The organism is Zafaria cholistanensis, assembly GCF_008580665.1.
GTDB classification, from domain to species: Bacteria; Actinomycetota; Actinomycetes; order Actinomycetales; family Micrococcaceae; genus Zafaria; species Zafaria cholistanensis.
Genome location: NZ_BKDJ01000015.1, coordinates 1 through 57,220 on the forward strand (window position 1 = coordinate 1; position 57,220 = coordinate 57,220).

The 57,220-nt window shown below is 69.1% G+C and carries 50 protein-coding genes, 1 other RNA gene and 2 pseudogenes (1 of these 53 cut by a window edge); 28 read left to right on the top strand and 25 right to left on the bottom strand.

The window, feature by feature from the left end; genetic code table 11:
* Positions 1-13 precede the first annotated feature (13 nt).
* From NCCP_RS12375 to NCCP_RS12385, 3 genes are all read right to left on the bottom strand, one after another.
* Positions 14-1,891 (bottom strand): AMP-dependent synthetase/ligase, encoded by a 1,878-nt coding sequence (locus NCCP_RS12375; protein ID WP_149957602.1) that lies wholly within the window; start codon positions 1,889-1,891, stop codon positions 14-16.
* 325 nt (positions 1,892-2,216) lie between these two features.
* Entirely contained in the window at positions 2,217-2,717 is a 501-nt protein-coding gene (locus NCCP_RS15045; RefSeq protein ID WP_172627394.1) for a hypothetical protein, read from the bottom strand.
* Positions 2,710-3,495 carry an alpha/beta hydrolase gene (locus NCCP_RS12385; RefSeq protein ID WP_149957603.1) on the bottom strand — a complete coding sequence of 262 codons (786 nt, stop codon included), beginning with the start codon at positions 3,493-3,495 and terminating at the stop codon, positions 2,710-2,712. The genes NCCP_RS15045 and NCCP_RS12385 overlap by 8 nt, the downstream gene beginning before the upstream one ends.
* A 132-nt stretch (positions 3,496-3,627) precedes the next feature.
* On the opposite strand from NCCP_RS12385, the gene NCCP_RS12390 reads away from it, so the two are divergent.
* Positions 3,628-4,545 carry a lysophospholipid acyltransferase family protein gene (locus tag NCCP_RS12390; RefSeq protein WP_149957604.1) on the top strand — a complete coding sequence of 306 codons (918 nt, stop codon included), beginning with the start codon at positions 3,628-3,630 and terminating at the stop codon, positions 4,543-4,545.
* Between the two features lie 88 nt (positions 4,546-4,633).
* Positions 4,634-6,028 carry a class II 3-deoxy-7-phosphoheptulonate synthase gene (locus tag NCCP_RS12395; protein ID WP_149957605.1) on the top strand — a complete coding sequence of 465 codons (1,395 nt, stop codon included), beginning with the start codon at positions 4,634-4,636 and terminating at the stop codon, positions 6,026-6,028.
* 122 nt (positions 6,029-6,150) lie between these two features.
* Here the strand turns inward: NCCP_RS12395 and NCCP_RS12400 are convergent, their stop codons facing one another.
* On the bottom strand, positions 6,151-8,226 hold the full coding sequence (locus NCCP_RS12400; RefSeq protein WP_225873823.1) for a Stk1 family PASTA domain-containing Ser/Thr kinase: 2,076 nt from the start codon (positions 8,224-8,226) through the stop codon (positions 6,151-6,153).
* 184 nt (positions 8,227-8,410) lie between these two features.
* Positions 8,411-8,659 (bottom strand): WhiB family transcriptional regulator, encoded by a 249-nt coding sequence (locus NCCP_RS12405; protein WP_086994524.1) that lies wholly within the window; start codon positions 8,657-8,659, stop codon positions 8,411-8,413.
* Positions 8,660-9,046: 387 nt separating this feature from the next.
* Between NCCP_RS12405 and NCCP_RS12410 the strand changes: the two genes are divergently transcribed.
* A complete protein-coding gene (locus NCCP_RS12410) occupies positions 9,047-9,475 on the top strand; it encodes a hypothetical protein (protein WP_149957607.1) in 429 nt (142 codons plus the stop codon).
* Between the two features lie 38 nt (positions 9,476-9,513).
* Here NCCP_RS12410 and NCCP_RS12415 read toward each other — a convergent pair whose 3' ends face one another.
* The gene (locus NCCP_RS12415; RefSeq protein ID WP_172627395.1) at positions 9,514-13,404 is read right to left on the bottom strand and encodes an FtsK/SpoIIIE domain-containing protein; all 3,891 of its coding nucleotides are present in this window, start codon (positions 13,402-13,404) and stop codon (positions 9,514-9,516) included.
* 210 nt (positions 13,405-13,614) lie between these two features.
* Between NCCP_RS12415 and NCCP_RS12420 the strand changes: the two genes are divergently transcribed.
* The 5 genes and pseudogenes from NCCP_RS12420 (at position 13,615) to NCCP_RS12445 (ending at position 18,160) form a co-directional block, all read left to right on the top strand.
* Positions 13,615-14,841: a TadA family conjugal transfer-associated ATPase gene (locus NCCP_RS12420; RefSeq protein ID WP_149957609.1), complete on the top strand. Its 1,227-nt coding sequence runs from the start codon at positions 13,615-13,617 to the stop codon at positions 14,839-14,841.
* Complete coding sequence (locus NCCP_RS12425) at positions 14,838-15,689, top strand: type II secretion system F family protein (RefSeq protein WP_149957610.1); 852 nt, start codon at positions 14,838-14,840, stop codon at positions 15,687-15,689. Before NCCP_RS12420 ends, NCCP_RS12425 begins: the two co-directional genes overlap by 4 nt.
* Positions 15,686-16,444, top strand: coding sequence for a type II secretion system F family protein (locus NCCP_RS12430; RefSeq protein ID WP_149957611.1), 759 nt, complete (start codon positions 15,686-15,688; stop codon positions 16,442-16,444). The genes NCCP_RS12425 and NCCP_RS12430 overlap by 4 nt, the downstream gene beginning before the upstream one ends.
* A gap of 534 nt (positions 16,445-16,978) precedes the next feature.
* Positions 16,979-17,346: pseudogene (locus tag NCCP_RS15610) on the top strand (TIGR02391 family protein).
* Positions 17,347-17,782: 436 nt separating this feature from the next.
* Positions 17,783-18,160, top strand: a complete 378-nt coding sequence (locus NCCP_RS12445; RefSeq protein ID WP_149957614.1) for a hypothetical protein — start codon at positions 17,783-17,785, stop codon at positions 18,158-18,160.
* Positions 18,161-18,815: 655 nt separating this feature from the next.
* Here NCCP_RS12445 and NCCP_RS12450 read toward each other — a convergent pair.
* From NCCP_RS12450 to NCCP_RS12460, 3 genes are all read right to left on the bottom strand, one after another.
* Complete coding sequence (locus NCCP_RS12450) at positions 18,816-19,478, bottom strand: recombinase family protein (RefSeq protein ID WP_149957615.1); 663 nt, start codon at positions 19,476-19,478, stop codon at positions 18,816-18,818.
* Positions 19,479-19,831: 353 nt separating this feature from the next.
* Positions 19,832-20,617 (bottom strand): hypothetical protein, encoded by a 786-nt coding sequence (locus NCCP_RS12455; protein WP_149957616.1) that lies wholly within the window; start codon positions 20,615-20,617, stop codon positions 19,832-19,834.
* 523 nt (positions 20,618-21,140) lie between these two features.
* A complete protein-coding gene (locus tag NCCP_RS12460) occupies positions 21,141-22,754 on the bottom strand; it encodes a recombinase family protein (RefSeq protein ID WP_172627396.1) in 1,614 nt (537 codons plus the stop codon).
* A 178-nt stretch (positions 22,755-22,932) separates the two neighbouring features.
* Between NCCP_RS12460 and NCCP_RS12465 the strand changes: the two genes are divergently transcribed.
* From NCCP_RS12465 to NCCP_RS12535, 15 genes and pseudogenes are all read left to right on the top strand, one after another.
* Positions 22,933-25,578, top strand: a complete 2,646-nt coding sequence (locus tag NCCP_RS12465) for an N-6 DNA methylase (protein ID WP_149957618.1) — start codon at positions 22,933-22,935, stop codon at positions 25,576-25,578.
* Between the two features lie 120 nt (positions 25,579-25,698).
* Positions 25,699-25,899, top strand: a pseudogene (locus NCCP_RS12470) (type II secretion system F family protein); the annotation flags it as partial.
* 96 nt (positions 25,900-25,995) lie between these two features.
* Positions 25,996-26,232 (top strand): hypothetical protein, encoded by a 237-nt coding sequence (locus tag NCCP_RS12475; protein ID WP_149957619.1) that lies wholly within the window; start codon positions 25,996-25,998, stop codon positions 26,230-26,232.
* 87 nt (positions 26,233-26,319) lie between these two features.
* Positions 26,320-26,667 carry a TadE family protein gene (locus tag NCCP_RS12480; protein ID WP_263970143.1) on the top strand — a complete coding sequence of 116 codons (348 nt, stop codon included), beginning with the start codon at positions 26,320-26,322 and terminating at the stop codon, positions 26,665-26,667.
* Positions 26,660-27,145 carry a hypothetical protein gene (locus tag NCCP_RS12485; RefSeq protein WP_149957620.1) on the top strand — a complete coding sequence of 162 codons (486 nt, stop codon included), beginning with the start codon at positions 26,660-26,662 and terminating at the stop codon, positions 27,143-27,145. The genes NCCP_RS12480 and NCCP_RS12485 overlap by 8 nt, the downstream gene beginning before the upstream one ends.
* On the top strand, positions 27,142-27,684 hold the full coding sequence (locus NCCP_RS12490) for a hypothetical protein (RefSeq protein ID WP_149957621.1): 543 nt from the start codon (positions 27,142-27,144) through the stop codon (positions 27,682-27,684). The genes NCCP_RS12485 and NCCP_RS12490 overlap by 4 nt, the downstream gene beginning before the upstream one ends.
* A 100-nt stretch (positions 27,685-27,784) precedes the next feature.
* Positions 27,785-28,906: a peptide chain release factor 2 gene (prfB, locus tag NCCP_RS12495; protein WP_149957622.1), complete on the top strand. Its 1,122-nt coding sequence runs from the start codon at positions 27,785-27,787 to the stop codon at positions 28,904-28,906.
* A gap of 349 nt (positions 28,907-29,255) precedes the next feature.
* The gene (locus NCCP_RS12500; RefSeq protein WP_149957623.1) at positions 29,256-30,038 is read left to right on the top strand and encodes a CoA transferase subunit A; all 783 of its coding nucleotides are present in this window, start codon (positions 29,256-29,258) and stop codon (positions 30,036-30,038) included.
* A gap of 1 nt (position 30,039) precedes the next feature.
* Positions 30,040-30,711, top strand: a complete 672-nt coding sequence (locus NCCP_RS12505; RefSeq protein ID WP_172627397.1) for a 3-oxoacid CoA-transferase subunit B — start codon at positions 30,040-30,042, stop codon at positions 30,709-30,711.
* A gap of 305 nt (positions 30,712-31,016) precedes the next feature.
* Positions 31,017-31,802, top strand: coding sequence for a cell division ATP-binding protein FtsE (ftsE, locus tag NCCP_RS12510; protein WP_149957624.1), 786 nt, complete (start codon positions 31,017-31,019; stop codon positions 31,800-31,802).
* Positions 31,799-32,713 (top strand): permease-like cell division protein FtsX, encoded by a 915-nt coding sequence (gene ftsX / locus NCCP_RS12515; protein ID WP_149957625.1) that lies wholly within the window; start codon positions 31,799-31,801, stop codon positions 32,711-32,713. Before ftsE ends, ftsX begins: the two co-directional genes overlap by 4 nt.
* 94 nt (positions 32,714-32,807) lie before the next feature.
* Positions 32,808-34,178 carry a peptidoglycan DD-metalloendopeptidase family protein gene (locus tag NCCP_RS12520; protein WP_149957626.1) on the top strand — a complete coding sequence of 457 codons (1,371 nt, stop codon included), beginning with the start codon at positions 32,808-32,810 and terminating at the stop codon, positions 34,176-34,178.
* 57 nt (positions 34,179-34,235) lie between these two features.
* Entirely contained in the window at positions 34,236-34,709 is a 474-nt protein-coding gene (gene smpB / locus NCCP_RS12525) for an SsrA-binding protein SmpB (protein WP_149957627.1), read from the top strand.
* 143 nt (positions 34,710-34,852) lie between these two features.
* Positions 34,853-35,221, top strand: a transfer-messenger RNA (tmRNA) gene (ssrA, locus tag NCCP_RS12530).
* 159 nt (positions 35,222-35,380) lie between these two features.
* Entirely contained in the window at positions 35,381-36,730 is a 1,350-nt protein-coding gene (locus tag NCCP_RS12535; RefSeq protein ID WP_308655510.1) for a phosphoribosyltransferase family protein, read from the top strand.
* On the opposite strand, the gene NCCP_RS12540 is transcribed toward NCCP_RS12535, so the two are convergent.
* The 3 genes from NCCP_RS12540 to NCCP_RS12550 form a co-directional block, all read right to left on the bottom strand.
* On the bottom strand, positions 36,727-37,524 hold the full coding sequence (locus NCCP_RS12540; RefSeq protein WP_149957628.1) for a matrixin family metalloprotease: 798 nt from the start codon (positions 37,522-37,524) through the stop codon (positions 36,727-36,729). The two genes, NCCP_RS12535 and NCCP_RS12540, sit on opposite strands and share 4 nt — an antisense overlap.
* A 192-nt stretch (positions 37,525-37,716) precedes the next feature.
* Positions 37,717-39,051, bottom strand: a complete 1,335-nt coding sequence (locus tag NCCP_RS12545; protein WP_216364719.1) for a diaminobutyrate--2-oxoglutarate transaminase family protein — start codon at positions 39,049-39,051, stop codon at positions 37,717-37,719.
* Positions 39,052-39,257: 206 nt separating this feature from the next.
* Positions 39,258-40,652 carry an aspartate kinase gene (locus NCCP_RS12550; RefSeq protein ID WP_149957629.1) on the bottom strand — a complete coding sequence of 465 codons (1,395 nt, stop codon included), beginning with the start codon at positions 40,650-40,652 and terminating at the stop codon, positions 39,258-39,260.
* 255 nt (positions 40,653-40,907) lie between these two features.
* Here NCCP_RS12550 and NCCP_RS12555 point away from each other — a divergent pair, with 255 nt between their 5' ends.
* Together NCCP_RS12555 and NCCP_RS12560 are read left to right on the top strand one after the other, a co-directional pair.
* On the top strand, positions 40,908-41,666 hold the full coding sequence (locus NCCP_RS12555) for an AfsR/SARP family transcriptional regulator (RefSeq protein ID WP_149957630.1): 759 nt from the start codon (positions 40,908-40,910) through the stop codon (positions 41,664-41,666).
* A complete protein-coding gene (locus tag NCCP_RS12560) occupies positions 41,663-42,034 on the top strand; it encodes a DUF2568 domain-containing protein (protein WP_149957631.1) in 372 nt (123 codons plus the stop codon). Before NCCP_RS12555 ends, NCCP_RS12560 begins: the two co-directional genes overlap by 4 nt.
* A 119-nt stretch (positions 42,035-42,153) precedes the next feature.
* Here the strand turns inward: NCCP_RS12560 and NCCP_RS12565 are convergent, their stop codons facing one another.
* The 10 genes from NCCP_RS12565 to NCCP_RS12610 all read right to left on the bottom strand — a co-directional run bounded on the left by NCCP_RS12565 (position 42,154) and on the right by NCCP_RS12610 (position 50,153).
* Complete coding sequence (locus NCCP_RS12565) at positions 42,154-42,597, bottom strand: fluoride efflux transporter FluC (RefSeq protein ID WP_172627398.1); 444 nt, start codon at positions 42,595-42,597, stop codon at positions 42,154-42,156.
* The gene (locus NCCP_RS12570; RefSeq protein WP_149957633.1) at positions 42,594-43,004 is read right to left on the bottom strand and encodes a fluoride efflux transporter FluC; all 411 of its coding nucleotides are present in this window, start codon (positions 43,002-43,004) and stop codon (positions 42,594-42,596) included. Before NCCP_RS12570 ends, NCCP_RS12565 begins: the two co-directional genes overlap by 4 nt.
* A complete protein-coding gene (locus NCCP_RS12575) occupies positions 43,001-43,654 on the bottom strand; it encodes a metal-dependent transcriptional regulator (RefSeq protein ID WP_149957634.1) in 654 nt (217 codons plus the stop codon). Before NCCP_RS12575 ends, NCCP_RS12570 begins: the two co-directional genes overlap by 4 nt.
* Positions 43,651-44,505 carry a metal ABC transporter permease gene (locus NCCP_RS12580; protein WP_149957635.1) on the bottom strand — a complete coding sequence of 285 codons (855 nt, stop codon included), beginning with the start codon at positions 44,503-44,505 and terminating at the stop codon, positions 43,651-43,653. Before NCCP_RS12580 ends, NCCP_RS12575 begins: the two co-directional genes overlap by 4 nt.
* The gene (locus NCCP_RS12585; protein ID WP_149957636.1) at positions 44,502-45,248 is read right to left on the bottom strand and encodes a metal ABC transporter ATP-binding protein; all 747 of its coding nucleotides are present in this window, start codon (positions 45,246-45,248) and stop codon (positions 44,502-44,504) included. Before NCCP_RS12585 ends, NCCP_RS12580 begins: the two co-directional genes overlap by 4 nt.
* Entirely contained in the window at positions 45,245-46,204 is a 960-nt protein-coding gene (locus NCCP_RS12590) for a metal ABC transporter substrate-binding protein (RefSeq protein ID WP_149957637.1), read from the bottom strand. The genes NCCP_RS12585 and NCCP_RS12590 overlap by 4 nt, the downstream gene beginning before the upstream one ends.
* A 79-nt stretch (positions 46,205-46,283) precedes the next feature.
* Positions 46,284-47,153 (bottom strand): histidinol-phosphatase, encoded by an 870-nt coding sequence (gene hisN, locus NCCP_RS12595; RefSeq protein ID WP_149957638.1) that lies wholly within the window; start codon positions 47,151-47,153, stop codon positions 46,284-46,286.
* Between the two features lie 41 nt (positions 47,154-47,194).
* Positions 47,195-48,289, bottom strand: a complete 1,095-nt coding sequence (rsgA, locus tag NCCP_RS12600) for a ribosome small subunit-dependent GTPase A (protein WP_149957639.1) — start codon at positions 48,287-48,289, stop codon at positions 47,195-47,197.
* Positions 48,290-48,291: 2 nt separating this feature from the next.
* Positions 48,292-49,620, bottom strand: coding sequence for a 3-phosphoshikimate 1-carboxyvinyltransferase (gene aroA, locus NCCP_RS12605; protein ID WP_149957640.1), 1,329 nt, complete (start codon positions 49,618-49,620; stop codon positions 48,292-48,294).
* An 8-nt stretch (positions 49,621-49,628) separates the two neighbouring features.
* Positions 49,629-50,153, bottom strand: coding sequence for a DoxX family protein (locus tag NCCP_RS12610; RefSeq protein WP_172627399.1), 525 nt, complete (start codon positions 50,151-50,153; stop codon positions 49,629-49,631).
* A 318-nt stretch (positions 50,154-50,471) separates the two neighbouring features.
* Here NCCP_RS12610 and NCCP_RS12615 point away from each other — a divergent pair, with 318 nt between their 5' ends.
* Positions 50,472-51,125 (top strand): sigma-70 family RNA polymerase sigma factor, encoded by a 654-nt coding sequence (locus NCCP_RS12615; RefSeq protein WP_149957642.1) that lies wholly within the window; start codon positions 50,472-50,474, stop codon positions 51,123-51,125.
* 2 nt (positions 51,126-51,127) lie between these two features.
* Positions 51,128-51,394, top strand: a complete 267-nt coding sequence (gene rsrA / locus NCCP_RS12620; protein WP_149957643.1) for a mycothiol system anti-sigma-R factor — start codon at positions 51,128-51,130, stop codon at positions 51,392-51,394.
* Positions 51,395-51,481: 87 nt separating this feature from the next.
* On the opposite strand, the gene NCCP_RS15615 is transcribed toward rsrA, so the two are convergent.
* The 3 genes from NCCP_RS15615 to NCCP_RS12630 all read right to left on the bottom strand — a co-directional run bounded on the left by NCCP_RS15615 (position 51,482) and on the right by NCCP_RS12630 (position 56,107).
* Positions 51,482-51,556 (bottom strand): 50S ribosomal protein bL37, encoded by a 75-nt coding sequence (locus NCCP_RS15615; RefSeq protein WP_369299106.1) that lies wholly within the window; start codon positions 51,554-51,556, stop codon positions 51,482-51,484.
* Between the two features lie 101 nt (positions 51,557-51,657).
* Positions 51,658-52,260, bottom strand: a complete 603-nt coding sequence (locus NCCP_RS12625) for a GDSL-type esterase/lipase family protein (protein WP_149957644.1) — start codon at positions 52,258-52,260, stop codon at positions 51,658-51,660.
* Positions 52,261-52,375: 115 nt separating this feature from the next.
* Complete coding sequence (locus NCCP_RS12630; RefSeq protein ID WP_149957645.1) at positions 52,376-56,107, bottom strand: multifunctional oxoglutarate decarboxylase/oxoglutarate dehydrogenase thiamine pyrophosphate-binding subunit/dihydrolipoyllysine-residue succinyltransferase subunit; 3,732 nt, start codon at positions 56,105-56,107, stop codon at positions 52,376-52,378.
* 355 nt (positions 56,108-56,462) lie between these two features.
* Between NCCP_RS12630 and NCCP_RS12635 the strand changes: the two genes are divergently transcribed.
* A protein-coding gene (locus NCCP_RS12635; protein WP_149957646.1) for a hemolysin family protein crosses the window boundary here: on the top strand, positions 56,463-57,220 show its 5' portion. It continues 559 nt past the right edge of the window; 758 of the gene's 1,317 nt are visible here — the first part of the coding sequence; its start codon is at positions 56,463-56,465; its stop codon lies beyond the right edge, outside the window.

The window sequence follows — 57,220 nt, forward strand, 5'->3', positions numbered from 1 at the left end:
CCCGCGACGCGGCCTACGAGCTGGCTGCGCTGGTGGTCGATTCGCTCAGGGACTGAGGCGCGCAGCACGAAAGGCACCCGGCATGGCGGCGGACCGTCCCGTAGATTTCCTCCAGGATGTCGCTGTAGTCCTTGAGCACCTGGGCCCGCTTGATCTTCATCGACGGGGTAAGGTGACCCGAGGCCTCCGTGAAATCGGTGGCGACGATGCGGAACTCCTTGATGGCCTCGGCGTTGGAGACGGACTCGTTGGCGCGGGCAATGATGCCGGCGACCGCCGAGCGCACCACGGGGTTCTCCACGGCCTCCTTCAACGGAGTCGAGGCGGGCAGTTGGTGGCGCTCAAGCCAGCCCGGCAGCGCCTCCTCGTCCAGGGTGATGAGGGCGGAGATGAAGGGACGGCCGTCGCCGACCACCACGCACTGCGAAACCAGCACGTCGGCCCGGATCTGGTCCTCCAGCTGGGCAGGGATGACGTTCTTGCCGCCGGCGGTGACGATGATCTCCTTCTTGCGGCCGGTGATGCGCAGGAACCCGTCGTCGTCGAGTTCGCCGATGTCCCCGGTACGCAGCCAGCCCTCGGTGAACGTCTCCTCCTGCAGGTCCGGGCGGTTGTGGTAGCCGCGCATCACGCAGACGCCCTTGGCCAGAATCTCGCCGTCCTCGGCGATGCGCACCGCGTTGCCGGGCAGCGGCGCGCCGACGGTACCGATCTTGATCAGCGCCGGGGTGTTCACCGAGATCGGCGCGGTGGTTTCCGTCAGGCCGTAGCCTTCGAGGATGGTGAGGCCGATCCCGTGGAAGAAGTGCCCCAAGCGCTCGCCCAGCGGAGCGCCGCCGGAGACCGCGTACTCCACGCGCCCGCCCATGGCCCCACGGATCTTCCGGTAGACCAGCTTGTCGAAGACCCTGTGCTTGAGCCCCAGGAGCAGCGGGACCTTGCCGTCCTGCCTGGCTCGGGACCAGGCGACGGCGGTGTCGGCCGCGGCGTGGAAAATCTTGCCCTTGCCGCCGTCCTCGGCCTTGAGCATGGAATTGTTGTAGACCTTTTCGAACACGCGCGGCACGGCCAGGATGAAGCTCGGGCTAAAGCTTTGCAGGTCCGGCAGCAGGCTCTTCACATCCGAGGTGTGGGCGACATTCACCCCGGCCGCCACGGCCAGCACGGAGATGAAGCGGGCGAAGACGTGGGCCAGCGGCAGGAACATGATCGTCGAGGACCCCGGGGCCAACACCTCGGGCAGGGCCAGGCGGGCGTTCTCCGACAGTTCGACGAAGTTGTAGTGCGTCAGCTCGCACCCCTTGGGACGGCCGGTGGTGCCGGAGGTGTAGATGATCGTGGCCAGGCTCTCCAGGGTCCGGGATGCGCGGCGCTCCTCCAGCTCCGCGTCGCCCACGGCCGCGCCGGCCCGGCGCAGGGCCTCCAGTCCGTCACCCTCCATTTGCCAGACGTGGCGCAGCCCGGCCAGGCCCTCCTGCTGGGCGGCCTGGCGCACCGCATCCTCATGCCGCGGTCCCTCCACCACGGCGGCGGAGGCGCCGGAGTCGCCCAGGATCCAGGCGAGCTGGCTGGGGGAGGATGTCTCGTAGACGGGGACGGAGACGCATCCGGCGAACCAAATGGCGAAGTCCACCAGGGCCCACTCGTAGCGGGTGCGGGCCATCAGTCCCACCCGGTCTCCGGGGTTCAGGCCCCCGGCGATGAGGCCCTTGGCCAGCAGGGAGGCGTCGGCGGCGAACTCCGCGGCGCGCACGGGGACCCAGCCGCCCTGGCCGTCCGGGGTGGAGAAAAGCACCGGGTTGGCCGGGGAAGCAGCCTGCCGCAGGACGAAATCGGTGACATTGGCCTCCGGAGGGCTGGTCACCAGGGGGGGAACGCTGATCTCGCGCACTTCGGCTCCTTAGTCGGTCGGTCCTGCTTGGTCGGTCCTGCGTGGTCGGTTCTGCTCGGGTGCCCCGGTGGCGCGGCTCCGGAAGCAGGAAGCACGCCGGGCGTACCCATCGGCTCTGGCCAGCCCGGCGGACGGGCCGCGCACCTCCAGCCTAGTGGCACCCGTCACGAAAGCCACAGGCGCACTTATGGGCCCGGGGGTGAGGCTTCGCGGTCAATGGGGCGCCCCAGCAGGCGGCAGCGGACGGGGAGGGGGCCGCGGCCCGGGAGGCCGGCGGGTCCCGCGGCGGGCCCTCCCGAGGAGGTCCGCCGCTGGGTGCGCTGGCCTAGACGCGTGCGCCGTCGTCGCCCTCGCTGCGCTCGCGCGGCATGCGGAACACCAGGTACCCCGCCGCCACCACGAACACGGCGGCCAGGCCCAGCAGCACCGGCCCCGGAACGCCGCGCCAGAGCAGCGTGAACAGCAGCAGGAGCAGCGGGGCGCCCACGGCTCCGCACCATGCCAGCACCTTCGCGGGTTCCCCCGCACCCAACGCCGGTGGTTCCGGCGGGACGAAGCTGTCGCCGTCGTCATCCAAAAGTTCATAGTCGCGCGGCCCGCCCGCGGCGTCTCCGGCGCCGCTGGTGGCTTCGGGTCCAGTGTGCGTACCCATGCCCTCGCCTCCGGGCACGGGATCCCCGGCCCCCGCGGGATCCCCGGCCCCCGCGTGGCCGCCGGAAAGGCCCTCAGCGGAGGGGTTCCCCTCCAGGCGGCGGACCAGGTCGCGCCATGCGGCGTCGTCGGCGGCCCGGCCGGGGTGGCGGTCGCCGGCCTCGTTATCAGCCACGGTGGGCCTCCTCACCTGATGTGGACCCGTGGGACCTGATGAAATCGATCGTTCCCGAGAACAGGGTCCCGGCGTCGTGGTCCAGGGTGGCCACGTGGTAGCTGTTCGGCAGCGGCCGCACGTCCAGCGGCGCGCCGGACAGCCCCGCGCGCAGCGCGGCGATGCTCGACTCCGGAACCACATGGTCCACGGCGGAGCGGTAGGCGAGCACCGGCACGTCGATGCGCGGCAGCAGCGCCCGGGTCTGGGCCATGAGCAGCCCCAGCTGGTGCACGCCTGCCACGGGGGTCAGCGGGTAGGCGCCCTCGTCCTGGCCCGGCAGGGCGATGTCGTTGGCGATGGCCGCCACAGTGGGGCGCACCCGGTGCAGCAGTCCGGCGAAGCGCGCCGCCGGATGGGCGAACGTCAGCGCCGGGTTGGCCACCACGACGCCGGCCACGCCGCGGGCGGCGGCGAGCCGCAGCGCCAGCGTGCCGCCCATCGACAGGCCGCAGGCGAACACCCGGCGGTGGGTGGCCTGCAGGGCGTCGAACTCCCGCTCCACCGCAGCGATCCATGCGGCCCGCGGGGTCCGGGACAGGTCCTCCCAATGGGTCCCGTGGCCGGGCAGCAGCGGGACGGCCACGGGGAAGCCGGCGTCGGAAAGTGCCTCGGCCCACGGCAGGACGCTGCGCGGACCGGAGGTGAAGCCGTGGATGAGCAGCACCGCATCGGGGGAGGACCCCGCGCGCCGGAAGGCGGCGTCGCGCTCCCGCGGCGGCTGCGGCAAGATGTCCATGGTTCTCCCCGTGCGGGCCCTGGGGATGCGAGCCCGGGGCTGATGTGTGCCTAAAGTAGAGCGTAACCGACCGCGGTGCCCGGCGTCGCCGCGCCGCTACAGGCGGCTCCCGGACAGGTGGAAGGCACAGTGGTGTTCTACTGGATCATGAAGCGGATCTTCATCGCTCCGCTGGTGAATTTGCTGTTCAGGCCCTGGGTCAAGGGGCTGGACAACATTCCGGCACAGGGTGGGGCGATCCTTGCCAGCAACCACCTCTCCGTCTCCGATTCGATTTTCCTTCCGGTCGCCGTGGACCGTCCGGTGGTCTTCCTGGCCAAGAGCGACTACTTCACGGGCAAGGGCCTCAAAGGCAAGCTGACCGCCGCATTCTTCCGCCTGAGCAACCAGCTGCCGATGGACCGCTCCGGCGGCGCGGCCTCCGCCAGCTCGCTGGGGGCCGGCGAGCAGGCGCTGCGTGAAGGCAAGCTGCTGGGCATCTACCCGGAGGGCACCCGCAGCCCCGACGGCCGGCTCTACCGGGGCAAGGTGGGGGTGGCCAAGCTGGCCCTGGCCACCGGGGTCCCGGTCATTCCGGTGGCCATGATCGGCACGGACAAGGTCCAGCCGATCGGCAAGACCGTTCCCAACATCCGCCGGGTGGGCATGGTGATCGGCGAGCCGCTGGACTTCTCACGCTATGCGGGCATGGCCGAGGACCGCTTCGTCCAACGTTCGGTCACCGACGAGATCATGTACGCGCTGATGCGCCTGTCCGGCCAGGAGTACGTGGACGTCTACGCCCAAACCGTCAAGACCCAGATGGCGGCCGCCAAGCGCCAGGCCAGGGCCGAGCACTCGAAGGCCTCGCACGCCAAGGCCGTACAGTCCGGGACCGGGCAGGACCACCCCGAAGCCGTTCTCCCTGGAATCCCGGCCCCTGAAGCCGCTGCTCCCAAGGTCCCGGCCCCTGAAGAAGCTGCCGCCTCCGAGGTCCCCGCCCCTGAAGAAGCTGCCGCCCCTGAAGCCGCTGCCCCCGAGGACGGCCGGGACGCGGGCACGGCCACCTGACCCGGCGGTTCGCCCTCATGTTAACGTCCCGCGACCGGGCTTTACGCCGGATGCGGAGCGGCCGGGCCGGGGAGACTACCCTTTAAGGGTGACTGAGCTATCCTCCGCCCCCACTGTTCCGGTCGGCAACGCCGGCCCTGCCCTCGATCCCGGTCTGGACGTGTGGCGCACGCTGCCGATCCAGCAGCAGCCGAGCTGGCACGGGACCCCCGAGCACGACGCCGCGGTCCGGGAACTGTCAGTGCTGCCGCCGCTGGTGTTCGCCGGCGAGGTCGACGTGCTGCGCGGGCGCCTGGCTGCCGCGGCCCAGGGCAAGGCCTTCCTGTTGCAGGGCGGCGACTGCGCCGAGACGTTCGCCGATGCCACCGCGGACAAGATCAGCGCCCGCGTGAAGACCATCCTGCAGATGGCGGTGGTGCTGACCTACGGCGCCTCCATGCCCGTCATCAAGATGGGCCGCATGGCCGGGCAGTTCGCCAAGCCGCGCTCCTCGGACACCGAGACCCGCAACGGCGTCACCCTGCCGGCCTTCCGCGGGGACATCGTCAACGGCTACGAGTTCACCCCTGAATCCCGCCGCCACGATCCGGCCCGCCTGGTCAAGGCCTACAACACCTCCGCATCCACGCTGAACCTCATCCGCGCGTTCACCCAGGGCGGCTTTGCCGACCTGCGTTCGGTGCACAACTGGAACAGGGGTTTCACCGAGAACCCGGCGCACGCGGCCTACGAGTCGCTGGCCGGGGAGATCGACCGCGCGATCCGCTTCATGGAAGCCTGCGGGGCCGACTTCGACGAGCTCAAGCGGACCGAGTTCTTCGCCGCGCACGAGGCGCTGCTGCTGGACTACGAGCGCGCGCTGACCCGCACCGACTCCCGCACCGGACTGCCCTACGACACCTCCGCCCACTTCCTGTGGATCGGGGAGCGGACCCGCCAGCTGGACGGCGCCCACGTGGACTTCCTTTCCCGCGTGCGCAACCCGATCGGTGTGAAGCTGGGCCCGAACAGCACCCCGGAGGACGCGCTGGCGCTGATTGACAAGCTGGATCCGAACCGCGAGCCGGGCCGCCTGACCTTCATCAGCCGCATGGGCGCGAAGAACATCCGGGAGAAGCTGCCCCACCTGGTGGAGAAGGTGACCGCCTCCGGAGCGCAGGTGCTCTGGGTCACCGACCCGATGCACGGGAACACCGTCACCAGCCAGAACGGCTACAAGACGCGCAACTTCGAGGATGTCATGGACGAGGTCCGGGGCTTCTTCGAGGTCCATGACGCGCTGGGCACCTACCCGGGCGGCCTGCACGTGGAGATGACCGGCGATGACGTCGCCGAGTGCCTGGGCGGGGCCGACCCGATCCGCGAGGAGCAGTTCAACGACCTCTACGAGTCCGTCTGCGACCCGCGCCTGAACCACCGCCAGTCCCTGGAGATGGCATTCCTGGTCTCCGGCGCGCTGGCCAAGCGTGGCGGGCGCGCCTAGCACCTGCGGAACCACACCACGACGGCGGCCCGTTGCCTTGCCTGCGCAAGGCAGCGGGCCGCCGTCGTTATGCCTGCCGTCGTCCTACCTGCCGCGGGGATGCCGGCCGTGCCGGCGGGTTCCTAGACCACCGTGAGGGTGATGGTGGAGCCTTCCGGCGCTGTGCCCGAGCGCGGGTCCTGGTCGCGGACGGTCTCGAAGAAGCCGCCCAGGACCTCGTCGACCTCGACGTCGAAGCCCAGCTCCTCCAGGATCTCCTCGGCGTCGTCCACATCCTGGCCCACGACGTCCGGGACCTCGACCATGCGGGGGCCCTTGGACAGCACATAGCCGACGGTGGACCCGCGGTCGAGCCTGCCCCCGTCGGGGTCCTGGGAGATGACGGTGCCCTTGGGGATCTCCCGGCTGAACTCCTCGCCGGTGACCCTGCCCTTCAGTCCGGCGGCCGCGAGGGTGCGCTCGGCCTCGGCGGCATCCATTTCCTCGATGTCGGGGACCTCCACGGGGGCGGGGCCGCGGGAGACCACGATGTCGACGGCGGTGCCGCGGCGGACCTCCCTGTCCGGGGCGGTGGCCTGGGAGACCACCAGGCCCTGGTCCACGGATTCGTTGTAGGCAAGGCGCGATGAGCCCAGCTCCAGGTTCGCCTCGCGGAGCGCCTTTTCGGCGTCCTCCCGGGTGCGGCCCACCACGTTGGGCACCGCAAACAGTTCGGGCCCCTTGGAGACCAGGAGACGGACGTCTTCGTAACGGCGAATCTGGGTGCCTGCGGATGGTTCACTGCCGACCACCAGGCCCTTGTCGATCTTTTCGTCGAAGATCTCCCGTTGGGTGGAGTCGACGCCCAGGGCGTCGAGTTCCTGCACGGCTGCCGCGGCGGTCCGTCCTCCGAGGGAGGGGATGTTCACCGGGGCGCCGGGCCCCATTCCGAAGAACCAGCCGGCGACGGCGAGCAGGGCCGCGGCGAGCAGGAGTACCCCGGCCAGGATCCAGCCGCGGGTGCGTGAACCGGAAGGTTCAAGCCTTTCCAGCGGGCGCTGGGCCTCGCGGGCCCACTCCCTGCGGGCGGCCTTTTCGTCGCGCCGGGCCGCGCGGGCCGCAGCGCGGGCGGACAGCCCGGAGCCGGCCTCGCCGTCGGTGTCCTCCGCGGCGTCGGGACCGCCGTCGTCCTCCCCGTCGTCCCCGTCCTCCGTAATCCCGGCCGGCAGGACGGGGCGCGGATAGGCGCGCGTGGCGCCCTGGAGGCCGGCGATGACGCTGGTCGCGTCCCCGCCGGCGGGGATGGCCTCGGTAAGGGAGCCCGGCGTGCCGGGCCCGGCGGCCGCGGTTCCGGCCGCGCCGAAATCAAGCTGTTCGTCGGTGAGGGTGGTGCGGATGTGGCGCAGTTCGCCCAGTAGGGCCGCGGCGTCGCGCGGGCGGTCCTCCGGGTCCCTGGCCGTGCACCACTCCACCAGTTCGTCCAGGTCCGAGGCCAGGCCGGGGACGGCGGCCGAGGGAGCCGGGACAGACTCGTTGACGTGCTGGAAGGCGACCTGGATGGGGGATTCGGCGGAAAAGGGCTGCCGGCCGGTCAGCAGCTCGTAGAGCATGATGCCCACGGCGTAGACGTCGCTGCGGGCGTCGGCCGGCTCCCCGGTGATCAGTTCGGGGGAGATGTAGGCGACCGTGCCGACCAGGTTCCCGGTGGCGGTGTGTCCGGTGGCGGCGCGGGCCAGCCCAAAGTCCGCCACCTTGATCCGCCCCTCGTCGGAGAGCAGCACGTTTTCCGGCTTCATGTCCCGGTGGACCAGGCCGGCCGCATGCGCGGCGGCAAGCCCTTCGATCACCGGGTCCATCAGCGCCAGTGCCTGGCGCGGGGCAAGGCTGCCCCGTTCATCCAGCAGGTCGCGCAGGGTCCGGCCCCGGACGTACTCCATGGCGAGGTAGGCCAGGTGGCCGTCCACGCCCTGGTCCAGGACGCTGACCACGTGGGGGTGGGAGAGCCGGGCAGCGGTGATGGCCTCGGCCTCGAAGCGCTTGAGGAAGGCCGGGTCCTCCGCCAGGTGCGGGTAGAGGACCTTGAGTGCGACGTCGCGGTGCAGGCGCAGGTCGGTGGCCAGGTAGACGGTGGACATGCCCCCGCGGGCCAGCCGGCGCTTTACGTGGTACCGGCCATCCACCCTGCTGCCCACGAGTGGGTCGATCGCTTGTTCCGTCACTGTTCGATGGTATCGAGTGAACATGAAGGAGCCGAATCACATAGGGCCGGGTTCGCAGGCAGGTGAATGCGGCGCGCAATGCAGGAGGGGGCCGGGCCGCGGGTGCGGTCCGGCCCCCTCCGGGGAGCTGCGGTGGTGTCCGGGTTCAGCCGGGGAGCGGCTGTTCCCGGACGGGTGTGTACTGCTAGGAGGCGCGGCGGGCGCGGGCGGCGCGGCGCTTGAGGGCGCGACGCTCGTCTTCGCTCATGCCGCCCCAAACACCGGCGTCCTGGCCGCTCTCGATGGCCCACTGCAGGCACGTATCGATCACGGGGCAACGACGGCACACGCTCTTGGCCTCTTCGATCTGGAGCAGGGCCGGACCCGTGTTGCCCACGGGGAAGAACAGTTCGGGATCCTTGTCCAGACAGGCCGCGCGACTACGCCAATCCATGCTTGTTGATGCTCCTTGGGGGTTTGGGGGGTGGGGTCCCGCGGTGAACGGCCGGCGGGCTGGCAGAAGAAAAGGGAGCTACATGTGCTCCCTCCCCGACTGCCCAATCAGACTTTCATGTTACGTTCACGTAAACAAGGGGCACCGACTGCGAATTCACTGTTAAGGTGTGAGGCTTTCATCACAGGTCAACCTCCTCGCCATCCGGGTGTTAGGCCTTGACCGGCCGGGTGGTTTGTCCGGCCGGGTGGTTTGTCCGGCCGTCTGGTTTGTCCGGGCGACGTGGCCCGTCGGGACTGCGTGCTTTCCGAGTGCGTTGTCCGGGTGCTTTGTCGTGCTTTCCGGGTGCTTTGGCCGGGCCGGAGGGGGAAGCGGTAGATTTTGCGGGTGACTCCAGAACTTCCTGCTCCGCCCACACGCCCGGTCTCCGTAACGGCCATTGCCGTGCTGCTTGTCCTTGAGGGACTGGCGGTCCTGGCCGCGGCTGCGTGGTACCTACTGTCCATCGGGCAGGAAGGTCCCGTCAATATGGGCGGACGGCTCTTCATGCTTTTCCTCCTGCTGGCCGCGGGTGCCTGGCAGTTCCTGGTGGGGCATTTCCTGTTCCGCGGTAAGGCTTGGACACGGGCGTCCGCCCTGGCGTGGCAGGTCTTCCAAGTGATCTTCGCGGCGTCGTTCTTCGGTGGCGGGATGCCCCTGGTCGCGCTGGGGTTGCTGGTCCCCGCGGCCGCCATCCTCCTGCTGCTGTTCGACCCCAAGGCCACCGCCTTTTTCGGGGACCGGGGCGCCTCCGCTTCCCGGGGGGCCCAGCAGTAGTTTGCGGCCGCAGTTGCCACCCGAACGGAGCGTGCCGTTCAGGGGTGCGCGCAGTGGACCTGCCGCTGGACCCCGGCCACCAGGACGACACCCCGCCCTGGAAGGTCGCGCGCCAGCGGTTCGACCCGCCAGCCCACGATGTCGGCATCCGCGGGCGCTCGCGGGTTGAGCACGAGGACCGACTCGGCGGCCCGTGCCGTGGCGGCGAGCGGCAGGTCGAGGAACAGCCGCGGTCCGGGAGCCGCGGCCAGCACCACCCTCGACCCCGCCCGGTGCCACTGCTCGACCCGTGCCCGCTGCTCCGCGGAAAGGTCTGCGGCGTCGTCAACCAGCACCACCGGCGGGACCCGGTCCTCCGGGCCGCGTGCCCGATCCGCCGGCGCGTCCTCCGGGCCGATCCAGGCTGCCGGCGCCCCAATACTGGCTTGGAGGAACCTCAGCACCGAGGTCTTTCCGCTGCCCGGACGCCCCAGGACCAGCCCCACCCGGCCCGGCTGCCACGTCCATGGCCTGTTGTCGGGGCCTGTGACCCCGAGCAGGTAGCCCCCGCGCGCCTCCCGCGCAGCGGGGCCGGCTGCGGCCAGGCGGGGATCCCGCAGGAGGTCGCCGCCGGGCAGGTGGCGGGGCAGCGGCCGGCAGGCGGCCAGCGGCAGGCGGGCCGGTGGTGTGGACCCGGGCGCACCTGCCGGAAGCGGGCCAAGGAGTTGCACGGCCACGCCGCCGTCCGGCAGCCCGGGACCGGTCCAGACCGCGCGGCCGGGGATACGGCGCACCTTCCGCAGGCGCGGCCACAGCATGGTGGTTTCCGGCCCCAGCCCGAATGGCAGATAAAGTCGGTGCTCCGCTAGGGCGAAAAAACGCGACGAGGCAACGTCCCGGTCCCCGGCCACAATGATGGAGGGCCCGCCGGCCGCTCGGGCCAAACCTGCGAGCCGGTCCTCGAGGCGGGGCATGCCGGCGGGGCCGAGCGCGGCGAACCAGGCGGCCAGGCCCGTAAGCACCAGCACCCGGTCGGCGCCGGGACCGGTTTCCCCGCAGCCCTCCTCCAGCACATCCAGCATCCCGGAGACCCGCTCCGGCTCGGATGGATCGATGTAGCCTGCCACCCGTGGAAGGCCCGCCGCCTCGGGGCAGCTCAGCGCGCCGTCCAGCACGTAGACGTGGCACTCCGGTTCCATCCCCGCCGCGCCCTCAACGAGCCGGCGGACGAAGGCGGCACCGCCGCCCGATGGTCCGCCGACGAGCGCTATCCTGCGCTGCGAGCGCGGGGACCAGCCGAAGACCCGCACGCACTGTTCATCCACCAGGTCGGCAAGGCCCAGCGGCACGGCGGCTGCGGGCACAACGGGCAGGAACCGCCGGGGGATGCTCTCCAGGACCTCCGGCAGCGGCGGGGCAAACGGCGATGACGGCCGGTCCCTAGAGACAAGGCTGCGTGCGAGTTCCGCCACGGCTTCCCTGACGGGGTCAGGTCTGCCGGAGCCGGTTTCGGCGGAACCGGCTCCGGCAGGGGCGGCTCCGGCCGGCAGGACCGTGATCCGCCGCGGCCAGCCGCACGTGTCCAGGTCGGGGCCCACCTCCACTAATGACCATTCCGGCGCCGCCGCACCCGGGGGAAGGAGCCGAAACCGGGCCGGGGACTCGCCGCCCCTGCGCGCATAGCCCCATCCCGGAGCATCCACCGGGATTTCTGCCGCCGCGGCGGTCCCCAGCAGATCAACCGAATCGGTGGGGGCCAGAACCCGCAGGCAGACAACGGTGTTCAGGTTCGCGCGCAGGTCCGGGGGTACGCAGCCCTGCGGGCGTTGGGTGGCCAGTACCAGGTGCACCCCAAGGGAACGTCCGACGGCGGCCAGTCGGGCAAGGTCGGCCAGTGCTTCCGGCATATCATCGGCCAACACGCGGAATTCGTCGACCACCGCCACAAGGCGGGGGAGCACCGGCGGGTGAGGTCCGCCCGGGACGCGGGGTCCAGGGATGCCCCGATAGGCGGCGTAATCCGCCGCTCCCCACTCGCGCAGCAGGCGTTCCCTCCGGACGAGTTCGGCACGAAGGGACTCCAGGGTGCGCCGGGCTGTCTCCGCATCCAAGTCGGTGATGAGCGCCTGCGTGTGGGGGAGTGCCCGGAAGGCCGAAAAGGCGGACCCTCCCTTGAAATCGGCCAGCAGGAACCCCACCTCGGTGGGCGGGTAGCTCCTTGCCAGCTCCAGGAGCAGCGCTTTGAGCAGCTCCGACTTCCCGGAGCCGGTGGTGCCGGCCACCAACAGGTGCGGTCCGTCGGTTACCAGATCGAGCTGCAGCCCCGGCTCCCCTTCCCTCCAGCCCAAGTGCGCCACCAGCGAGGACACCGCCGATGCTGTTCCGGGAACGCCGGTGGCAGCGTCCTGCCAAGCCACCTTCCGGGGCCCCGGAAGGTGCCGGGAAGCCGGGTCCACCCGCGGAAGGACCTCTTCCTGCCCGCCGGCCGCCGTTGCTCGGCATGCCTCGTCCATAGTGCGGAACGACATGCCGTCCACCTCTACGCGTCGGCGTTCTGGCATCTGCGGTTCCCGGCGCTCCTCCAGCCAGCCGCCGTCCGGGGAGATCCGCCACTGCGCCGGCAGGGTGCCGGCCGGATCGAGGCAGAGCAGTGCAATGCGCTGCTCGCCGGCCGCGGCCTGGCAAGGGCCCAACCACTGCGGCGAAGAGCCCGCAAGGACCACAATGGCTGGGGTGTCTCCGTGTGGCAGCCGGGCCAGGTCACCCGGGGACCGGACCCGGGCGACCTGCGGATGTCGGCGGAGCGATGCGGGGAAGGCGCTCGCCGGGCCGGCAAGCAGCAGGAGCCAACCGGCGTCGTGCACGGCCACCGCCGCCCGGAAGACCAGGGCCCTTAGGGCGGCGGCCGCGGCGGCGGGGGCACCCGTCACGGCCACCACGGATCCTGCCCGCAGTGCGACGAGCACGGGACAGGCCATCAGGCGTACCGGTGGCGGAGCGGGGCCGGCCGCGACCGAAACGTTGGCTGTTGCCTCCCCGCGGCCCACCCGCAGGGGTAGTGAGCCGGCCCCCGATGCCGGGTTCCGTTCTGGGTTCCGGGCTGGGGGGCCAGCGGCCTCCGACAGGCCCAGCACCAGCGTGCCGAGGGCGGGGGCAAGGCTTTCCAGGCGGGCACGGTCCTGCTCCGCTGCAGCGCGAATCCGTTTCCTGAACCGGTGGCGCGCCCGCAGCTCAGCCGCCGCGGGGAGGCCCCCTGTCGCCAGCCCTACCGCGCCGAAGGCCAGGAACAGCCAGGACCCTGTCGCCGCCACCAACGCCGCACCGATCAGCAGTGGCAGCACGGCGCCGAGCAGCGCGAGGGCGGGCCGTCCCGACCCGGAGACGCCATCCACGGTCAGCGGGGGCAGGGGCCATTCGATGGAGGGAGGACACTGATCCTGCGCGGCGACCCGGAAGGTCGTCGAGCCGAGCCTGAAATGGTCGCCGACGGCCAACTGCAGGAACGGGCCGGAGGCACGCCGCAAGTGCACGCCGGGCCAGTTCAAGGTTATCGAGCGTCCGTCGACCACCAAATCGGCGTGGTGGCGGGAGATGGTTGGGTCCGCCACCGTGACGTCGCAGTTGTGCCGGCCAATCCGGTGCGCGCCCCGCGGTAACGGGTAGGCCGAGCCGCTGTCGGGGCCTTCCTCCACCAACAGCCAGAGGGGTGCCGGTGAGGCAGGGGCCGGGCGGCCTGCCGCGGCCGGGGTCAGCAGCAGGTGTCCGTGGGAGGGCAAGGCAGGGACCTCGGACAGGGGGATGTTTCCAGCATGCCACCGGATGCCGGGGGCGTCGGTGGCCAGGAGGTCGGCGAGCGCCTTCCCGGGCAATCCGGGCGGGCCCATGACGTCGAATTGGCGCAGCGCGGGGTCCGCCGGGCGCGTACCCGGCAGGCTCAGGTGTAGGGGCATGGTGGTCCTTCCACAAGGCGGGCGTGGATCCGACGGTAGCCCTGCGGCCGCGGGACGGGAGCGCCCCGGGCCCACGGTGTGGATGGCCCCTCCGTTGTCCACAGGGCTGGGGTGGTGATTGTGTAATCGCATGTCATCTGGGTAGTGTCTGGGGCTACGGATGCGACGGGCTGGGGGCGGCCGGGTTCCGCACCGTGGGGGAGACGACCTATGGACGGCGTTGGCATCGTCGAGGGCGAGGTTCGGGAACTGGTCCGCAGGCGTGGGCTTGATCCTGTCCGCCAGACCGCGGAAATGCGGCGCATTGTCGAGGCGGCAGTGAGGGACTACGACGAGCGTTCAATGCTTGGATCATTACCGCCGCTCGGACCGCTGGATGAAGCGATGAGCCGGGTCTTTGACGCGGTCGCGGGCCTGGGCCCCCTGCAGCCCCTGCTTGATGACCCGACGGTGGAGGAAATCTGGATTAATTCCCCCTCCGAGGTCTACTGCTCCCGGGGCGGAACGTCGGAACTGACGCCGATTCGACTGGAGGCGGAGCAGGTCCGGACGCTCGTGGAACGAATGCTTGCCTCGTCGGGCCGGCGGTTGGACCTCTCCTCCCCATTCGTCGATGCGGCCCTGCCTGACGGGTCGCGGCTGCATGTTGTGATTCCCGATATCACCCGCAGCGAGTGGGCGGTAAACATCCGCAAGTTCATTGCCCGGGCATCGCGGCTGGACCACTTGGTGGAGTTGGGCTCGTTGAGCCGCCACGCGGCCAGCTACCTGGAACTGGCAGTCGCGGCAGGGCTGAACGTCCTGGTTTCCGGCGCCACCCAAGCCGGCAAGACCACCCTCCTCAATTGCCTGTCCTCGGCGATCGGCAGCCGCGAGCGCGTGGTCACGGTGGAAGAGGTTTTTGAACTGAAGATCCCCTTGCGCGATGTTGTGGGGTTGCAGTGCCGCCAGCCGAACCTTGAGGGCGAAGGCGAAATCGGCATGCGCCGGCTGGTCAAGGAAGCGCTGCGGATGCGCCCGGACCGGTTGGTGATCGGCGAGGTGCGCGAGGCGGAAAGCCTGGACATGCTCATTGCGTTGAACAGCGGCCTGCCTGGCCTGTGCACCATCCACGCGAACAGTGCGCACGACGCGGTGACCAAGATATGCACCCTGCCGCTGCTGGCCGGGGAAAATATCTCAAGCCAGTTTGTGCTGCCGACCGTGGCCGCGTGCATTGACCTTGTGGTCCATTGCGAGCGCACGCCATCGGGGCGGAGGCGCGTCGCGGAGATACTTGCCTTGGGGCGGAGAGTGGAGAACGGGGTGATCGAGACGTCCAGCGTCTTCGGTCGCCGGGGTGGGGACTTGGCGCTCATGCCCTCCGCTGACCTGTCCCACCACAAGCTTGAGCGGGCAGGCATCGACGTCGCGGACCTGATGGAGTTCACGTCGTGAGCCTGGTGCTGGGGCTTGGGCTGGGGTTGGGAACCTTTCTTATCTGGTGGTCCCTGTGGGCGGAACCGCGGCAATCCCGGGTACGCGGGCCCAGCCGTATAGAGACCCTGCTGCTCCGGGCAGGCATGGACAGGATGGCCCCCGGAGGGTTCCTTTCCGCCACTGTGTCGAGCGCCGTGCTCTTTTTTCTGGTGGTCCTGGTCCTCACCCAAGGTCCGGTGATCGCCTTGGCCTTCGGGTTGTTCGGTGCCGCGGCTCCCTTCGCAATCCTGCGCTGGAGGGCGGCCCGGCGTGAAGCAGCGCTGCGGGGGCAATGGCCGGACGTCGTGGACCATTTGCGCTCCGCAATCCGCGCGGGCCTCACCCTGCCGGAGGCCCTTGGCCAACTCGCTTCCCAAGGGCCCGAACAGTTGCGTCCGGCGTTTGCGGACTTTGCGCGCGACTACCGGGCCACCGTCCGCTTCGACGAATCGGTGGAGGCGTTGCGCATCCGCCTGGCGGATCCGGTTGCGGACAAGATTGTCACCGCGCTGCGGATCACGCGAGAGGTCGGGGGAGCGGACCTTGGCGACATGCTGGGGACCCTGGCAGGATTCCTGCGGGACAGTGCACGAACCCGCGGCGAACTGGCAGCCAGGCAGTCGTGGACCGTCAATGCGGCCCGCCTTGCGGTTGCCGCACCGTGGGCCATCCTGCTGTTGCTGGCCGGACAGCCCCAAGCGGTCAGGGCATACTCGACCCCTGGCGGGGCGCTGGTGCTGGGCATCGGGTTTGGCATATCGGTGATCTGCTACCAGGCAATGCGGCGGATCGGCACCCTTCCCCCGGAAGAACGGATCGCCAAATGACCGGATGGCAGGCATGGGCCACAGGGTCGGGTTTTCTGCTGGGGATGGGCCTCTGGCTGGTTTTTACCGGGCTGCCGGCGATGCGCCGGGTTCCGTTCGCCGAGCGGGTGGCTCCGCAACTGCGGTCGGGCCGGCCAGCCTCCCGCCTTCTGGCGGCCCAAGACCCTTCGGGGACCCCGTTCGGTCCGCTGGGGCGTCTGTTGCGTCCCCTGCTGACCGATTTGGTGGCCTGGGCGAACCGCCTCAATCCTGTAAGCGGGTCCCTGGAGGACCGGCTGGCCAAAGCGGGCCTGTGCCTGGGGGTCGCCGACTTCCGCGCCTCCCAGCTTCTGTGGTCGGGGTCGGCGTTTCTGCTGGCGGGGGCCTTCGTGGCGTTATCAGCCGCGGCGGGCACCTTTAACGGGTTGTTTTCACTGGTCCTGCTGGCCGGTTCGGCGGTGGGCGGATTCGTGCTGCGCGAGTGGTACCTCGGGGAACAAATTGTGCGGCGGCGCCGTCGAATCCTGGGCCAGTTCCCCAGCATTGCCGAACTGATGGCCTTGGCGGTCGGAGCGGGCGACTCTACCGTCGGAGCGATAGAACGCGTCTGCAAGACGTCGCGCGGGGACCTTGCCGACGAATTCATGGCCGCCCTTGCCGAGGTCCGCGCCGGCACGCCGCTGGTCCAAGCCCTGGGGAACCTTGCCCACCGGATGGACTTTCCGGTTATGACCCGTTTCATCGAGGCCATCACGGTGGCCACTGAGCGGGTTTGATGGGAAACGTCGGTGTGTTGGGATAAGACGGAAAGGGAGTAAGCGGTTGGCGACGACCGGACAGCTGAGCCGGGTCGGTCGCGCAGACGGACACGATCCACTCGGCAGGGTTGCTGTGGTCTGGACGGCTTGGCAGGATGGCGATCCCTTGCGCCTAGGCGCATTGGAGGTTCTAGGAGTCGCCTGGGGTTTGACTATGAACGTGGACTGGGCGCTAGAAAAGCTGAATGAGTTGGATATCGGCATCGAGGAGTTACCTCTTGCGCGCGGCCAAGGATGGTGAACGGATCCGACTAGCGGAGCGGCAGATTGACCTGCTAAAGGCCCCTGTTACCGCTATTGCGGAATATCTGTTTGATGATTGGCGATGGGGTTCCGGCACTAGCCGCGACGTTCTTATTTCGCGTGCTCATCTACTTCGCGGCCAGTTGCTGTACGCGGCAGAAATAGCGGAGAACCTACAGCCCGAATCGCCGAGGCTAAGGGCCGACCGACTGCATCCTTGGGTTTGGCGCGGCGCCCCAGTCCCTTTGGATGAGTGGCCATTACGCGGACGCGGTGGAGACGGCGGCCAATATGGTCAACGCAGAGCTTCAAAATAAGGTAGGTCGTCGCGACATAAGCGACTCCAACCTGTGCGCAAGGTCGTTCTCGATGAAGCCATCCACGGAGAAGACGCCACGTCTCAGGTTCCCGGGCGACAGGGCCAGCCAAAGCTGGATCACGCGGCAGGACGGGCAGTTAACTTTTCGCGCGGTGCTTTCATGGCCATACGTAACCCACTGGCTCACCACGGCGGTACAGATTTCGAACAGCATGAGGCGCTGGAATTGCTGTCCGTCTTTTCTGTGAGTGCCCGATGGGTCGAGGAGTGTTCAGTTAAGTCACCCGTAGCGGCGTAGAGCTAACAGGGGACCCCTTGGGCTATGTGGAAAGTTCCAGCGCCGCGTCATAGGAGGACGCAGGAACGCACGGGTCGGACGGGCCACTCGACGTCGATGACTGCGGTCAGGGTCGTACCGGTGTTTTCAGGGGAGGCTATAGACGGTCATCACCGAGCCTGCCGAGGACGCTAACGACAGAAGGGCCTGGCCCGGGCTGCTCCGGGGCCGAGAGCGCACTTATGGGGCCCAGATGCGGGATGCGGCGTAAATCCAAGATCTATGCGTCCCACGCTGATTCGAAGAGGTAGATGTCATTTGGGCCCGGCTCTCGTAGCTCGCCACTTTCGAGTCGGATCCACCGGGTGCCCGTACCGTCATTGAACAGGAGCAAACGGGAGCCAGATGGGATCTTGGGGGGAGCGGCGCGGTCGTAAAGATCACGAAGCCTACCTTCATGGATGCGAGAGCCTCGGGCTTCAATAACTTCAAAACGGCACACCTTATAGGGCTTCGTCGTGCCGTCCTCGGCGGGCCAGAGTTCGGCAACGCTGATCTTGAAAATTGGCTCCTCGGAGCCGTTATGAACCTCGTAAATACGACGGCGACCATAGTCTTCGTGGGACACGCGCGAGACAAGGGTGACTTGGCCTGCCAGCCGACGTTTGCGGCTGGCCTCCTCCTCCTCTTGCTGTCGCTGAAACTCAACGCGTTCGGCCCGAGCCTGCTCCCGGTCCTCTTGAGCGGCGCGGCGGTCCTTCTCCGCCTGCCTGTTGCTATGCCACGCAAGAGCGAGGGATATGACGACAGCGAAAAGGGTGGCAATCCCACCTAACCACTCGCCGGCGGTCCCTAACTCCATTCCAAACGGTGGCGCAGCGGGGGCAGGGGAAGGCGAGGGGGTAAAAGTCATCGTGATTAACCTAGCGAGCGAGATCGGCATCAGGACAGCGGAAGCGCGGACTTACGTGCTTGCGATTCCGTTAGCAAACTGCCTACTTGTAGGGGCAATTTCGCTTGTCGTGTCCGTGATAGCCGCAAACGCTGCACGTTCCCGCGTTCTGGCTAACGGCGCAAGTCCTAATGTCGTGGCCTGGAATCCCACACCATGAACAGGTCCGACTACCGGCCATTGCTTCCCCCTAATACATGCCTCATACTTGAACGCTCATGCTACTGGCAGAAACTTTAGTCGGCCAAAGTCCCGAGCTCTTTAGTTTCCGCGAGGGCACGGGAGAGGCAGGCCTTCCCTGCAACTGGCGTTATTTGTATGCATGGCCGGGTCACATGCCTAACGCTCCGCTCCGAGCCCCCGGGTGCTGCTCTGCAGCCCTATGGAGCGCCTGTGGTATCAAGAAATCAATAGGGACAGTGCGGACGGGAGGCGGGCGTAGGCGGCCCCTCAGCGACCTCGGCTAGCGCTGGGGGCGTACCTGGAAGCGCGTTCGTCGGTAGCGGCACATGAGACGTCGTCGGGATGGGGCCGCGTGTCAGCGAACGTGAGCCCACGCTTCCGAGTCAAGGATCTTTTTTACGGTGGACGCATGCCACCTAGCGCCGCCCTGCGCTGTGGCTACGCCCTCGCCGTTAAGCGTGTCGGCGATTCCCCGCAGGGATGCCCCGTCGCGCTTCATAGCCTTGATCTGCTTGACGACGAGGAGGGGAAGCTGGGGGCGCCTCCCCAGCTTCACGCCCTCGCGCTTGCGCTGGGCCAGCCCCTCACGGGTGCGATCGCCGATGAGGCGCCGCTCATACTGTGCCACGCTGATTTGCACGTTAGCCATGAACTCGCCCTGCGAGGTGGTGGTGTCTAGGTCCATCTCGCTAAGCACCATGGCCCATCCCTCGCGCCGAGCGCGGCCCATGAGCGCCGAAAAGTCCTCCACGGTACGGCTGATGCGGTCAATACGCACGGCCAGTAGGTAGTGTGCGGCGCCAGCGGCGAGCATCTCGAGCGCGTCATTCAGGATGGGACGCGCCTTGCGCGTCATGGCCTTGCCGGATGCCTGTTCCTTCATGACGACGACGTCCCACCCGCGCGCCCTGGCGACGCTGGCGAGCACCTCCGCCTGCGCGTCCAAGCTGGCGCCGTTGGCGGCCTGCTCCTCGGTAGAGACTCGGGCGTAAACGATGGCGGTTCGGGCGGTGCTCATGGCGCAAACGTATACCAATGGACCGTTTGGTGTACGCGAGGGGACGCCGACGGGGCCGAATCGACGCCGACGGTGCCCGGCGGGCCGTCGTCCAGCGACGTGCTGACGCGTTCCCCCAGACCCGCGCGCGGAGAGAGATGCTATGCCGCTTCGGGGTTGGGAGAAGGGGGCGGGGGGAGTCCTCCCCCAGGGGGTGCCCGGCGCTGCCGCCGTCGCAGGGCCGCAGGCGACCGCCTCCCGACCTTGTGGGGGCCAGCACGGCGCAGGCCTCCGGAGGCCCAAGAGGAGCCCTGGTGTGGCGCGTGGGCGGGGCCGGGGCGCAGGTTTGCCGCAAACGACGCAGGCCGTTCAGGTCACGGGACCACGAGGTAACGCTTGCGGGCACCGCCGTTGACGACGTTGCCAGTCTCCTCCAGGAGCGCATAGAACGCGGTACGGCCGACGCGGAGGGCGCCGTGCTTCTGCTCCCTGAGCTTTTGGTACGTACGCGGCGCCTCGATGGCACGCCTCCACGCGGCCCACACGTCGCCGATAACGTGGCGGCCGGACGGGAGACCGGCGGCCCACTTACCGAGGAGGTCGCGGACCTGGGCCTTGTCCTCGTCGCGGCGGTTCGCCTCGCGGGAGGAGCGGGCCACGCGGACGGCGGCCGGATCCTCGACGACGACCGAGCGTGCCGCCTTGCGGGCCTCGCGTGCGGCGTCCTCGGCGGCCTTGTGCTCCTCCTCGGAGAGTTCCGGGAGACGCTCCCGCACGTCGCGGGCCACAGCACGAAGGTAGGTGGTAGCGCCACGCTCGGCGGAGGTCAGCACCGCGCGGGTGCCGGTGGCACGGCGGGCACGGGCGCCAGTCGGCGCGGTGGCGAGGACGGCCTCCAAGAGGGCCATGAGGGCGCCGGAGACGTCGGCCACAAACTCGCGCCATGGGACCTTGACGGTCTCCTCGGCGATCACGCGGTAGACGTGGCCGTTGCCCTCGTAGTCGACGTATTCGCGGTAGCCATTGGCGGCGAGGTGCGCCTGGATGACGTTGGCGACGGCGCCGGGTGCGATGGCGTCCTCGCCTCGGATCGTGCCGCCATTGCGCGGGGAAAGGAGGGCGTCGACGTGGGCAGGGGTCAGTTGGGAAGCATTGAACATGGAAGGTGAACTTTCTAGGTGAAGTGGTGGCAGTTCAGCCCACGGCGCCGAGGTGGTGGCGGTGCCGCCCTTGTGGGCGGTACTCGCGGATGGGCGCCGAGCGGGGCGTCACGTTGGGGAGGGTGAATAGTTGGCGTTTGGTGGTGCGTGCCGTTGTGCTCTGTTTTTTCTTCAAGAGAGAGAGCTTCTTAGAAAAGAAATAGAACTAAATGGCACGCACCACTCGACGCGAACTATTCACCTTGAGGAGGTGGCGACAGCCTCTCCTCGGCGTCTCTAGGCGTGTAACCGGTCTAGAAGTGCGCGGGCGGCGCTAACGCTCTCCGGGGACGGGAGAGGAGAGGGCCAGCGTGGACCAAAGTGTCCAAGGCGGGGAGTGTGCAAACGATCACAGCGGCGCAGGAGAGCGGCCCGCTGTCTCTTCCCGGCGCAGGCCTCCTTGATGCTGTCGCGGGGCAGGCGGCCCGCGCTCGCCGTCTAAGCCTGCCTCTCGGCGTCAGGACGCCGGCAGGTCCCGTGGTGCCTAGCCGTTGCTTCCCGCCCAAACCAGCCGGAGGCGTTCCTCGCCTCTGAATGGGGTGTTGCCTCCCGCGTGTGGGCGGATCGGGGACAATACCTCGATGCGGTCGAGGGCCATCCGGAGGAACTCGCGTCGCTCGCCGACGTCCCACGCGTCCCACGCCGACCCGGGGCCGATGGGTCCGCTATCGCTGTAGGAGAGCGAGTCCAGCCACGGGGCCAGGTTCGCCGAGGAGGCCGGAAGCGCCGTCAGGGCCTTGTGCGCCACCTCTAGGCGGGCCGTTAGGGTCGCAACCTGTCGCCGGTAGCGAGCGGTGCCGGTCTCTCCGTCAAAGATCCCTGCGGCGCGATCGTCGTCGAGGCGTTCAAGCGCCGAGCGTGTCGAGTCGATGGATGCCTGGAGCGTCGCGCGCTCGGCAGCGACCTTGCCGTCCTCGGTACGGGCGGCGAACCGTTCAGTAGCGGTCAGGAGGAAATCGAGGTCGTCCGGGTCCTGCGGGTCCAGCGCCGCGAGCCGCGAAAAGACGGCGCGGGCGACGTAGTCCTCCGCATGAAACATGGAAACACTAGTTCCTGTGCACCCTCCGCCGCGCTTGTGGCGCATACAGCGGTAAGCCCCGCCTGTGGGTATGTTGCGGCGCCGGGCAGCGCCCATGCCGCCTCCGCACAGCGAGCACACCATTAGCGACGTCCCGCCGAGGAGAGATGGCTCTTTCGCGGTGCCGCGCGTGACTGGGCGGGCCTCCAAGATGTCCTGTAGCCGGTGCCAGTCTGCGGGGTCGATCAGTGCCTTCCATGGCCGAAGCGGAGCGCCGTTGTCGTCTCTTTCCAGCATGAGCCGCCCGCGTGAGTCACGGGGAACCTCAACGTTCCGGCCTGCACGGTGGGCAGGCATATATCCGGCCAGTTGGGGCGCCCGGAGGATGCGTGTGAGGGTCGAGGTAGTCCACTCAGCACCGGACCGGGGGCGGAGATTGCGGGCGTTCAGTTCGCGAGCCAAGGAAAGGACGCTTTCGCCGCTCAGGACCCGCTTGACGGCCTCGCGGACGACGGCGGCCTCGGTAGGCTCCGGGACAAGGCGGCGGACGGTTAGCGTGCCGTTGACGACGCGTTCGGCGGAGAAGCCGAACGGCGGGCGTCCTCCAGCGTGCGACCCGACAGCCCGGAGGGTGGCCTTAGCGCTGCGCGAGCGTGCAGATATGTTTTCGCTTTCCTGTTCGGCGAGCGCCGCGAACAGGCCGAAAATACCGGTTCCCATAGCGGTGGACGTGTCTAGGAACGGCTCCTCTGCAGACACTAGGGCCGCGTTATGCTCGCGGAGCACGCCGACGATACGGAGGGCCTCGGCGACGCCCTGCCGGGTTAGGCGGTCGAGGCGATAGACGACGAGAACGTCAGCCTCCCGGCGGGCCACGGCGGCGAGCGCGGCGTCGAGGCCGGGGCGGGCAACCTTGGGGTTGTAGCCGGACGCGCCAAGGTCCTCATAGTGACCTGCGAATGTCCAGTCTCGAGCTTGGATTAGGGCGCGCGTTTGGCGTCGCTGGGCCTCCGGCGACCCTTGGGACTCGTCCTCGCGTTGCTTGGACTGGCGCGCGTAGGTAATGGCTCGGCGTGACATGTGACTATCGTACGTATCCCAATGAGCGCACCACTCCTGCCGTCCTCTGGGCCCGCACTCGCACGCCGACTGGCTGGCCCTGCCCGAGGCCGACCAGCTGCCCCGCATCGAGGCCGCCGTCCGCGCCCAGGTTTTCGCCGAGGACCCACGCCCCGCTGACGACGTCCTCCCCGAGCCCGTGACTGCGGCACCTACCACCATTAAGCTCAAGCCTGCCGAGGCCAATGCCACAGGCGTGAAGACGCGGCCAAATGCTTTCGCCCCTATCCTGTCCGGTCCGCAACATATGCTGTTAGGAGCTCAGCACGCTCACTTCTGGAACTCGGAGACCATGAAACTACGCCCTTACTACCGCATCGAACCCGCTCAGTGGATGTTTCGAGATCACCCTGACGTGATCGAGGCAACTCGACGTGCATTGGCTAACCCGCTCGCGGATGAACGAACCATCGAAGAATACGTCCGTCAGTGGATGCTGCGTGAGCTGGTGGAAACCTACAACTACCCGAAGGAGTGGTTGGGCGAACGTATCATCATCGAAGAAGCCGTCAAGATGGGCGTTGGGTCAAAACAGGCAGACATCTCCATTAAGAACTCGGGACACAAGACGTACCTGTACATCGAGACGGCGAACGCGTCCGTCAAAGGTCGGGAGTTCGATGAGAAGCAAGGTCAGCTGGAGTCCTACCTGGCAGCTACACATACGGCTACTATCGGGTTGGTAACTAATGGTCTTGATACACGAGTCTTAGAAAAAAAGATTGACCCAAATGATTTTAATCTGATCCCGGATATTCCCGGTTTCGGAACTACTGCAAAGCAACGTCACGTTCTCATTCGCGAAATTCGCCCAGAAGATATGAAAGCTGGACGGAAGACTGGCCTAGATCCGATTACAGCAAAGCTTGAACATATTCTATTTGAGTGCCACAGCGTTATCCGTGATGTCGACGGATTGCATGACGATGAAGCGCTCGATGAACTTAGCAAGCTCATCTTCGCAAAAATGTACGATGAGCGGCTGACCTGCCAGAAGCCAGACGGAACGCCCTTCCGGTTCCAAGCATACGGAGCATCAAACACGGAGGAAGCGGCGTCGGTAGTTCGTGACCTCTACGCTGAAGCTCGCGATGCGGATATGAATTCTAATGCCCAAAAGATTATCGGATATGAACGATCTCGCGGTGTCTTCAAGGGTCAAATCCGCTTGTCATCGAATGCACTCTTCAGGGTGATTGAAAAGCTCCAAAACTATTCATTCCTCGACTCAAAGACGGACATTAAAGGACGAGCTTTTCAAAAGGTCCTGGGCGCCGCAATTCGCGCGGGTATGGGCCAATTCTTTACCCCGCATGAGGTCGTCAGCCTCATCATTGAAATGGTTGACCCTAACGCGAATGACCTAATTCTCGATCCATTCTGCGGCTCGGGTCATTTCTTGTCTCAGTGCATCGAGCACGTCGAAACAAAGCACGGCCATGAACTCGATGATTATAGCCGTTACGACTTCAGGTTCAATCGGCTACACGGTGTTGAGAAAAGCGACCGTATGGTACGAATCGCGATGACAGATATGCTTCTTCACGATGACGGACATACTAACATCCGGAATACCGATGCATTCCTGAGCTTTGATAATTACCCAGATCTTGTAGCTCTAGGCGGCAGCGAAAACGATTCTCCTCAAGTATTTTCCAAGGTCCTGACCAATCCACCATTTGGCTCGATCATGCAAGGTGAGATTGGCGATATCCTCGGACGATTCTCACTAGGAGCCAAGAAGAAGTCGTTGCCGCTGGAGTATATTGCCATTGAGCGCTCTCTCAGTTTTCTGAAGCCTGGTGGCACTTTGGCTATCGTTCTGCCTGACGGTATTATCACAAATTCCAACGCCCAATTTGCGCGTAGCTGGATTATGAGCCAGGCACAAATTCAAGCGGTCATAAGCCTTCCTCTCGAAACTTTTGGCCCCTATGGGACCATGACTAAAACAAGTGTCCTGATTCTTCGAAAGTTGAACACTGACGAAGTGGCTAAGGACGATTACACCGTATTCATGGCTGACGTTTCAGACATCGGTTACGATGCGACTGGTCGACCAACGAACGGCCAGGACCGTCAGGAAATTATCCGTGCTTGGAATACATACAAATCAGGCCTACAAGAGCTAGGCGTCGCCAAAGAGCGGGCGTATCTGACCACCGCAGAAAAAATTCAATTCCGCTGGGACTTTAAGGCGGGATTGATTGACACCGACGACGACTATGTAGAGATCGGCAATTATCTGACGGTCGCCCGTGAAACAAGGTCGCTTCAGAAGTTTAAAACCGAGACATTCCCGTACGTCAGTGTTGCCGAATTGGGCAATGATGACTTTCTTATCCGTGCTGAGGAGATAGAGAAGGTTGCGGGACCTCGACTGCAAGGCAGCAAAAATATTGCTAAAGGTGGCGACGTGCTCTTTGCTCGCTTGGGGCCGAGTATGGCTAACCGGAAGTCCGTGCTGCTTGATGAAAACGTAGGCCAGGTTTACTGCTCCAACGAATTTCATGTTCTTCGACCTAAGGAAGGTATTCCTTCCGAGTATTTGTTGTACCTGGTCAAGTCGGAAACTTTCATCACCCAGGCGCGCGCCAAGGCACGAGGAGCGACGCCGAGCCGTTTGCGGCTTCACCGGGATGACTTGCCGAAGCTGCGAGTACCGTTGCATACGGATGAAGAGCGCAAGCAACTTGGCTCGCGGTATTTGGAAGGTCGCAAGGAGGCCGCTTCCCTGAGGAAACAGGCCAACGACCTGCATTCGGATGTTTCTCCGGATTTTTAGCCCCTCCCGTTTCTTCGCACAATAGACTGCGCCCCGGCCTCGGACTCTCCCGCGACGGGGCGCTGTCTTTTTCTGGCTAAGGCTGCTTCTGACCCTTTCAACGGTAACTATGGAACACGTTCCACCGAGCGCGGAACCCCACTCGCGCAGGTTCTGCGGGCTCAGGCCCAGGATGTCCGGGACAGCGCCAAGCGCGAACTCATGGAGACCGCCGGCCGCAAGGAGATCGGAATGATGGTCCCGGTGGTTTTTGGAATCCTTCCGCTCACGATCGTCTTCGCCGTCTATCCAGGTCTGTCGCTGATCGACCTCAACTACTGAAAGAGCCGGTCGCCGCCGCTGAACCAGTGCCGCTGACCGGCCCGCACCACCACGGATCTTGCACACCACAGGTACCAGGCAGAGAAGGGGAGCACCATGAGGGAGCACATCAAGGACTGGAAGAGGCTCGGACTAGGGGCCCGCCTGGCAGCGGCTGCTTTCCTGACCGGCGTCTTGGCACGGCTGCGTCGGGACCAGCGCGGGGACGTACCCGGGTGGGTGATGATCACCCTGATGTCCGCAGTCCTCGTGGCCGCCCTGCTGGCGGTGGCCGGGCCACGCCTCGAGGCGCTGTTCGACCAGGCCATTACCCGGGTCGCGGGCCTGGGGTAGCCCGTGGCGGCGATGCCCCGCCCCGGGGGCGGCCCGGGGCCTGAACGCCGCGGCGGATCCGGCGCCCGGCACCAGGCCGGCTCCGCCGTGGCAGAGTTCATTATGGTCTCGGCCCTGCTCACGGCCGTCTTTCTCTCGGTCTTCCAGTTGGCACTGGTCCTGCACGTCCGGAACACGCTGCTGGATGCGGCAGCCACGGGCGCCCGCCATGGGACCCTTGCCGACCGCAGCCCGGCGGATGGTGCCGAACGGGCCCGGCAGCTGGTCACCTCGGCGCTGGGGCCCTCTTTTCGCTGCGAGGTCGGCCACGAAGCCACCACGATTGGAGGCCGTGAGGGCCTGCGCATCACGGTGCGCACCGGTTTCCCGCTCGTGGGCTACCTGCCGGTGGCCGGGGAACTTGGGGTGCAGGCCGAGGCGGTGCGCTATGGCTGACACTCCGGTTCCGGCGATCATGCCGGCGCGCCGGCGGATCCGGCGCATGCAGTGCGGGGACGGGAAAGGCTGCGGCGCGGAAGCTGGTTCGGCCGTCGTGGAGTTCGTCTTCCTGGGAGTGCTGCTGCTGGTCCCGGTGGTGTACGCGATCCTCGCCGTCTCGCAACTGCAGGCGGCAGCGTTCGCCGCGGTGGGTGCGGCGGACCATGCGGCCAAGGTCTTCGTCGCGGCCGACACCGAGCCCCGTGCCCGTGCCGCGGCCGTGGATGCCGCGGCCCGGGCGGTGCGAAACATGGGGTTGCCGGCCGGCAGCGAGGACGTCTCCGTCCGATGCTCCGGCCCCTGCCTGCACCCTGGCTCGCGGGTGACGGTCACCGTGACCGTCTCCGTTGCCCTGCCGCTGCTTCCGGCCGGGGCGGGGGCCGACGTCGGCCGCGCGTCCGCCTCGGCCACCCACCGGGTGGAGCGGTTCGGATGAGACGCGCGGCCGGGCGGATCTCGGGGGAGGATGGCCGGATCCTGGTCCTGGCCGCCGGCTACGTCTCCATTGCCCTGCTTGCCGTCAGCGCGACCCTTGCCGCGACGGCCGTGACCACCGAGGCGCGGCGGCTGCTCAGCGTGGCCGACGGGGCCGCCACCGCGGCCGCGGACCGGTACACCGTGGCTCAGGGTCCAGTTGAAAGGCAGGGTCCAGCCGGCAGCCAGGGCCAAGAGGGGATGCCGGGCCAGGAGGGGACGCAGGGCCGGTCCGGGGCGTCCGGTCCGGTGAACGGGAGCGTCGGGCTGGTGCTGACCGACACCGCCGTCCGGGCGGCCGCGCTGGAGTATGCGCGGGACGTCGGGGCGCCTGAGCGGTTCGACGGGTTTGCCGTCCTGACCGCCGGGGCGGATCCCGCCGGAACCACCGCCCGCATCCGGTTGGGCGCCACCGTGCGCCCGCCCATCGTCGGCTGGTTCGTGCCCGCAGGCATCCCGATCTCCGTCGAGAGCAGCGCCCGCACCATCCTCACGCGCTGAAACCCGCCCTCACCCGCTAAGGCCCGCCCCATGCGCCGGTGCCGCCGCACCGGCCGGTCCCACGCGATCGGCCGGTGGCATGCCGTACGCTGGAAGGACCATGGCTGCAACTGACTTCGCCGCGGAAATCCGCGCCCTCCGCAACACGTACGCCTCCATCGAGGAAGTTTCCGACGTCGCCAAGATCCGTGCGGACATCGCCGAACTCTCCGAACAGGCCGGCGCCCCTGACCTTTGGGATGACCCCGCCTCGGCGCAGGTGGTCACCTCCAAGCTGTCCCACCGCCAGTCCGCCCTCGAGCGCCTCGAAAAGCTCGCGTCCCGCATCGACGACCTCGAGGTCCTCGTCGAGCTCGCCGCCGAGGAGGACGACGCCGACTCCCTCGCCGAGGCCGAAAAGGAGCTCGCCTCCGTACGCAAGTCGCTGGCCGAACTGGAGGTCGTGACCCTGCTTTCCGGCGAGTACGACTCCCGCGACGCGGTGGTCACCATTCGCGCCGGCGCCGGGGGCGTCGACGCCGCCGACTTCGCCGAGATGCTCATGCGCATGTACCTGCGCTGGGCCGAGCGCCACGGCTACCCAACCAAGGTCATGGACACTTCCTACGCCGAAGAGGCGGGGCTGAAGTCCGCAACGTTCGAGGTGAACGCGCCCTACGCCTACGGCACCCTGTCCGTCGAGGCCGGCACGCACCGCCTGGTGCGCATCAGCCCCTTCGACAACCAGGGCCGCCGGCAGACCTCCTTCGCCGCCGTCGAGGTCATCCCGCTGATCGAACAGACGGACTCGATCGAGATCCCGGACAACGAGATCCGCGTGGACGTCTTCCGCTCCTCGGGCCCGGGCGGGCAGTCCGTGAACACCACGGACTCGGCCGTGCGCCTGACGCACATCCCCACCGGGATCGTCGTGTCCATGCAGAACGAGAAGTCGCAGCTGCAGAACCGCGCTGCGGCGCTGCGCGTGCTCCAGTCCCGGCTGCTGCTGCTGAAGAAGGAGCAGGAGGACGCTCAGAAGAAGGCCCTGGCCGGTGACGTGAAGGCGTCCTGGGGCGACCAGATGCGTTCCTACGTGCTCAACCCGTACCAGATGGTCAAGGACCTGCGTACCGAGCACGAGGTCGGCAACACCTCCGCGGTGCTGGATGGGGAAATCGACGACTTCATCGACGCGGGCATCCGCTGGCGCGCCAACGCGCGCGTCGCCGCCGCCGCCGAATAGCCGCGCGGCGCGAAGCCCCGGGCAGCGCCCCTCCAGGCAGCCCCCCTCCAGGGACCGGACCGCGGCAACATCCGACGGCAGCATCCCCGGCCCGTCCTTTGCGGCACCGCCTTTCCCGGCCCGTCCTTTGCGGCACCGCCTTTCCCGGCCCGCCTCCGGCGCACCCCGCGCCGGAGGCGGGCCGTTCCCGTTTCCGGGCCGGGAGCAACCGGAGGGCCGGCAACGGTTGCCTCCGCCGTCCGGGGGCGGTTGGATGGCGGCAAGGGTCCGCTGCGGGGCCCGCGGCCCCGCGGGGCCTGCACCGCGGAACCGGACGGGCGCGAGCCCCGGAGGAGGAAGGCCGCTTCAGATGGCGATCGACAAAACCTATGCCACCGCCGCCCTGGCCGTGGCGGATATCCCGGACGGCGCCTCGCTGGCCGTGGGCGGCTTCGGGCTCTCCGGCAATCCGGTGCAGCTGATCGAGGCGCTGCTGGCCCAGGGCGCGGGCAACCTCTCCGTGGTCTCCAACAACTGCGGCGTCGACGGCTGGGGACTGGGGATCCTGCTCGAGGCCGGGCGCATCCGGAAGATGACCTCCTCCTATGTGGGGGAGAACAGGGAGTTCGCCCGCCGCTACCTCTGCGGCGAACTGGAGCTCGAGCTCACCCCGCAGGGAACCCTCGCCGAGAAGCTGCGCGCCGGCGGTGCCGGCATCGCCGCCTTCTACACCCGCACCGGCGTGGGGACGCAGGTGGCCGAGGGCGGTCTGCCGCAGCGGTACGACGGCGCCGGGAACGTCGTGCAGGCTTCCTCGCCCAAGGACGTGCGCACCTTCGCGCCCGGCGGGACGGCCGCCGAGTACGTGCTGGAGGAGTCGATCGTGACCGACTTCGCCCTGGTCCACGCCGCCCGGGGGGACCGCCACGGAAACCTGGTCTTCAACAAGGCCGCCCGCCAGTTCTCCCCGCCGGCCGCGATGGCCGGACGGATCTGCATCGCCCAGGTCGAGGAGCTCCTTGAGCCGGGGCAGATCGACCCGGACGCGGTCCACCTGCCCGGCATCTATGTCCACCGCATCGTCGAGGTGGGCCGGAACATCGAAAAACGCATCGAAAAGCGCACCGTGCGCCCCCGCCCGGCGGAGGCCTGAGATGGCCCTGACCCGCGAACAGATGGCCGCCCGCGCCGCCGCCGAACTGGCCGACGGCTCCTACGTGAACCTCGGCATCGGACTGCCGACCCTGGTGCCCAACTACGTGCCCGCCGGGCGCACGGTGGTGCTGCAGTCGGAGAACGGGATCCTCGGCGTCGGGCCCTATCCCGACGAGGACCACGTCGACCCGGACCTGATCAACGCCGGCAAGGAGACCGTGACCGTCCTTCCCGGGGCCTCCTTCTTCGACTCCGCCACCAGCTTCGGGATGATCCGCGGCGGGAAGATCGACGCGGCGGTCCTGGGTGCCATGCAGGTGTCCGCCCGCGGGGACCTGGCCAACTGGATGATCCCGGGCAAGATGGTCAAGGGCCCTGGCGGCGCCATGGACCTGGTCCACGGCGCCCGGAAGGTGATTGTGCTGATGGAGCACGTGGCCAGGGACGGCTCCCCGAAGATCGTCACCGAATGCTCGCTGCCGCTCACCGGCAGGGCCGTGGTGCACCGCATCATCACCGATTTGGCCGTCATCGACGTGACCGCCGCGGGCCTGGTGCTGGCCGAGACCGCCCCCGGCACCACAGTGGAGGAGGTCCGCGCCGCCACCGAGGCCCCGCTGGCCCTGGCCCCGGGACTGGAAGAGGGTTCCCCGCCGCCGCGGGAGGCGTGAGGGTCCGGCGCAGCAGGCGCGGGACCGCAGGGGCAGGGAACCGCAGGTGCGCGGAACCGCGCCGGGGCGGGGGAGCGGGCACCGGACACTCCACGTGCAGTGCGGAGTTTCCGCAGGGCGGGATCCCGGGCAGGTCCCGGATCCATGGCCGGATTCACAGGAACCGCGGCGCGCCATGCCGGGCGTGCGTCCCCGGACCAGGTGGGGGCTGCCGCTAGAGTGCCTAGTGCCGGTGCCGCAACCGTTCCCTGCCAAAGCCCCGCATCCATGGCCGCGCACCGGTGGTCCCTGTGGGCGGAACCACCATGATCAGATTCGAGCACGTCACTAAGATCTACGACCAGAAGTCCCGGCCTGCCCTGGACGGAATCGACATCGAGATCAACCGGGGCGACTTCGCCTTCCTGGTCGGGGCCTCCGGCTCCGGCAAATCGACCTTCCTGCGCCTGGTGCTGCGCGAGGACCGTGCCACCCGCGGTTCAGTGTATGTGGCGGGCCAGAACGTGGCCCGCATCCCCAGCTGGCGCGTGCCGCGGCTGCGCCGCGGCATCGGCGTCGTCTTTCAGGACTTCCGCCTGCTTCCCAACAAGGACGTCTTCGGCAACGTCGCCTTCGCCATGCAGGTGATTGGCAAGAGCCGCGCCGTCATCCGCGAAACCGTGCCCGAGGTCCTGCGCACCGTGGGCCTGGAGGGCAAGGGGCACCGGCTGCCGGGCGAACTTTCCGGCGGCGAGCAGCAGCGGGTGGCGATCGCCCGGGCCATCGTGAACCGCCCCGGCATCCTGCTGGCCGACGAACCCACCGGCAACCTGGACCCCGCCACCAGCGTGGGCATCATGAACGTGCTGGACCGGATCAACCAGAACGGCACCACCGTGCTGATGGCCACGCACGACGACGACATCGTCAACAGCATGCGCCGGCGCGTGATCGAACTCTCCGCCGGAAAGGTTATCCGCGACGAGGCCGCGGGCGAGTACACCACCATGATCCCGGTCATCAACGCCGACGGCACCCGCGAGCTGCAGCCCGCGGCCCGACCCGCCGCCCAGGCCATCGCCCCCTTCGACACCGAGGAGGACGACCTGTGAGGCTCGCGTTCGTCCTCTCCGAGATCGCCTCCGGCCTGCGCCGGAACCTCTCGATGGTCGTCTCCGTGGTGCTGGTGACGTTCGTGTCCCTGACGTTTGTCGGCTCCGCCGCCCTGCTGCAGATGCAGATCAACCAGATGAAGGGTTTCTGGTATGACCGCGTGCAGGTGGCCGTGTTCCTCTGCGGCGAGGACTACGGGTCCGCCACGTGTGCCGAGGGTGCCGTCACCGGCGGGCAGCGCGAGGAGATCCGCGCGATGCTTGGCTCCGAGGCGGTGAAGCCCTACGTCGAAAGCTTCGAGTACGAGTCCCAGGAGCAGGCCCTGACCCACTTCCGCGAGCAGTTCCGGAACTCGCCCATCGTGGACACCGTCACCGCCGACCAGCTGCCCGAATCCTTCCGGGTCAAGCTGGTGGACCCGGAGAAATACGAAATCATCAACGAACTCTTTTCCTCGATGCAGGGCGTGGACGTGGTCGTGGACCAGCGCGAGCTGCTGGAAAAGATCTTCTCGATCATGAACATTGCCTCCCTGGTGGCGGTGGGCGTGGCCGCCGTGATGATCGTCTGCGCCATCCTGCTCGTGGCCACCACCATCCGGCTCTCCGCCTTCAGCCGGCGCCGCGAAACCGGCATCATGCGCCTGGTGGGGGCGTCCAAGCTGGTGATCCAGTTGCCCTTCGTCCTCGAGGGCGTCATCGCGGCCGTGCTGGGAGCCGTGCTGGCCGCCGCCGCGCTGTGGGGCGTGGCGCAGTTCCTCATCGAGGGCAGGCTGGCCCGGGAGTATCCGGGTACCGCGTTCATCTCCACCGGCGATGTCCTGCTGCTCTCCCCGGCACTGGTGGCCCTGGGGGCGCTGCTGGCTGGTGTATCGTCGGCCCTGACCTTGAGGCGCTACTTGAAGGTTTAGGCCCCTGTGCCCCGCCCCGGGACCGCGGCGGGGCCCTCTGAAATCGGACCTCTGGAAAGGACAGGCTGGCTTGGCTGGATACGGACGCTGGAGTATGCCCAGAACGATGGCCGGAGTGGCGCTGGCGGCGCTGCTGGCGCTGGGCGTGGCCACCTCCGGCGCGGTCGCTGACGACCTCGATGACCAGAAGGCGCACATCGAGGAGAATATCCAGAGCCTGGAGGGGGACCTCGAATACCTCGACGCGGACATCCGGAAGACCGCAGCCCAGCTCAAGGACTACCAGTCCAAGCTGCCCGCCGCTGAGGCGGCCCTCGCCGAGGCCCAGGGCCGGGTGCAGGCGGCGGCCGACGAGGTGGGCGCTCTGGCCGCGCGCGTGGAGCTGGCGCAGGAGAGCAGGGGCCAAATCGCCCGGCAGGTGGCCGAGGACGAGGCCAAGTACAGGGACGTCCGCAAGGCCATCGGACAGATTGCCACCCAGGCGTACAAGCGCGGGGGCGTTTCCGGCGACCTCACCCTGATCCTCGAGGCGGCCTCCGACGGCGACCTGGCCAACGGAATCGACCTGGCCGACCAGGCCATGCGCAGCCAGAACGCGGCACTGGACCGGCTGGGGCAGCAGGGCGCCACGGACCGCAACGCCCAAGCCCGCCTGGCCGCGGTGGAGGAGGAGATCGTGGGGCTCAAGGCCAGGGCGGAGGCCGCGCTGGAGCGCGAGCAGGCCGCCCGCGACGAAGCCGAGGAATCCAAGCGCGAGGTCGACGCACTGGTGACCCGCACCGAGGAACTCACCGAGGAACTTGCCGCCAAGCGGCCGAAGATCCAGGCCCGCCTGGCCGCCCAGGAGGCCGAGCACGCGGCGGTCCTGGCCGACATCAAGGCGCGCCAGGAGAAGCTGCTGCGCGAGGCCGAAGCCCGGCGCAAGGCCGAGGAGGCTGCGGCCAGGAAACGCAACGCGGGCTCCTCATCGGGCTCCTCGGGAAGTTCCTCCTCGGGGAGTTCCTCCTCGGGAAGCTCCTCGAAACCGCAGACCTCCGTCAGCGGGTGGGGCCTGATCCGCCCCACCGCCGGCGGCTATATCACCTCGCGCTTCGGCTGGCGGCCCACCCCCGCCGGCACCATCGACTACGGCGGGCGCGGCGGCTACGTGCATGCCGGCGTCGACTGGGGATTCGGTGGCGCCTGCGGGGCTCCGATCCGCGCCGCGGCGTCGGGGGAGGTGTGGTTCGCGGCCATGTCCGCGTCCTCCGGCAACAAGGTCACGGTCAGCCACGGCGTGGTCAACGGCCACGCGCTGGCCACCAACTACCACCACATGTCCTCCTACGTGGTCTCCCCGGGCCAGCGCGTGGGCCGGGGGCAGGTCATCGGGTACGTCGGCACCACCGGCAACTCCACCGGCTGCCATCTGCATTTCGAGACGATCCTCGACGGCAGCGCCGTGGATCCGCTGGGCCTGCTGTAGCGTAGGGGGGATGTTCCGCGCCGACGGCGGACCCCCAACGACTCCAGGAGGTGGCGCATGCCCAAGGAAACCGGAGAAAAGGTCGTTGCGACCAACCGCAAGGCCCTCCACGACTACCATGTCCTGGATACCTACGAGGCAGGCATGGTGCTCAGCGGCACCGAGGTGAAGTCGCTGCGCGAGGGCAAGGCTTCCCTGGTGGACGGCTTCGGCCAGTTCTACCGCGATGAGTTGTTCATCGAGAACGTGTACATCCCCGAGTACCTCAACGGATCCTGGACCAACCACGCCGCCCGCCGCCGCCGCAAGCTGCTGCTGCACCGGGCGGAGCTGGCCAAGATCGAACGCCGCATCCAGGAGTCGGGCTTTACGATCGTCCCGCTGAAGCTGTATTTCAAGGACGGGCGCGCGAAGCTGGAAATTGGGGTGGCCAAGGGCAAGAAGGAGTACGACAAGCGCCAGACGCTGCGCGAGAAACAGGACAACCGCGAGGCCCTGCGCGCCATGCGCGAACGCAACCGGCGCGGCTGAGCCCGAACCTCCGTTTCCTTCGGGACGGTTTCCTTCGGCACGGGGCCGGGAATGATTTGCGGGGTCCGTGGGTTAGAATGGATGTACCGCGGTGAAAGCTGCGGGAGGTGGGCGGCGACAGCAGCCCATTGGCAACAAAATACGGGGATGATCGGTTTCGACGATGTGAGTCGCGACAGGTGAAGCGGGCCGAGGATGCAGAGTTATCTCGTAAACGCTCTCTGTAAACCAATAAGTGCCGAATCTAAGCGCACTGACTTCGCTCTCGCTGCCTAAGTAGCCAGACGGTCCGTCAGCCAGGGGATGCTATCGCCCCTGTTCCTGGCGTCAGCTAGATAGCCACTGCTGGCCACCTGGGTTACCGGGGTGGCCGGGACTTTTAGGTAACTGGGCCCGGATCAGACACTCGTTTGCATGATGTCTGGGGCCGAGAAAATCCGACGCAAACTGCGCCCGGAGAAGCCCTGGCAACACCACATCGGACGGGGGTTCAATTCCCCCCATCTCCACCACAAACAGGAAGGGCCCCGCCACCGGCGGGGCCCTTCCTGTTTCCGCGGCAGCTATGGCGGGCCGCACCCGGCAGGGTGACAATGCTGGCAAAGGGAAAACGCCAGGGCACCGTCGGGCCGGCGGCGTACCGGCTCCGGACAGGCCGCGTCAGCAGGGAGATGAAGACCATGGTCGTTTTCGCCGACCGGAGGGATGCCGGGCGCCAGCTGGCGCGCCGCCTCGAACACTGGCGGGGGCACGATGTCGTCGTCCTCGGGCTGCCCCGCGGCGGCGTTCCGGTCGCCTACGAGGTCGCCAAGGCGCTGGGGGCCCCGCTGGATGTGATCATCGTGCGCAAGCTGGGGCTGCCCTTCCAGCCCGAAGTCGCCATGGGCGCCATCGGGGAGGACGGCGCCCGGATGCTCAACCGGCACCTGATCACCCGCGCCGGCGTTTCGCCGGAGGAGATTGATGAGGTGGAGGCCCGCGAGCGCGCCGTGATGGAGGAACGGATCCTGCGGTTCCGCAGGGGCCGCGCACGCATCAGCCTGGCCGGCCGGACCGCGCTGGTGGTTGACGACGGCATCGCCACCGGCGCCACAGCGAACGTCGCCTGCCAGGTGGCCCGGCACCTGGGCGCCGCACGGGTGGTGCTGGCGGCCCCGGTCGCTCCGCGCGAAGCCGTCGAGCACGCCGAGGGTGCGGACGAAGTGGTGGTGATGTCGATGCCGCGCGAATTTATGGCCGTCGGAATGCACTACAACGACTTCTCGCCGACCAGCGAGGAGGAGGTCATAGCGCTGCTGGACGCGGCCGCGGCCCCCCGAGAGAAGGACGAGGCCGCGGGCCCCGATGCGGACGAGGATGTTGGGATCCCCGTGGGGGACGTCATCCTTGCCGGCCACCTGCAGGTTCCGCCGGGCGCTACCGGCATCGTGGTGTTCGCCCACGGCAGCGGCAGCAGCCGCCACAGCCCGCGCAACCGCTACGTGGCCTCCGTCCTCCAGGAGGCGGGCCTCGGCACGCTGCTGGTGGACCTGTTGAGCGCGGAGGAGGAACTCGACCGCGCGAACGTCTTCGACATCGGCCTGCTGGCCGGCCGCCTGGAGGCCGTCACCGCCTGGCTGGGCACCCGCGCCGACACCCGCGGCTGCGCCGTGGGCTATTTCGGGGCCAGCACCGGGGCCGGCGCGGCCCTGCAGGCCGCCGCCGATCCCGCCTCCCCGGCCGCCGCCGTCGTCTCCCGGGGCGGCCGCGTCGACCTGGCCGGACCCCGGCTGGGCGAGGTCCGGGCACCCACGCTGATGGTCGTCGGCAGCCGGGACGAATACGTCTTGGAGCTGAACCGGCAGGCGCAGTCCCTGATGACCTGCCCCACCCGGCTGGCGGTGGTGGCCGGGGCGACGCACCTGTTCGAGGAGCCCGGGACGCTGTCCGAGGCCGCGGAGCTGGCCCGGGACTGGTTCGTGGAGCACCTGCACGGCTCGCCCGGGGACCGCCCGCCTGGCGGCCCGGTTTCTGGCGGCTAGTGTCGGGTGCCGTAAATGACCGCGAGGTTCACGAAGTTGGTGGCGTCCGGCTCCGGATCGGTGGTGTCGGAGGTGTAGGCATTCATCACGTCCTCCGAATCCTTCCGGTGGACCAGGCCCAGCGCGTGGCCCATCTCATGCACGATCGTGGCCAGGGCGCCGTTGTCGCTGGAGCGGTCCAGCAGTCCCGTGTGCAGGGTAATCTCTCCTCCGGTCCGGTAGGCGCCGCGGTCCCGGCCGGAAAAGCTGCCGTCGCTCTCCCCGTCGTCGCCGGCGTTGTCCACCGAGACCATGGTGACGCAGTTGGCATCCTCCGGGCAGGAGGCCACGGCCACCGCCTCAACGCAGGGGCTGACGGACCAGTAGTCCACGGCGTCCGTGGACAATCCGACGTAGCGGCCCTCGAGGCCGCCGGTTTCGAAGTAGACCAGCAGCTCTTCCCCGTCCTCCTTGCGCCACGGCGTCTCGGGGGAGTCCTGGAGATCGAGGTCCCGCAGGGTGGACCCGGCCGGTACGCTGCACTCCGTCGGCGCCTGGTCCGGGGTGGGGTCGGCACAGCCGGCCAGCAGCAGGAGCAGGGACGCCCCGACCCCCGCCAGCCCGGCCCCTGTCAGTCTCAGCCCTGCCGGTCTGAGCCCTGCCGGTCTGAGCCCTGCCGGTCTGAGCCCCGCTAGTCTAAGCCCCGCCAGCCCGGCTCCCGTGCGGCGCCGGCCGCTGTACCCGGGCCGCGGGCGGCGGTCGGGGGCGGTATGGAACCCGCCGTCGCCCCCCGCAGCAGGTGCCTGGCTACGCATCGGGACCCCTGCCGGCCCCCGCCGCCGTACGCCCCGCCCCTGCCGACCCCTGCCGTCCCGCGGGGGCGTCCCCCAAGCGGTGATGCCGCTTGGGGGACGCAGCCTTGCGGGAAACGACCGTTCCCGCCGCTCCCGGGGCGGTGGGCCTTCTGCTGCCGCGGTGCCGGGGATGATGGCCTTCGGAGGGTGCCGTCATGCCGCCTGTTTCCCCCGGAGCGCGCCCACGGTCTCCACCAGGATCCGGCAGAACTGCTCCACCACGTCCTCGGTGGTGTTCAGCGGGGGCAGCAGGCGCACCACGCAGCCGCCGCGGCCGCCGGTCTCCAGGATCAGGCCTTTGCGCAGGACCTCGTCCTGGACCTGCTGGGCCAGGTCCCCGCCCGGCTTGCCCGTGTCCGGATCCTGGAATTCGATGCCCCACATCATGCCGCGGCCGCGGACCTCGCGGACCCACGGCAGCGCCTCGAGGGGCTTGAGCAGCGATTCGATCTGGCGTCCCCGCTGCTGGACCTGCTCCAGGATGCCATCGCGGCGGACGATCCGCACGGCCTCCGCGCCCGCTGCGAATGCCAGTTGATTGCCGCGGAACGTGCCCGTGTGCGCGCCGGGGGCCCACTTGTCCAGTGCCCGGTCGTAAATGATGACGGCGACCGGGGTGCCGATGCCGCTGAGCGCCTTCGAAGCGACGATCACGTCGGGCTCGATGCCGTACTGCTCGAACGCGAACCAGGTGCCGGTGCGCCCGCATCCGGTTTGGACTTCGTCAACGATCAGCGGGATGGCGAGTTCACGGGTGATCGCGCGCAGGCGCTGGACGAATTCCAGCGTGGCGGGGATGACGCCGCCCTCGCCCTGGACCATCTCCAGGATCACCGCCGCCGGCCGCGTCATGCCGCTGAGGTCGTCCCTGAGCGTGTTTTCCAGGTAGGCCACGCAGTTGGAGGAACAGGTGTCCCGGGCCAGGCCCAAGGGGCACCGGCTGCAGTAGGTGTAGGGGAAGAAGTGGACCCCGGGCATGCCGTTGGCCACCGGAGCTTTTTGCTGGACGAGGCCGGTGAGGGCCATGCCCATGGCACTGCTGCCGTGGAAGCCGCCCTGGAAGGAGACCACGTCGCTGCGCCCGGTGGCCGTCTTGCACAGCTTGATGGCCGCATCTACGGCATTGGCCCCGGTGGGACCGCAGAAGTGGATCTTCATGCGGTCCTGCAGGGCGGCCGGCAGCATGGACAGTTGGGCCTCGATGAAGGCTTCCTTGGCGGGTGTCGGAAAGTCGAGGCCGTGGGTGAACCTGCCCAGCTGTTCGGCGGCAATGCCGATCAGCTCCGGGTGGTTGTGCCCCAGGGAGAGCACCCCGGCCCCAGCCAGGCAATCGATGAAGACGTTGCCGTCCATGTCGCGGACGAACGAGCCGTGGGCCTCATCGATGGCCATGGGCAGGTGGCGCGGATAGGTGCGGGCATTGGATTCGCGGTCCTGCTGGCGGGCCAGCATGGCTGCCGACCGGGGACCCGGGAGCGGTCCGGCCACGAAGGGCGCAGTGAATTCACTCGAAACTGGTTGAGCGGTCAAGATGGTTTCCCCCTATTAGTCAGGAATCGCGCCGATGGGTCCGGGCCACTTGTGCGAAAGTGCGTGATCCTTGGTCCCCGGACCCATTGGACGACGTCCAGTGTCACCGGCGCGTTACGCGAGCGTTATTGCGGTCCCTCCGGCGGACCGGAGGGACCGCCGGCCTAGGCCAGTTGGCCCGACACCAGGTCGAGGTCGGGCCGCGAGAAGGCCGTTGCGGCCTCGCTGCCAAACGCCCGCTGGACCGCGGCGGCTGCCGCGTCGAGCACCTCGGCACGGACCGCCACGCAGATGCGGAACTCGGAAACGGACACCAGTTCCGGTTCCACTCCCGCATCGGCCAGGGCCTTGCAGAACCGGTAGAAGACCTCCGGGTCGCGGCGGATGCCAAACCCGTTCAGGCAGATCTTGCCGATACCGTCGTCGTAGCCGATCTCCCCGAAGCCGACCCGCGCTCGCTCACGGCGGAGCGCGTCCAGCACGGCCTGGCCGCTGGAGGCGGGTACCGTGAAGGACAGTTCGGTGCCCGCCTGGCGGGGGTCGGCGCCTTCGACGACCATGTCGATCCTGGCCTGGGTGCGTTCGGCGGCCTCGAACAGCAGGGCCGCGGCCCCGGGAAGGTCCGGGATGCCGCTGATGGTGACCTTCGCCTCCGAACGGTCGGTGGTGATGCCGGCGATGATGGGCTCCTCCAGGGTGGCCGGCCGATCCGCGGTGGCGTCCCGCTGCGGATCGGGCACCACGAAGGTCCCGGGCAGCTGCGAGAACGAGGAACGCACGTGCAGCGTGACCCCGAACCGGCGGGCATACTCGACGCACCGCACATGCAGCACCTTGGCCCCGCTGGCGGCAAGCTCCAGCATGCCCTCGCTGGAGATACTTGCGATCTTCCGCGCGGAGGGCACGATGCGCGGGTCGGCCGTGTAGACGCCGTCGACGTCCGTGTAGATTTCGCAGACGCCGGCCTTCAGCGCCGCGGCGAGGGCGATCGCGGTGATGTCGGATCCGCCGCGGCCCAGGGTGGTGATTTCCCGGGTGCGGCGGCTGCGGCCCTGGAAGCCGGCCACGATGGGGATCTCTCCGCGGCCGAGCGCACTCCGAACGCGGCGGGTGTCGACGTCGAGGACATGGGCCTTGCCATGGACCTCGTCGGTGATCAGCCCCGTTTCGGCTCCCGCGAAGGGCCGCGGGACGGCGCCCATGCCGGCCAGGGCCAGGCCCAGCAGGGCCACGGAAATCCGTTCTCCCGCGGTGAGCAGAAGGTCCAATTCGCGCGATGACGGGTTCGGCGCGACCTGCACGGCCAGGTCGAGCAGGTCGTCGGTGGTGTCGCCCATGGCGGAAACCACCACGACCACCTGGTAGCCGGCCTCGCGGGTGTCCATGATGCGCCGGGCGACCCGGAGCACCGCCTCGGGAGTGGCCACTGAAGATCCCCCGAATTTTTGGACGACGATGCCGGAAGCCGCCTCAGGCTTCGGCGTGGAGCGGGACACAGAAGGGCGCGGTACCCGGGGCAGATCCGGGCAGACCCCTCCTCTTGCGGTGCGGTGATGCATTTTGGTGAACTCCTTCGGGTTGTCTCCGCCGAAATCGTGTCCCCCCCAGTTGACGCGTCCGGCCGTTACGGCCCCGTTATTGGCGCGTCACAACCCCCGGGAAGGCGGGCGCCGCCAGTTCTTCGGCCGCAGGGGTTTATTGCATGGCCCACTAGTGGCAAGCTGGAGTAAACGACGGGGTTGCGGTGCGGTGGGGGCACGGGACCGGAATGGGACGTCGTCGATGTGAGCCGTTGCCTTGGGGAGCCGGAGAACATGACCGCAAGCCATAGTTGGGAAGTCCATTTGCTGGGGGGATGGGAAATCTTCCAGGACCGTCGTCCGGTCCGGGTGACGTACCGCCAACAGCGCCTCATCGCGGTGCTGGCGCTCTACGGCAGCCAGCCGAGACCTTTTCTGGCCGGCATGCTCTGGCCCAACAGTTCCGAGAAACAAGCCACCGGCAGCCTGCGGGAAAGCATTTGGCTGGTTTCCCACCAGTTGCCGGGACTGCTTGTGGAAGGCCGCGATCCGCTGGCCCTGTCCCCGGACGTGGCGGTCGACGTGCACATCGTGCGGCGGCAGGCGGAGGCCCTGGAAATGAGCCACGGCCCGCAGGGCGAGCTGGAGCGGGTCAGGATGCTCGAAACCCTGCGCAACGCCGAACTGCTCTCCGGGTGGTACGAGGACTGGATTACCACCGAGCAGGAACGCTGGCAGCAGCTGCGGGTGAAGGCCCTTGAGCGCCTGGCCGCCCAGTTCCTGGAGCACGGCGAGACCGGGCTGGCGGTGGAGGCCGCGGCCTGCGCGATCGCCACGGACCCGCTGCGGGAGAGTGCCGAACGGCTGCTGTTGGAGGCCTACCTGTTCGAGGGCAACATCGCCCAGGCCCTGCGCAGCTACGAGGCCTTCCGGGACCGGCTCAACGATGAGTTCGGCGTCGAGCCCTCACCCCGGCTGGCCGAACTGATGGCCCCCCTGCGGATCTCCCGCAACCCGGAGTTCAGGCCCGCCGTCGGCAGGAACGGCCCGTGACCGGGGCCGGCGGGAACGGACTGCTGGCCCTGAATATGGTGGTGGCGTTCGTGCTGGAGCTCGCGCTGTTTTTTGCGCTCGCCGCCTGGGCCATGCTGTCGTTTCCGCAGGCCCCGGTGGCCGCGGTGCTGGTGACCGTGGCCGTGCTGGCGGTGTTCTGGGGGATGTTCCTGTCGCCCAAGGCCCGGTTCCGCGCGAGGTGGCCGGGCCACCCGATGGTGGCCGGCGTTTTGGCAGGGGCCGGCGCCCTGGCCCTGGCGGTGGTTGGGCTGGCCGGATGGGCGGCCGGATTGGCGGTGCTCGGGGCGCTCAAGATCGTGCTGGCCGCCGCGGCGGGCCGCGCCGGCGACGGCAGCCAGTGGGCCTGACCCGCACGGAGGGGTGCTTCCCCTGCCGCCCGGGATCCTTGCCCTGGCCACACACCGAAGGCTGCGCCCCCAACCCACGCACCGTTCGCGGTTCCGGTCCCGAAAAACCAGGCTCTGCCTCAGCCCCAGAACACCCCGGAGGACCCTCCGGAGAACCCGCCGGCCCGCAGGCCCGCGCCGGCGAGCGCGATCCCGGCCGCCAGGTTCGCGGCCACGTTCGCCGCAGCGGCCAGGCGCCGGCCCTGCTTCCACAGCCCCACCGTGCCGACGGTGAACGAACTGAAGGTGGTCAGGCCACCGCACAGTCCTGCCACCAGCACGGTTCCGGCCGGGTGCGCCACATCGCCGGCCATGAGCCGGGCCACCACGAAACCCATCAGCAGTGATCCGGCGGCGTTGACAGCCAGCGTGCCCCAGGGCCACACGGCCTGCTCCGGCGGGAGACCGCGGTGCCTCCGCACCGCGGTCTGCAGCCGGAGGGCTGCCCGGTCGGAGAGCGCGCGCAGCACGGATCCGGCCGCGCCGGCAAGGCCCACCGCCAGCGCGAGCCCGAGCCCGCTCACCGCTGGGATCCCGCACGTCCCAGGGCGCGTCCCGCCGCCAGTCCGGCCGCGGCTGCGGACAGCCCCAAGACCAGGGACAGGAGCAGGTAGGCGCCCACCGTCCCGGGCACGCCCGCGGAGGCAGAGAACACTGCAACGGCGGAAAAGGTGGTGAAGGACCCCAGCAGCCCGGGCCCCAGGCCCGCGCCCAGCCAGGCCGGGATGCCGGGCCGGCCGGCCCCCCAACCGGTCATCAGGCCCAGCACCAGGCTGCCGGCGATGTTGATGCCAAGGGTTGTCCAGGGGAATCCGGCCTCGGGCACCGCGTGCCCCAGTCCGTAGCGCAGCAGAGTTCCGGCGAACCCGCCGGCCGCGACGGCGCCGAGCACGGCGGCCTCGGCACCGTGGCGGCCGGCGGCACGCCTCACCGCAGGGTCTCCTGGGGCTCCACCCACACCGCCGCGGACTGGGCCGCCGTGAGCGGGTGCGCGCCGGCGTCGAGCGTGGCCCCGGGCAGCAGCCCCGCTGCCGAGCAGGCCCGCAGGGTCTCGGCATTGGCGTCGCTGACCCGAACGACGACGGCAGGACCGGCCGGGGCGCGGTCCAGCCGGACCGCGGCGGGCAGGCGCAGGTGGCCCGCGGCGTCGGGGATCGGGTCCCCGTGCGGGTCCGCGGCGGGGTGGCCGAGCAGGCGGTCCAGGCGCTCCACGAAGAGGTCTGAAACGGTGTGTTCCAGCCGCGCGGCCTCCTCGTGGACCTGGTCCCAGCCGTAGCCGAGTTCGCGCACCAGGAACGTCTCCAGCAGCCGGTGCCGGCGGACCACGCCCAGCGCCCGGGCCCGGCCCGTGGAGGTCAGGGAAACGGCCCCGTAGGGCGGGTGGTCGAGCAGGCCCCGCTCCACCAGCTTGCGCACCATGGCGGTGGCCGAGGCGGGGGAGACCCCCAGCTTGGCGGCCAGCGCTCCGGTGGTGACCGCCTCGGTATCCCACTCGCCCAGGCCGTAGACGGTCTTCAGGTACGTTTGGCCGCTGGCGCTGAGTTCGGCCCCGCCCGTCCCGCCGGCCACACCCGGGCTCATGCCGCGGCCCTCCGGCGCAGGCCCGCCACCAGGACCCCGTTGCGCGGGGCGAAGAGGTACGCGGCCAGGAACAGCAGCGCCTGCGCCAGCACCACGGACGCGCCCGTGGACAGGTCCAGGTAGTAGCTGGCGTAGATCCCGGCGACCGCGGAGACGGTGCCCAAGGCGGCGGCGATCACCAGCATCCGTCCGAAGCGGCGGGTGAGCAGGAACGCCGTGGCTCCGGGGGTGATCAGCAGGGCGACGACCAGGATGATGCCGATGGCCTGCAGGCTGGCGACCACCGTGAGCGCCAGCAGCCCCAGCAGGACGGCGTTCAGCGTACGGGCGTTCAGGCCGATCGCATGCGCATGCACCGGGTCGAAGGCCAGGAGCGTCAGGTCCTTGCGCAGGTACAGGACGGTCGCCAGCGTCAGGCCCCCCAGTCCGAGCACCACGGCCAGTTCCTGCGGTCCGGCTCCGAGCACGTTGCCGAAGAGGATGTGCCCCAGGTCCACCTGGCTGGGGATCTTCGACACGAGCGCCAGGCCCAGGGCGAACAGCGCCGTGAACACCACCCCGGTGGCGGTGTCCCCCTTCAGTTTCGTGGAGGAGCGCAGTCCACCGATCAGGTAGACGGCGCCCAGGCCGAACACCAGCGCACCCAGCGCGAACGGCACCCCGACCAGGTAGGACAGGGCCACGCCCGGCAGCACCGCGTGGGAGATCGCATCCCCCATCAGCGACCAGCCCATGAGCACCAGCCAGCAGGAGAGCACCGAGCAAACCACCGCGGCGGCCAGCGTGATGGCCAGCGCATTGGTCATGAAGCCGTAGCCGAAGGGCTCCGCCAGCCAGGAAACGATGTTCATGCGATCTCCCTGCGTTCGGGGTCCCCGCCAAAAGCCAAGGCGAGGTTGGCGTCGGTGAGGACTTGGGCGGGCGGGCCGGCGGCCAGCACACGCCGGTGCAGCAGCACGGCGCTGGTGCACAGCCGGGGCACCCCGGCGAGGTCGTGGGTGGAGATCAGGACGGTCCGCCCGGCCGCCGCCAGCGCGGTCAGCTGCGCGGAGATCAGTCGCTCGGAGGCGATGTCCACCCCGGCGAACGGCTCGTCCAGCAGCAGCAGGTCCGCGTTCTGGGCGATACCCCGGGCGACGAAGGCCCGCTTGCGCTGTCCGCCGGAGAGTTCCCCGATCGGCCGTCCGGCGAGGCCGGTCAAATCGACCCGCTCCAGGGCTTCGGCGACGGCGGCGCGGTCGGCGGACGAGGGCCGGCGGGAGCGCCCCATGTAGCCGTAGCGGCCCATCATGACCACGTCGTGGACGCTGACCGGGAACGTCCAGTCCACGTCCTCGGACTGCGGGACGTAGGTGATGCGTCCGGACCTGCGGGCCTCGGCCGGGGCCATGCCGAAGATCAGGACCGTGCCGCGGGTGGGCTTCTCCAATCCCATCACGGTCTTGAACAGGGTGGACTTGCCGCTGCCGTTGACGCCGATCAGCCCGCACAGCTCGCCTTGGGCCAGGTCGAAGTCGACTCCGTCCAGGGCCGTGTTCGTGCCGTAGCTGACGCACAGGCCGCCGACGGCCAGCGCCGGTGGGGACGCGCTCATTGGGGGAGTCCTTTCAGGATGAGGTCCAGGTCGTAGGCGACCAGGTCCAGGAATGTGGGAACGGGACCCTCGGGCCCGGAGATCGAATCCACGTACAGGGGTCCGGCCAGCCGGGCGCCCGTTGCCTCGGCGACGCGCCGCTGGGCGCCGTCGTTGACGGTCGATTCGCAGTACACCACGGGGACGGCGTGCTCCCGCACAAAGGCAATCTGGTCGCGGATCTGCCGCGGGGTGCCTTCGGCGTCGGCGTTGACCGGCCACAGGTAGTGCTCGCGCAGGCCCAGGTCGCGGGCCAGGTAGGAGAAGGCGCCCTCGCAGGTCACCAGGGCCGCGCCGGGATGCCTGGCCAGCCGCTCCCGGGCCTGGGCCTCGAGCTTTTCCAGCTTGGCGCTCATGTCCGCCGCGCGTTGGGCGAAGTACTCCGCGTCGGCGGGGCTGAGGGCAGCCAGCGCCTTTTCGGCGTTGGAGACGTAGACGCGGGCCTGGACGGGGGACATCCAGGCATGGGGGTTGGCCTTACCGGTGTAGGCGCCGGCGGCGATCGGCTCCGGCTCCACGCCCTCGGAGAGCACCGCGTGCGGGACATCGAGACCGCGGACGAAGCGTTCGAACCAGCGCTCCAGGCCCAGGCCGTTGTCCAGTACCAGGTCCGCCTCGTGGATCTTGGCCAGGTCGGAAGGGGTGGGCTCGTATCCGTGGATTTCGGCACCGGGCTTGGTGATGGACACGACTTCCACGCGGTCGCCGCCGACCTCGCGGACCAGGTCCGCGATGACGCTGAAAGTGGCCAGCACCACCGGCTTCCCGGCGTCCTCCGCGGCCGGGGAGAGGGCGGGGGACGCAGCCGGAGGCGGGCCGGCGCAGCCGGCCAGGCCCGGGCAGGCCAACGCCAGCGCGGCGCCGGCAGCCAGCGCGCGGGCGGCGAGGCGCCAAGAGTGGCCAGGAGTTTTAGGCATGGCTAAATATGGCACCCACCGGGGTTGACGCGCAACTTCCCGCACCTTGACCCGGCGCACCGGCCGCAGTCGGCGGGGGCTATCCTCCGGCGGGCGTGCCGTTCAGGATTGCCAGCACGGATCCGTGCAGCAGGGAGTTGGTCGCCAGGGCGTTGCCGCCGTCGCAGCCGTCCACGCCGTCCAGGGAGGTGAAGCGCCCGCCGGCCTCGGTGACGATCGGGACCAGCGCGGCCATGTCGTACAGGTTCAGTTCGGGTTCGCAGGCAATGTCCACCGCCCCCTCCGCCAGCAGGCAGTAGGACCAGAAGTCGCCATACGCCCGGGTGCGCCAGACGGCGTCGTGCAGCTCCAGCATGCCGCCCAGCTGCCCGCGCTCCTTCCACCCGGAGAGGCTGGAGTAGGACAGTGACGCATCGGCCAAGTTGGCCACGGCCGACACCCTCAACCGGGTCGCGGACTCCAGCGACGCGCCCGTGAATGCCCCCTCGCCCACGGCGGCCCACCAGCGCCGGCCCAGTGCCGGGGCGGAGACCACGCCAACCACCGGCCGGCCCTCTTCCATCAGGGCGATCAGCGTGGCCCAGACCGGGACCCCGCGCACGAAGTTCTTGGTGCCGTCGATCGGGTCCACGACCCAGCGCCGGGTCCCGGTGCCGCTGCTGCCGAACTCCTCGCCGTAGACCGCGTCGTCCGGCCGCTCGGCGGCCAGCAGGTCCCGGATGGCCTGCTCGGCGGCCCGGTCCGCGTCGGTGACGGGCGTCAGGTCCGGCTTGGTCTCCACCTGAAGGTCCAGGGCCTGGAAACGCGCCATGGCCAGCGCGTCCACCGCGTCGGCGATCCGCAGGGCCAGGAGCAGGTCCTCATGGCGGGTCGTCGCGGTGCTGACCGCGGTGCTGCTCGGATCGTTGCCCGGGTCGTTGCCCGGGTTGTTGCTCGGGTTGTTGCTCATGGTCCCCAACCTACCGCAGGGGATCGGCCCGGCGGGGCTGGCTAGACGCTGCCCAGCTCCTTGGTGTCCCCATGGTCCTCGGCGCCGAGCAGCCGGCGCAGCGACGCGAGCCGGGCCGGCCCGGCCGGTCCCGCCGAGCCGGCGGCGACCCACCCGTCCAGCGCGCATCCCGGCGCGCCGGCGCCGTGGGTGCAGCCACGGGGACAATTGGCGGAGGCGGGAGCGAGGTCGGGGAAGGCCTCGAGGATGTTGTCCGGCTCCACCAGCGCCAGCCCGAAGGAACGGATTCCGGGGGTGTCGATGATCCAGGTCCCGCCCGGGGCGTTGTCCACGCGCAGCGCGAGCGTCGAGGAGGAAGTGTGCCGCCCGCGTCCGGTGACGGCATTGACCCCGCCGGTGGCACGCTGGGCGCCGGTGAGCGCATTGACCAGCGTGGACTTGCCGACGCCGGAGTGCCCGATCACCACGGACACCTTGCCGGCGAGCAGCCGGTGCAGCTCGGCAATGGGGCTGCCCTCCAGGCGGGCGGACAGCCCGTCGGCGGAGCGGGCGTCGATGCCGGAGGCATCCTGCGAGGCGGTGCGGCTGACCACGATCTCCAGGTCCAGGTGCCGGTAGTTCTCGAGGAAGGGCTCCGGGTCCCGCACGTCCGCCTTGGTGACGCAGAGCACGGGGTGGATGCCGGCGTCGTACGCCGCGACCAGCGCCCGGTCGACGAAGCCGGTGCGCGGCTCCGGGTTCGCCGCGGCCACGACGATCACCAGCTGGTCCGCGTTGGCCACCACCACGCGCTCGACCGGGTCGGTGTCGTCGGCGCTGCGGCGCAGCAGCGTGCGGCGCTCCTCGATGCGCACCAGCCGGGCCAGCGTGTCCGGCCTGCCGGAGGTGTCCCCCACCAGGGCAACGAAGTCCCCGGGCACCACGGGGGAGCGGCGCAGTTCGCGGGCCCGGGCGGCAACGACCACGCGCTCGTTGTCGGTGCCTTCCCCGACGACGGCGGTGTACCGTCCGCGGTCCACGGTCACGACGCGTCCGATCACCGCGTCCTCGTGCGCGGGCCGGTCCTTGGTGCGCGGGCGCGAGCCCTTCTTGTTGGGCCGGATGCGGACATCGGACTCGTCCCACTCGCGGGCCACGGCTACGCCTCCCCGGCCGTGGCGGCCAGGGCCGTCCACAGCGCCGGAAAGTCCGGCATCGTCTTGGCGGTGGTGGCGATGTCCTCCACCTGGACCCCGTCCACGGCCAGCCCGATGATCGCCCCGGCCGTGGCCATGCGGTGGTCCGCGTAGGAGCGGAACACCCCGCCGTGCAGCGGACGGGGACGGATGAGCAGGCCGTCCGGGGTTTCCTCGGCGTCGCCGCCAAGCCGGGCAATCTCCGCCACGAGCGCGGCCAGCCGGTCGGTCTCATGCCCGCGCAGGTGGGCGATCCCGCTCAGCCGCGAGGGGCTGTCGGCCAGGGCGCAGAGCGCCGCGACGGTGGGCGCCAGCTCGGAGGAGTCGGCCAGGTCGATGCCGTGGATGGCCGGGCCCCCGGTGACGGTCAGGACCCCGTCGGCGCTGCGGTCAACGGTGGCCCCCATGCGCGGCAGGATACTCCGCCACAGGTCGCCGACCTGCGTTGTTTCGGCCGGCCAGTGGGGGATGCGCACGGTGCCGCCGGTGGCCAGCGCGGCGGCCAGGAACGGCCCGGCGTTGGACAGGTCCGGCTCCATGGTCTTGTCGAAGGCGGCGATTGGTCCCGGCTCCACGCGCCAGCGGTTCGGTTTGGAGTCATCCACCGCGACGCCGAGCCCGCGCAGCGCCTCGACGGTCATCCGGATGTGGTCCAGGCTGGGCACGCCGGACCCGGCATGCACCAGCTCCAGCCCGGTACGGGTGCGGGGGCCGATCAGCAGCAGCGCGCTGACGAACTGGGAGGAGGCGCCGGCGTCGATCTCCACCCGGCCGCCCTCCAGCGCCCCCGTGGCCTCCAGCGTGAACGGCAGCGCGCCGGGCTCGCCGTGCTCGGTAATTTTTACCCCCAGCTGGCGCAGGGCGTCGACCAGGGGGGCCATGGGACGCCGGCGCGCGTGGGGATCGCCGTCGAAGGCGAAGGTCCCGCGGCACAGGGCCGCCAGCGGCGGCACGAAGCGCATGACCGTCCCGGCCAGGCCGCAGTCGATGGCCACCGGGTCCGTCCCGCCCCCGGCCCCGGCGGAAGGGGTCCCGAGCGGGGACACGAGCAGGTCGGTGCCGCCGTCGGCCGCGACCTGCTCGATCCCCGCACCCAGCGCCCGCAGCGCGGCCACCATGAGGTCGCTGTCGCGCGAGGCGAGGGCGTTGCGCACCCGCGAGGGGCCGTCGGCCAGCGCGGCCAGCAGCAGGTAGCGGTTGGTCAGGGATTTCGACGCCGGCACGGTGACCGTGGCGTCGACGGGGGCGCCGGGGTGGGGTGCGGGCCAGAGGGGAAGGGTCGTGCTGTCCATGGTCGCCGTTAGTGGCCGATCACTTCCTTGGCGCTCCTGCGGACTTCCGCGACGGCCGTGCGGACGGGGCGCCCCAGCTGGCCGGCCTTGCCCAGCTCCCGGCGGGCGCCGGTGCCGAGGCGGCGGGCGCGCCAGGCCAGCGAGGGTCGACCGGCGGTGTCCACGCTGGCCAGCAGCACGCCGCCCGCCAGCGAAAAGTTCTTCAGCAGGGCGGGGGTGCGCCCGCCCGCGGAGGTGGCGGTGTCGCCGACCGCGGTCAGTGCGGCCGTAGCCGCCAGCAGGGACGCGGAAAGGCGCGGGAACCTGCCCAGCGCCAGCAGGGCGGCGGCACCGATCTGGACGCCGCCCACGATCCGGCCCACCGTGCGCGGACGCTGCGCCAGCGGGGCCAGCGGCGGGACGGCGGTGCCGAGCCGGCGCAGGCCCGGCTCCAGCTGGCGTCCGGTCTCCTCGGGGCGGCGCAGGCGCTCGACTCCGGACCAGACGAAGCTCGAAGCCAGCAGCGGGCGGGCGATCAGGCGGGCCAGGGACATGGGTGCCTCCGTAGGTCTCATGGATGGGTGTCGGTCGTGCTGCCCCTAGTCTGTCAGATCCTGTGGGACTCTCCCCGCTCCGGCGGCCCATTTCCTTCCCGCACACCGGGCGGCCGGTGCGCGGGAAGGGGACGCCGGAGGGGCGGGAATAGCCCCCGAGGCCGCGGCGTTGTGCCTGCCAGGGTCCTTCCCGGACCCGGTGCGGCCCCGCACAGGGGCCGAACCTGCGCGGCGGAGGAGTGAGGAGAACCGGTGCCGACATTGACGGCGGACCCGCGCCCGGCTTCCGCTGCGGACCGCGGCGTACACTGGGCCGTGATGACCGAGATCACCCCCAACACCGAGACAGTGCCCGTCGGCGAGGAATCCGAGGCGGAACGGCGCGAACGCTTCGAGCGGGACGCGCTGCAATACGTCGACCAGCTGTATTCGGCGGCGATGCGGATGGCCCGGAACCCCAGCGACGCCGAGGACCTGGTGCAGGAGGCCTACACGAAGGCATACTCCGCGTTCCACCAGTACAACCCCGGGACCAACCTGAAGGCCTGGCTGTACCGCATCCTCACGAACACGTACATCAACCTCTACCGCAAGCGCCAGCGCGAGCCGCAACGCTCGAGCACCGACTCGGTGGAGGACTGGCAGATGGCCCAGGCGGCGGAGCACAGCTCCTCGGGCCTGCGCTCGGCCGAGGCCGAGGCGCTGGACCACCTGCCGGACTCCGACGTGAAGGACGCCCTGCAGGCCATCCCGGAGGAGTTCCGGCTGGCCGTCTACTTCGTGGATGTCGAGGGCTTCGCCTACAAGGAGGTGGCGGACATCCTCGGAATCCCCATGGGAACGGTGATGTCCCGCCTCCACCGCGGCCGCAAGCAGCTGCGCGAGCTGCTGGCCGACTACGCAGCCGAGCGCGGACTCGGCGCCGACAAAACGACGAATGGGCGCCAGACGGCGGCCGGGCGGGAGGAATAGCCATGGGTGACTGCCAGTCGCTGGGGGACTGCGACGACCGTCGCATCGTCCGCCTCTACGAATACCTGGACGGGGCGCTGACGCTGGAGGACCTGAACGAGGTGAAGAAGCACCTCGAGCACTGCGGCGAATGCGCCCACGAATACGACCTCGAGTGCATCATCCGCTCCGTGGTCCGGCGCAGCTGCCGGGAAATGGCCCCGCAGGACCTCAAGACGCGCATCATGGCCCGGATCAACGAGATCCGGGTGGAGGTCGGGCACGGCTAGCGCCCGCCGCGCCAGCCGCCCGTTAAGGCTGAAGGCCCCGTTTCCCCGGGTGGGGAAACGGGGCCTTCACCGTTTGCGGCGATCCGCTTAGGTGTTGGGGCGCTTACCGTGGTTCGCGCCGCCACGCTTGCGGTCGCGGCGCTTACGTGCACGCTTGCTCATGGCTGCCTCCTTACTTGTTCGACGCCGAATAATTGGCCGTCGCCCAGTCTTTCACATTCGCCCCGCGCTTGCCTAACGACGGGGGAACCGGCGGGCGCCGCCTAGGCCGTGGGCTCGGGCAGCTGCAGCCACGGGTACCAGCCCCGGTGCAGCACCAGCCAGGCGATCAGCCCGTAGCCGGCCTGGCCGGGCAGGCCCCGGTTGGAGGCCAGGTCGCTGCGCCACTGGTCGTGGTGCTCCAGCGGGGTGAAGGTGTCCACATAGGAGTGGTTGCGCCGGGACGCGACGTCTCCGTAGGCGGCGGCGAGCTCCCCGAGGCGGCGGTTGCGGTCCGGGTCCAGGCCCGGGACCGGACCGACCACGAGGGCCTTGATGCTCATCTGGGAGGCGGCGTCGAGGATGTTGGCCAGGTTCAGGCGGCTGCGCGCGGTGGAGAGGCCAAGGTCGAGGTCCCGGTCGGAGAGAGCCACCACGAGCCGGTTCTCGCAGCGGTCCCCAAAGCGGCGGGAGGCCTCCTCCAGCCACCGCTGGGCCAGGGCCTCGGTGCCTTCGCCGGGTGCGGCCAGCACATAGCTTTCCAGCCGTGCCTCCTCGGTGGAGGTGCGCGCCAGCACCCGCCCGTACCAGCCCAGGGCACGGGGATCGCCGTGCCCGGCCAGCAGTTCGTCGCCGACGGCGGCAATGCGGATGGTGCGAGGTTCCACGAAAGACCTTTCTGGGCGGGATATGCCCAACCTTAGCAGGGGTGGACGCGCCGGAGGGCGGGACACCGAGGTGGTGTCCCGCCCTCCGGTTTGGGGCTGACTAGGGCGCTTTCGCCTAGCGGGTGAAGGCCTGCTGCAGCAGCGTGGCCAACTCGGCGTCGTGGCGCTTGTGCGAACCGGTCGAGGTCGCCGCCGAGGCCGGACGCGAAACCAGGCGCACCGGGCGGCCGAGGTCCGGCACCAGGTTCAGGCCGATGAACGGCCACGGACCCTGGTTGGCGGGCTCGTCCTGGGCCCAGACCAGGTCGGCGTTCGGGTACTTGGCCAGCTCGGCCTGGATCTGTTCGGTCGGCAGCGGGTAGAGCTGCTCGATGCGGATGATCGCGGTCCGGGTGTCGTTGGCCTTCTGGCGGGCGGCAGCCAGGTCGTAGTACAGGCGGCCGGAGACCAGCAGCACCCGGTCGACCTGCGCGGCGTCCAGCTGCGCCGTGTCCGGGATGATCTCCTGGAAGCGGCCCTGCGTGAAGTCCTCCACCGAGGAGGCGGCGGCCTTCAGGCGCAGCAGCTGCTTCGGGGTGAAGATGATCAGCGGCTTGCGCGGACGGTGGTACGCCTGGCGGCGCAGCAGGTGGAAGTGGTTCGCGCCGGTGCTCGGGTTGACCACGAACATGTTGTCCTCGGCGCACATCTGCAGGAAGCGTTCGATGCGGGCGGAGGAGTGGTCCGGGCCCTGGCCCTCGTAGCCGTGCGGCAGCATCAGCACCAGCGAGGAACGCTGGCCCCACTTCTGCTCGGCCGAGGAGATGAACTCGTCGATGACGGTCTGCGCGCCGTTGACGAAGTCGCCGAACTGCGCCTCCCACAGCACCAGGGCGTCCGGCCGCTCGACGGAGTAGCCGTACTCGAAGCCCATGGCCGCGTACTCAGACAGCAGCGAGTCGTAGATCCACAGCTTGGCCTGGTCCTCGGACAGGCCCAGCAGCGGGGTCCACTCGTTGCCGTTGACGCGGTCGTGGAAGACGGCGTGGCGCTGGACGAAGGTGCCGCGTCGGGAGTCCTGGCCGGCCAGGCGGACCGGGACGCCCTCAAGGGTGAGCGAACCGAAGGCCGCGATCTCGGCAAAGCCCCAGTCGATGCCGCCTTCGCGGGACATCTGCTCGCGGCGCTCCAGGAGGGCCTTGAGCTTGGGGTGGACCGTGAAGCCCTCGGGGATGCCGAGGTGGGCGCCGCCGATGAGGGCCAGCGTCTCGGCGGAGATCGCCGTGCCGGTGCGCACCGGAACGGAGGCCTCGTCGTCCACCTGGGCGGCGGGCAGCTCGAGGTCGTGGACCGCGCCGTCGGCGTTGATCACCGGGATCGGGGAGGTCTGCGCGGCGTGGGTTTCCGCGAAGACCCGCTCCAGGCGCTCCTGGTAGTCGCGCAGCGCCTGGTCGGCCTCGTCCTGGGTGATGTCGCCGCGGCCGACCAGGGCCTCGGTGTACAGCCGGCGGGTCGAGCGCTTGGCCTCGATGAGGTTGTACATCATCGGCTGGGTCATCGAGGGGTCGTCGCCCTCGTTGTGGCCGCGGCGGCGGTAGCACACCATGTCGATGACGACGTCCTTGTTGAACCGCTGGCGGTACTTGAAGGCGAACTGCGCCACGCGGACCACGGACTCGGGGTCGTCGCCGTTGACGTGGAACACCGGGGCCTGGACCATCTTCGCAACGTCCGTGGAGTACACGGAGGAGCGCGAGGAGGTCGGTGCGGTGGTGAAGCCGACCTGGTTGTTCACGATCACGTGGATCGTGCCGCCGGTGCGGTAGCCGCGCAGCTGGGACAGGTTCAGCGTTTCCGCGACGACGCCCTGGCCGGCGAAGGCGGCGTCGCCGTGGACCAGGATCGGCAGCACGCCGAAGCCTTCGTCGCCCTGGTCCAGGCGGTCCTGCTTGGCGCGCACGATGCCCTCGAGGACGGGGTCGACGGCCTCCAGGTGGGACGGGTTGGCCGCCAGGTACACCTTGGTCTCGTTGCCGCGGTCGGAAACGAACTTGCCCTCGGTGCCGAGGTGGTACTTCACGTCTCCGGAGCCCTGCACCGAGCGCGGGTCCTGGGTTCCCTCGAACTCGCGGAAGACCTGGGCGTAGGTCTTGCCGGCAATGTTGGTGAGGACGTTCAGGCGGCCGCGGTGGGCCATGCCGATGGCGACCTCGTCGAGGCGTTCGTCGGCCGCGTCGGAGATGATCGCGTCCAGCAGCGGGATCAGGGATTCTCCGCCCTCGAGGGAGAAGCGCTTCTGCCCGACGAACTTGGTCTGCAGGAAGGTCTCGAAGGCCTCCGCCGCGTTCAGCCGGCCCAGGATGCGCAGCTGCTCCTCGCGGGTCGGCTTGGTGTACTCGTGCTCCAGTTCGTCCTGGAACCACTGGCGCTCCACCGGGTCCTGGATGTGCATGTACTCGATGCCGGTGGTGCGGCAGTAGGCGTCGCGCAGGACGCCGAGGATCTTGCGCAGCGGCAGGCGGGAGGCCCCGCCGAAGCCGCCGGTGACCCACTCGCGGTCCAGGTCCCAGAGGGTCAGCCCGTAGGTCTGGATGTCCAGGTCCGGGTGGCGGCGCTGGACGTACTCCAGCGGGTTGGTGTCGGCCATCAGGTGGCCGCGCACGCGGTAGGCGTGGATCAGCTGCTGGATCCGGGCCACCTTGCTGATCTGCAGTTCGACGTCGACCTGGTTGTCGACGCTCCAGCGCACCGGCTCGTAGGGGATGCGCAGGGATTCGAAGATCTCGTCGTAGAAGCCCTGCTCGCCCAGCAGCAGGGACTCGACCAGGCGCAGGAACTCGCCGGAGCCGGCGCCCTGAATGACGCGGTGGTCGTAGGTGGAGGTCAGCGTGATGATCTTGCCGACGCCCTGGGTAGCCAGCGTCTTGGCGCTGGCACCGCGGAACTCGGCCGGATACTCGAGGGCGCCGACGCCAACAATGGTGGCCTGGCCCTTGGACAGGCGCGGCACGGAGTGCACGGTGCCGATGCCGCCCGGGTTGGTCAGGGAGACCGTGGTCCCGGCGTGGTCGTCCGCGGTCAGCTTGCCGCTGCGGGCGCGCTTGATCAGGTCCTCATAGGTGTTCCAGAACTCCGAGAAGTTCAGCGTCTCGGCCTTCTTGATGTTCGGCACCATCAGCAGGCGGGAGCCGTCCGGCTTGGGCATGTCGATGGCGATGCCGAAGTTTACGTGGGCCGGCTGGACGGCGACGGGCTTGCCGTCGATCTCGTCGTAGGTGACGTTCTGGGACGGGAACAGCTTCAGGGCCCGCACGACGGCGTAGCCGATCAGGTGCGTGAAGGACACCTTGCCGCCGCGTGCGCGGGCCAGGTGGTTGTTGATGACCACGCGGTTGTCCATGAGCAGCTTGGCGGGGACGGCGCGGACGGTCGTCGCGGTCGGCACCTCGAGGCTGGCCTGCATGTTGGTGGCGATGGCCTTGGCCGGGCCCTTCAGGACGGTGACGACGTCCTCTTCGGTGGGCGCCGTGCCGGCGGCCGACTTCGGCAGCTCGGCCGGGATCGGGATGGACTTCGTGGCCGGGCGTGCAGGCTCGGCGGGGACCGGGGCCGGCGGCGTGGCGACCGATTCCGCGGAAGCGGCCGGAAGGCTGGGGGTGGTGTCCACTACGCGCGCCTGGGTTGCGGCGGGGGCTGCGGCCGGAGCGGTCGGCAGCGCGGGCCCCGCGCCGTTGAAGGACTCAAAAATGTCCCACCACTTCTTGTCGACCGAGTTCTTGTCCTTGAGGAACTGCTCGTACAGCTCGTCAACGAGCCATTCGTTCCCGCCGAACTCTTCGGTCAGACGGTGGTGTGGTTGATCTGGCACGGTTTAAACGCCTCTTCCCTGGTAGCCGGCCGCCGCCGGTGCCCGGTCGGTATCCGGGGAGCGGTGGCGACATAGTCCTAGACCTGCCAGACAGTGTAATGACTTACGGCCGAAGCAAGCGAACTTTTGAGGCGTGGATCACTCCGGTTCCGTAATTCCGCCACGCGGAGGGCGCTCCGGCGGCCGGGCCCCGGTGTCGTAGACTGGAATCCTTATGGACAGCCACACACCGTGCCGGCCCACCGCCTCCGGGCGTCGAGCCGGCATTTCCCGTTATGACTCGCCCGCCGCTCCCGCATCGGAGCCTTCCAGACCGGTTGCCCCACCGCGTTTGCCCGCCAGGGGGGACGCATAGATGGAATGGCTCCTGCTGGCCGCAGGCCTGCTGCTGATCCTGGGTACCGGCTTCTTCGTCGCCGTTGAGTTCTCCCTCGTCGCCCTGGACCAGGCCACCGTGCAACGTTCCATCGACGCCGGGGAAAAAGGCGCCGCGCCGCTGATGCACTGCGTGAAGTCCCTTTCCACCCAGCTGTCCTCGTGCCAGCTCGGCATCACCCTGACCACGCTGCTGACCGGCTACGTGATGGAGCCGTCCGTCGGGCGGCTGCTGGCGCCCCCGCTGGAGGCCGCCGGGCTCGGAACCGCGGCCGGGCCCACGGCGCTGGTGGTCGCCATGGTCCTGGCCACGCTGCTGTCGATGGTGATCGGTGAACTGGTCCCAAAAAACCTGGCGATCGCCCGGGCCCTGCCCATCGGCCGCGCCCTGGCCGCCCCGCAGTTGGTGTTCACCGCCGTGTTCAAGCCCGCCATCGTGCTGCTGAACGGGTTCTCCAACCGTGTCCTCCACCTTTTCGGCCTCGAGGCCAAGGAGGAGATTTCCGGCGCGCGCAGCCCCGCGGAGCTGGCCTCCCTGGTGCGCCGCTCCGCGGAGCTGGGCACGCTGGACGCCGAGACCGCCAACTTCCTGGCCCGGACGCTGCGCTTCTCCGAGCGCTCCGCGGCCGACGTAATGACTCCGCGCATCCGCATGGAAACGGTGCACCACGACGAGCCGCTGGCTGACGTCATCGAAACGGCGCGCCGCACCGGCTACTCCCGCTTTCCCGTCATTGG

Excerpts from the sequence above, each read along its gene's own strand:
- NCCP_RS12460 (WP_172627396.1), bottom strand. The coding sequence starts at position 22,754 with ATGTCACGCCGAGCCATTACCTACGCGCGCCAGTCCAAGCAACGCGAG.
- NCCP_RS12575 (WP_149957634.1), bottom strand. The coding sequence starts at position 43,654 with ATGAGCCCGGGTGTGGCCGGCGGGACGGGCGGGGCCGAACTCAGCGCC.
- NCCP_RS12615 (WP_149957642.1), top strand. The coding sequence starts at position 50,472 with ATGACCGAGATCACCCCCAACACCGAGACAGTGCCCGTCGGCGAGGAA.
- NCCP_RS12520 (WP_149957626.1), top strand. The coding sequence starts at position 32,808 with ATGCCCAGAACGATGGCCGGAGTGGCGCTGGCGGCGCTGCTGGCGCTG.
- NCCP_RS12420 (WP_149957609.1), top strand. The coding sequence starts at position 13,615 with ATGGACGGCGTTGGCATCGTCGAGGGCGAGGTTCGGGAACTGGTCCGC.
- smpB (WP_149957627.1), top strand. The coding sequence starts at position 34,236 with ATGCCCAAGGAAACCGGAGAAAAGGTCGTTGCGACCAACCGCAAGGCC.
- NCCP_RS12430 (WP_149957611.1), top strand. The coding sequence starts at position 15,686 with ATGACCGGATGGCAGGCATGGGCCACAGGGTCGGGTTTTCTGCTGGGG.
- NCCP_RS12540 (WP_149957628.1), bottom strand. The coding sequence starts at position 37,524 with ATGCGTAGCCAGGCACCTGCTGCGGGGGGCGACGGCGGGTTCCATACC.
- NCCP_RS12585 (WP_149957636.1), bottom strand. The coding sequence starts at position 45,248 with ATGAGCGCGTCCCCACCGGCGCTGGCCGTCGGCGGCCTGTGCGTCAGC.
- NCCP_RS12415 (WP_172627395.1), bottom strand. The coding sequence starts at position 13,404 with ATGCCCCTACACCTGAGCCTGCCGGGTACGCGCCCGGCGGACCCCGCG.
- NCCP_RS12475 (WP_149957619.1), top strand. The coding sequence starts at position 25,996 with ATGAGGGAGCACATCAAGGACTGGAAGAGGCTCGGACTAGGGGCCCGC.
- rsrA (WP_149957643.1), top strand. The coding sequence starts at position 51,128 with ATGGGTGACTGCCAGTCGCTGGGGGACTGCGACGACCGTCGCATCGTC.
- NCCP_RS12550 (WP_149957629.1), bottom strand. The coding sequence starts at position 40,652 with ATGCATCACCGCACCGCAAGAGGAGGGGTCTGCCCGGATCTGCCCCGG.
- ftsE (WP_149957624.1), top strand. The coding sequence starts at position 31,017 with ATGATCAGATTCGAGCACGTCACTAAGATCTACGACCAGAAGTCCCGG.
- NCCP_RS12490 (WP_149957621.1), top strand. The coding sequence starts at position 27,142 with ATGAGACGCGCGGCCGGGCGGATCTCGGGGGAGGATGGCCGGATCCTG.
- aroA (WP_149957640.1), bottom strand. The coding sequence starts at position 49,620 with ATGGACAGCACGACCCTTCCCCTCTGGCCCGCACCCCACCCCGGCGCC.
- NCCP_RS12590 (WP_149957637.1), bottom strand. The coding sequence starts at position 46,204 with ATGCCTAAAACTCCTGGCCACTCTTGGCGCCTCGCCGCCCGCGCGCTG.
- NCCP_RS12580 (WP_149957635.1), bottom strand. The coding sequence starts at position 44,505 with ATGAACATCGTTTCCTGGCTGGCGGAGCCCTTCGGCTACGGCTTCATG.
- NCCP_RS12535 (WP_308655510.1), top strand. The coding sequence starts at position 35,381 with ATGAAGACCATGGTCGTTTTCGCCGACCGGAGGGATGCCGGGCGCCAG.
- NCCP_RS12555 (WP_149957630.1), top strand. The coding sequence starts at position 40,908 with ATGACCGCAAGCCATAGTTGGGAAGTCCATTTGCTGGGGGGATGGGAA.
- hisN (WP_149957638.1), bottom strand. The coding sequence starts at position 47,153 with ATGAGCAACAACCCGAGCAACAACCCGGGCAACGACCCGGGCAACGAT.
- NCCP_RS12385 (WP_149957603.1), bottom strand. The coding sequence starts at position 3,495 with ATGGACATCTTGCCGCAGCCGCCGCGGGAGCGCGACGCCGCCTTCCGG.
- NCCP_RS12455 (WP_149957616.1), bottom strand. The coding sequence starts at position 20,617 with ATGTTCAATGCTTCCCAACTGACCCCTGCCCACGTCGACGCCCTCCTT.
- NCCP_RS12445 (WP_149957614.1), top strand. The coding sequence starts at position 17,783 with ATGGATGCGAGAGCCTCGGGCTTCAATAACTTCAAAACGGCACACCTT.
- NCCP_RS12450 (WP_149957615.1), bottom strand. The coding sequence starts at position 19,478 with ATGAGCACCGCCCGAACCGCCATCGTTTACGCCCGAGTCTCTACCGAG.
- prfB (WP_149957622.1), top strand. The coding sequence starts at position 27,785 with ATGGCTGCAACTGACTTCGCCGCGGAAATCCGCGCCCTCCGCAACACG.
- NCCP_RS12500 (WP_149957623.1), top strand. The coding sequence starts at position 29,256 with ATGGCGATCGACAAAACCTATGCCACCGCCGCCCTGGCCGTGGCGGAT.
- NCCP_RS12485 (WP_149957620.1), top strand. The coding sequence starts at position 26,660 with ATGGCTGACACTCCGGTTCCGGCGATCATGCCGGCGCGCCGGCGGATC.
- NCCP_RS12610 (WP_172627399.1), bottom strand. The coding sequence starts at position 50,153 with ATGTCCCTGGCCCGCCTGATCGCCCGCCCGCTGCTGGCTTCGAGCTTC.
- NCCP_RS12505 (WP_172627397.1), top strand. The coding sequence starts at position 30,040 with ATGGCCCTGACCCGCGAACAGATGGCCGCCCGCGCCGCCGCCGAACTG.
- NCCP_RS12405 (WP_086994524.1), bottom strand. The coding sequence starts at position 8,659 with ATGGATTGGCGTAGTCGCGCGGCCTGTCTGGACAAGGATCCCGAACTG.